Source organism: Actinomycetospora sp. 2LY8.5 (genome assembly GCF_057180585.1).
This window is the reverse complement of record NZ_JBXUHE010000044.1, coordinates 1-50,056: the sequence shown is the minus strand read 5'-3', so window position 1 is coordinate 50,056 and position 50,056 is coordinate 1. Positions and strand designations below refer to the sequence as shown.

At 73.7% G+C, this 50,056-nt stretch carries 50 protein-coding genes; 23 read left to right on the top strand and 27 right to left on the bottom strand.

Translation table 11 applies throughout. The annotated features are described in order from the left end of the window. Window positions 1-291 precede the first annotated feature (291 nt). Window positions 292-1,200 carry a serine hydrolase gene (locus AC2A1K_RS30360; protein ID WP_483900079.1) on the top strand — a complete coding sequence of 303 codons (909 nt, stop codon included), beginning with the start codon at window positions 292-294 and terminating at the stop codon, window positions 1,198-1,200. Window positions 1,201-1,230: 30 nt separating this feature from the next. Next, on the top strand, window positions 1,231-1,512 hold the full coding sequence (locus tag AC2A1K_RS30355; protein WP_133829807.1) for a metal-sensitive transcriptional regulator: 282 nt from the start codon (window positions 1,231-1,233) through the stop codon (window positions 1,510-1,512). A gap of 17 nt (window positions 1,513-1,529) precedes the next feature. Here AC2A1K_RS30355 and AC2A1K_RS30350 read toward each other — a convergent pair whose 3' ends face one another. From AC2A1K_RS30350 to AC2A1K_RS30340, 3 genes are read right to left on the bottom strand one after another with little or no spacing between them, the layout of a single operon-like run. Continuing rightward, window positions 1,530-1,898 (bottom strand): hypothetical protein, encoded by a 369-nt coding sequence (locus AC2A1K_RS30350; RefSeq protein WP_483900078.1) that lies wholly within the window; start codon window positions 1,896-1,898, stop codon window positions 1,530-1,532. Between the two features lie 57 nt (window positions 1,899-1,955). Beyond that, window positions 1,956-3,137 (bottom strand): acetyl-CoA hydrolase/transferase C-terminal domain-containing protein, encoded by a 1,182-nt coding sequence (locus tag AC2A1K_RS30345; RefSeq protein ID WP_483900077.1) that lies wholly within the window; start codon window positions 3,135-3,137, stop codon window positions 1,956-1,958. A gap of 28 nt (window positions 3,138-3,165) precedes the next feature. After that, window positions 3,166-4,338 (bottom strand): acyl-CoA dehydrogenase family protein, encoded by a 1,173-nt coding sequence (locus tag AC2A1K_RS30340; RefSeq protein ID WP_483900076.1) that lies wholly within the window; start codon window positions 4,336-4,338, stop codon window positions 3,166-3,168. A 71-nt stretch (window positions 4,339-4,409) separates the two neighbouring features. Between AC2A1K_RS30340 and AC2A1K_RS30335 the strand changes: the two genes are divergently transcribed. Next, window positions 4,410-4,979, top strand: a complete 570-nt coding sequence (locus tag AC2A1K_RS30335) for a carboxymuconolactone decarboxylase family protein (RefSeq protein WP_483900075.1) — start codon at window positions 4,410-4,412, stop codon at window positions 4,977-4,979. Here the strand turns inward: AC2A1K_RS30335 and sigJ are convergent. After that, window positions 4,969-6,021, bottom strand: coding sequence for an RNA polymerase sigma factor SigJ (sigJ, locus tag AC2A1K_RS30330; protein ID WP_483900074.1), 1,053 nt, complete (start codon window positions 6,019-6,021; stop codon window positions 4,969-4,971). The two genes, AC2A1K_RS30335 and sigJ, sit on opposite strands and share 11 nt — an antisense overlap. A gap of 417 nt (window positions 6,022-6,438) precedes the next feature. Between sigJ and AC2A1K_RS30325 the strand changes: the two genes are divergently transcribed. From AC2A1K_RS30325 to AC2A1K_RS30315, 3 genes are all read left to right on the top strand, one after another. Then, a complete protein-coding gene (locus AC2A1K_RS30325; protein WP_483900073.1) occupies window positions 6,439-8,100 on the top strand; it encodes an L-lactate permease in 1,662 nt (553 codons plus the stop codon). Between the two features lie 133 nt (window positions 8,101-8,233). Continuing rightward, window positions 8,234-8,797, top strand: a complete 564-nt coding sequence (locus AC2A1K_RS30320; protein WP_483900072.1) for a hypothetical protein — start codon at window positions 8,234-8,236, stop codon at window positions 8,795-8,797. After that, window positions 8,794-9,831, top strand: a complete 1,038-nt coding sequence (locus AC2A1K_RS30315) for a protein kinase domain-containing protein (RefSeq protein ID WP_483900071.1) — start codon at window positions 8,794-8,796, stop codon at window positions 9,829-9,831. The genes AC2A1K_RS30320 and AC2A1K_RS30315 overlap by 4 nt, the downstream gene beginning before the upstream one ends. An 82-nt stretch (window positions 9,832-9,913) precedes the next feature. Here AC2A1K_RS30315 and AC2A1K_RS30310 read toward each other — a convergent pair whose 3' ends face one another. The 3 genes from AC2A1K_RS30310 to AC2A1K_RS30300 all read right to left on the bottom strand — a co-directional run bounded on the left by AC2A1K_RS30310 (window position 9,914) and on the right by AC2A1K_RS30300 (window position 11,489). Continuing rightward, on the bottom strand, window positions 9,914-10,756 hold the full coding sequence (locus tag AC2A1K_RS30310) for a hypothetical protein (RefSeq protein WP_483900070.1): 843 nt from the start codon (window positions 10,754-10,756) through the stop codon (window positions 9,914-9,916). Between the two features lie 16 nt (window positions 10,757-10,772). Continuing rightward, entirely contained in the window at window positions 10,773-11,237 is a 465-nt protein-coding gene (locus AC2A1K_RS30305) for a MarR family transcriptional regulator (RefSeq protein ID WP_483900069.1), read from the bottom strand. A gap of 81 nt (window positions 11,238-11,318) precedes the next feature. Then, window positions 11,319-11,489: a hypothetical protein gene (locus AC2A1K_RS30300; RefSeq protein ID WP_483900068.1), complete on the bottom strand. Its 171-nt coding sequence runs from the start codon at window positions 11,487-11,489 to the stop codon at window positions 11,319-11,321. Between the two features lie 142 nt (window positions 11,490-11,631). Between AC2A1K_RS30300 and AC2A1K_RS30295 the strand changes: the two genes are divergently transcribed. After that, window positions 11,632-12,930: an Nramp family divalent metal transporter gene (locus tag AC2A1K_RS30295; protein WP_483900067.1), complete on the top strand. Its 1,299-nt coding sequence runs from the start codon at window positions 11,632-11,634 to the stop codon at window positions 12,928-12,930. Window positions 12,931-12,980: 50 nt separating this feature from the next. Here the strand turns inward: AC2A1K_RS30295 and AC2A1K_RS30290 are convergent, their stop codons facing one another. Continuing rightward, a complete protein-coding gene (locus AC2A1K_RS30290) occupies window positions 12,981-13,940 on the bottom strand; it encodes an NADP-dependent oxidoreductase (RefSeq protein WP_483900066.1) in 960 nt (319 codons plus the stop codon). Between the two features lie 35 nt (window positions 13,941-13,975). Between AC2A1K_RS30290 and AC2A1K_RS30285 the strand changes: the two genes are divergently transcribed. Continuing rightward, the gene (locus tag AC2A1K_RS30285; protein ID WP_483900065.1) at window positions 13,976-14,467 is read left to right on the top strand and encodes a methylated-DNA--[protein]-cysteine S-methyltransferase; all 492 of its coding nucleotides are present in this window, start codon (window positions 13,976-13,978) and stop codon (window positions 14,465-14,467) included. A gap of 424 nt (window positions 14,468-14,891) precedes the next feature. Here the strand turns inward: AC2A1K_RS30285 and AC2A1K_RS30280 are convergent, their stop codons facing one another. The 3 genes from AC2A1K_RS30280 to AC2A1K_RS30270 are packed head-to-tail and all read right to left on the bottom strand — an operon-like array spanning window position 14,892 to window position 17,528. Continuing rightward, window positions 14,892-15,695 (bottom strand): SDR family NAD(P)-dependent oxidoreductase, encoded by an 804-nt coding sequence (locus AC2A1K_RS30280; RefSeq protein WP_483900064.1) that lies wholly within the window; start codon window positions 15,693-15,695, stop codon window positions 14,892-14,894. Between the two features lie 2 nt (window positions 15,696-15,697). Beyond that, a complete protein-coding gene (locus AC2A1K_RS30275; RefSeq protein ID WP_483900063.1) occupies window positions 15,698-16,549 on the bottom strand; it encodes a 3-hydroxyacyl-CoA dehydrogenase family protein in 852 nt (283 codons plus the stop codon). A 46-nt stretch (window positions 16,550-16,595) separates the two neighbouring features. Continuing rightward, window positions 16,596-17,528, bottom strand: coding sequence for a LysR family transcriptional regulator (locus tag AC2A1K_RS30270; RefSeq protein WP_483900062.1), 933 nt, complete (start codon window positions 17,526-17,528; stop codon window positions 16,596-16,598). A gap of 106 nt (window positions 17,529-17,634) precedes the next feature. Between AC2A1K_RS30270 and AC2A1K_RS30265 the strand changes: the two genes are divergently transcribed. Further along, window positions 17,635-18,852 (top strand): MFS transporter, encoded by a 1,218-nt coding sequence (locus AC2A1K_RS30265; RefSeq protein ID WP_483900061.1) that lies wholly within the window; start codon window positions 17,635-17,637, stop codon window positions 18,850-18,852. Window positions 18,853-18,900: 48 nt separating this feature from the next. On the opposite strand, the gene AC2A1K_RS30260 is transcribed toward AC2A1K_RS30265, so the two are convergent. After that, on the bottom strand, window positions 18,901-19,821 hold the full coding sequence (locus AC2A1K_RS30260) for an AEC family transporter (protein ID WP_483900060.1): 921 nt from the start codon (window positions 19,819-19,821) through the stop codon (window positions 18,901-18,903). Window positions 19,822-19,889: 68 nt separating this feature from the next. Between AC2A1K_RS30260 and AC2A1K_RS30255 the strand changes: the two genes are divergently transcribed. Both AC2A1K_RS30255 and AC2A1K_RS30250 read left to right on the top strand, forming a co-directional pair. Next, on the top strand, window positions 19,890-20,651 hold the full coding sequence (locus AC2A1K_RS30255) for an SDR family NAD(P)-dependent oxidoreductase (RefSeq protein WP_483900059.1): 762 nt from the start codon (window positions 19,890-19,892) through the stop codon (window positions 20,649-20,651). Between the two features lie 20 nt (window positions 20,652-20,671). Further along, window positions 20,672-21,364: a hypothetical protein gene (locus AC2A1K_RS30250; protein WP_483900058.1), complete on the top strand. Its 693-nt coding sequence runs from the start codon at window positions 20,672-20,674 to the stop codon at window positions 21,362-21,364. Between the two features lie 3 nt (window positions 21,365-21,367). Here AC2A1K_RS30250 and AC2A1K_RS30245 read toward each other — a convergent pair whose 3' ends face one another. Then, window positions 21,368-22,186 (bottom strand): helical backbone metal receptor, encoded by an 819-nt coding sequence (locus tag AC2A1K_RS30245; RefSeq protein ID WP_483900057.1) that lies wholly within the window; start codon window positions 22,184-22,186, stop codon window positions 21,368-21,370. A 49-nt stretch (window positions 22,187-22,235) separates the two neighbouring features. On the opposite strand from AC2A1K_RS30245, the gene AC2A1K_RS30240 reads away from it, so the two are divergent. Beyond that, window positions 22,236-22,562 carry a hypothetical protein gene (locus AC2A1K_RS30240; protein WP_483900056.1) on the top strand — a complete coding sequence of 109 codons (327 nt, stop codon included), beginning with the start codon at window positions 22,236-22,238 and terminating at the stop codon, window positions 22,560-22,562. 44 nt (window positions 22,563-22,606) lie between these two features. On the opposite strand, the gene icmF is transcribed toward AC2A1K_RS30240, so the two are convergent. Further along, window positions 22,607-25,855: a fused isobutyryl-CoA mutase/GTPase IcmF gene (gene icmF, locus AC2A1K_RS30235; RefSeq protein ID WP_483900055.1), complete on the bottom strand. Its 3,249-nt coding sequence runs from the start codon at window positions 25,853-25,855 to the stop codon at window positions 22,607-22,609. Window positions 25,856-26,171: 316 nt separating this feature from the next. On the opposite strand from icmF, the gene AC2A1K_RS30230 reads away from it, so the two are divergent. Next, window positions 26,172-26,327, top strand: coding sequence for a hypothetical protein (locus AC2A1K_RS30230; RefSeq protein ID WP_274192176.1), 156 nt, complete (start codon window positions 26,172-26,174; stop codon window positions 26,325-26,327). 144 nt (window positions 26,328-26,471) lie between these two features. On the opposite strand, the gene AC2A1K_RS30225 is transcribed toward AC2A1K_RS30230, so the two are convergent. The 8 genes from AC2A1K_RS30225 to AC2A1K_RS30190 form a co-directional block, all read right to left on the bottom strand. Next, window positions 26,472-27,341, bottom strand: coding sequence for an RluA family pseudouridine synthase (locus AC2A1K_RS30225; protein WP_483900081.1), 870 nt, complete (start codon window positions 27,339-27,341; stop codon window positions 26,472-26,474). Window positions 27,342-27,420: 79 nt separating this feature from the next. Further along, the gene (locus tag AC2A1K_RS30220; protein ID WP_483900054.1) at window positions 27,421-28,179 is read right to left on the bottom strand and encodes a DUF5995 family protein; all 759 of its coding nucleotides are present in this window, start codon (window positions 28,177-28,179) and stop codon (window positions 27,421-27,423) included. Then, window positions 28,172-31,330: a helix-turn-helix transcriptional regulator gene (locus AC2A1K_RS30215; RefSeq protein ID WP_483900053.1), complete on the bottom strand. Its 3,159-nt coding sequence runs from the start codon at window positions 31,328-31,330 to the stop codon at window positions 28,172-28,174. Before AC2A1K_RS30215 ends, AC2A1K_RS30220 begins: the two co-directional genes overlap by 8 nt. A gap of 270 nt (window positions 31,331-31,600) precedes the next feature. Next, window positions 31,601-32,767, bottom strand: a complete 1,167-nt coding sequence (locus AC2A1K_RS30210) for a cobalamin-independent methionine synthase II family protein (protein WP_483900052.1) — start codon at window positions 32,765-32,767, stop codon at window positions 31,601-31,603. Window positions 32,768-32,902: 135 nt separating this feature from the next. Continuing rightward, entirely contained in the window at window positions 32,903-33,721 is an 819-nt protein-coding gene (locus tag AC2A1K_RS30205) for an IclR family transcriptional regulator (RefSeq protein WP_483900051.1), read from the bottom strand. Between the two features lie 4 nt (window positions 33,722-33,725). Continuing rightward, a complete protein-coding gene (locus AC2A1K_RS30200) occupies window positions 33,726-34,802 on the bottom strand; it encodes a histidine phosphatase family protein (RefSeq protein ID WP_483900050.1) in 1,077 nt (358 codons plus the stop codon). A gap of 13 nt (window positions 34,803-34,815) precedes the next feature. Continuing rightward, window positions 34,816-35,754 carry a catechol 2,3-dioxygenase gene (locus tag AC2A1K_RS30195; RefSeq protein WP_483900049.1) on the bottom strand — a complete coding sequence of 313 codons (939 nt, stop codon included), beginning with the start codon at window positions 35,752-35,754 and terminating at the stop codon, window positions 34,816-34,818. Window positions 35,755-35,768: 14 nt separating this feature from the next. Beyond that, entirely contained in the window at window positions 35,769-36,683 is a 915-nt protein-coding gene (locus AC2A1K_RS30190; protein ID WP_483900048.1) for a catechol 2,3-dioxygenase, read from the bottom strand. Between the two features lie 126 nt (window positions 36,684-36,809). Between AC2A1K_RS30190 and AC2A1K_RS30185 the strand changes: the two genes are divergently transcribed. The 7 genes from AC2A1K_RS30185 (at window position 36,810) to AC2A1K_RS30155 (ending at window position 41,427) form a co-directional block, all read left to right on the top strand. Continuing rightward, window positions 36,810-37,499: a hypothetical protein gene (locus tag AC2A1K_RS30185; RefSeq protein ID WP_483900047.1), complete on the top strand. Its 690-nt coding sequence runs from the start codon at window positions 36,810-36,812 to the stop codon at window positions 37,497-37,499. After that, a complete protein-coding gene (locus AC2A1K_RS30180) occupies window positions 37,496-38,287 on the top strand; it encodes an IclR family transcriptional regulator (RefSeq protein WP_483900046.1) in 792 nt (263 codons plus the stop codon). Before AC2A1K_RS30185 ends, AC2A1K_RS30180 begins: the two co-directional genes overlap by 4 nt. Then, window positions 38,288-39,091, top strand: coding sequence for a 2-keto-4-pentenoate hydratase (locus AC2A1K_RS30175; protein ID WP_483900045.1), 804 nt, complete (start codon window positions 38,288-38,290; stop codon window positions 39,089-39,091). A 49-nt stretch (window positions 39,092-39,140) separates the two neighbouring features. Next, window positions 39,141-39,908, top strand: coding sequence for a 2-keto-4-pentenoate hydratase (locus tag AC2A1K_RS30170; RefSeq protein WP_483900044.1), 768 nt, complete (start codon window positions 39,141-39,143; stop codon window positions 39,906-39,908). A 55-nt stretch (window positions 39,909-39,963) separates the two neighbouring features. Further along, window positions 39,964-40,167, top strand: a complete 204-nt coding sequence (locus tag AC2A1K_RS30165; RefSeq protein ID WP_483900043.1) for a 2-hydroxymuconate tautomerase — start codon at window positions 39,964-39,966, stop codon at window positions 40,165-40,167. Then, window positions 40,164-40,505 (top strand): Rieske (2Fe-2S) protein, encoded by a 342-nt coding sequence (locus AC2A1K_RS30160; protein WP_483900042.1) that lies wholly within the window; start codon window positions 40,164-40,166, stop codon window positions 40,503-40,505. The genes AC2A1K_RS30165 and AC2A1K_RS30160 overlap by 4 nt, the downstream gene beginning before the upstream one ends. Window positions 40,506-40,596: 91 nt before the next feature. After that, on the top strand, window positions 40,597-41,427 hold the full coding sequence (locus tag AC2A1K_RS30155) for a proprotein convertase P-domain-containing protein (protein ID WP_483900041.1): 831 nt from the start codon (window positions 40,597-40,599) through the stop codon (window positions 41,425-41,427). Between the two features lie 19 nt (window positions 41,428-41,446). Here the strand turns inward: AC2A1K_RS30155 and AC2A1K_RS30150 are convergent, their stop codons facing one another. From AC2A1K_RS30150 to AC2A1K_RS30140, 3 genes are all read right to left on the bottom strand, one after another. Then, window positions 41,447-41,686 (bottom strand): hypothetical protein, encoded by a 240-nt coding sequence (locus AC2A1K_RS30150; RefSeq protein ID WP_483900040.1) that lies wholly within the window; start codon window positions 41,684-41,686, stop codon window positions 41,447-41,449. 11 nt (window positions 41,687-41,697) lie between these two features. Next, the gene (locus AC2A1K_RS30145; RefSeq protein WP_483900039.1) at window positions 41,698-43,047 is read right to left on the bottom strand and encodes a Rieske 2Fe-2S domain-containing protein; all 1,350 of its coding nucleotides are present in this window, start codon (window positions 43,045-43,047) and stop codon (window positions 41,698-41,700) included. Window positions 43,048-43,175: 128 nt separating this feature from the next. Beyond that, on the bottom strand, window positions 43,176-44,153 hold the full coding sequence (locus AC2A1K_RS30140; RefSeq protein ID WP_483900038.1) for a GlxA family transcriptional regulator: 978 nt from the start codon (window positions 44,151-44,153) through the stop codon (window positions 43,176-43,178). Window positions 44,154-44,294: 141 nt separating this feature from the next. Between AC2A1K_RS30140 and AC2A1K_RS30135 the strand changes: the two genes are divergently transcribed. From AC2A1K_RS30135 to AC2A1K_RS30125, 3 genes are read left to right on the top strand one after another with little or no spacing between them, the layout of a single operon-like run. After that, the gene (locus AC2A1K_RS30135; RefSeq protein WP_483900080.1) at window positions 44,295-45,533 is read left to right on the top strand and encodes an MFS transporter; all 1,239 of its coding nucleotides are present in this window, start codon (window positions 44,295-44,297) and stop codon (window positions 45,531-45,533) included. Then, window positions 45,530-46,147: a carboxymuconolactone decarboxylase family protein gene (locus AC2A1K_RS30130; protein WP_483900037.1), complete on the top strand. Its 618-nt coding sequence runs from the start codon at window positions 45,530-45,532 to the stop codon at window positions 46,145-46,147. Before AC2A1K_RS30135 ends, AC2A1K_RS30130 begins: the two co-directional genes overlap by 4 nt. Window positions 46,148-46,158: 11 nt before the next feature. Continuing rightward, window positions 46,159-46,929 (top strand): IclR family transcriptional regulator, encoded by a 771-nt coding sequence (locus AC2A1K_RS30125; protein WP_483900036.1) that lies wholly within the window; start codon window positions 46,159-46,161, stop codon window positions 46,927-46,929. A gap of 258 nt (window positions 46,930-47,187) precedes the next feature. On the opposite strand, the gene AC2A1K_RS30120 is transcribed toward AC2A1K_RS30125, so the two are convergent. After that, window positions 47,188-48,300, bottom strand: a complete 1,113-nt coding sequence (locus AC2A1K_RS30120) for a PEP/pyruvate-binding domain-containing protein (protein WP_483900035.1) — start codon at window positions 48,298-48,300, stop codon at window positions 47,188-47,190. 26 nt (window positions 48,301-48,326) lie between these two features. After that, on the bottom strand, window positions 48,327-49,943 hold the full coding sequence (locus AC2A1K_RS30115; RefSeq protein ID WP_483900034.1) for a PEP-utilizing enzyme: 1,617 nt from the start codon (window positions 49,941-49,943) through the stop codon (window positions 48,327-48,329). Window positions 49,944-50,056 lie beyond the last annotated feature (113 nt).

Below are 50,056 nucleotides of genomic sequence, written 5' to 3'. Positions count from 1 at the left end.
CCCCCATCCCCGCCCCCACCCGGTGTCGACCCCCGCCCGTCCGGGCGCCACGTCCGCCCGGACGTCGTGCCCGAGGAGCCCCGGACTTCGACCCGGCGCCCCACCGGGACCTCGCCGGGGTTTCCGGTGGCGCTGCCCGCCGAACCGCCCGCTCGCCGGTCGACAACTGGGGGCCACGAGACCCACGGGGCCGACGGGGCCCCTCGTGGTGCCGGAAGGGTCGGCCCAGGCCTCGGGGCGGTCCGCGCCGTCCCCGCCGTCCCCTCCGCGCCCCGGCGGCGCGGACGCGGGGTGCCGCTGGGCCTGGGCGCCGCGCTGGTCGGGGCGCTCGTCGCCGGGACGATGGTCACGGTCGACACGATCTCCACCGGCACCGCCGACCCCCTCGCGTCCGCCGACCACCTGCTCCGGGAGATCCCGGGCGGCGCCGAGCCGGTCGAGTCGGTCGGCCCGGCCGCGGCGCCGGACGCGCCGCGGATCGACCTGGCCGGGGCCGTCGCCGCGGGCGAGGAGGCGGGCGGCCGGAACGGCGCGACCGTCGGGGTCGCCGCCATCGACCTGGCCACCGGCGAGCTCGCCCCGGGATCGGGCGGCGAGCAGACCTTCGACACGGCGTCGCTGGCGAAGCTCTTCCTCGTCGTGGACATGCTGCAGCGCCAGCGCGACGGCGAGCTCACCCTGGGCGCCCGCGACGTCCGTCTCGTGAACGCCGCCCTGGTCTCGAGCAGCGACCCCGCGATGAACGCCCTGTGGACCCAGTACGACGGTCCCGGTGCGATCACGCGGGTGGCGCAGTCGCTCGACCTGGAGGACACGAGCCCCCCCGAGGACTCGTCGCAGTGGGGCGAGGTGCAGACCTCGGCACGCGACATGGTCACGCTGCTGCGCCATGTCCAGGCCGACCTCCCGCAGCAGGACCGCGACCTCGTGCTCGGGGCGATGGGCCGGGCCGCGCGCGTCGCCGGTGACGGCTTCGACCAGGCCTTCGGTTTCCTCGACGGCGCCACCCCGGTCAAGCAGGGATGGATGTGCTGCCTGCAGGGGCGCGCGGAGGTGCACTCGGCGGGCATCGTCGACGGCCGCTACATGGTTGCGGTGCTCAGCAGCCAGCCCCCCGGCTACGACCAGGCGCGCCAGAACGTCTCGGCGGCCGCGGCCGCCGTCCGCGATCACCTCCGGCCGGTGTCGTCCGCCGGGTAGCCTGGGTCCGCACCCGGCGCGAGGAGGGTCATGCACGGCTACGCGGACAGCAAGGACGACCACCTGCGGCGGCTGCGCCGGATCGAGGGCCAGGTCCGCGGCATCGCGCGGATGATCGAGGACGACAAGTACTGCATCGACGTCCTCACCCAGGTGTCCGCGGCGACGCGGGCGCTGCAGAACGTCGCGCTCGGCCTGCTCGAGGAGCACATGGGCGGCTGCGTGGTCGACGCCGCCAAGGCCGGCGACGAGGAGGCGGCCGAGAAGGTCCAGGAGGCCTCCGCGGCCATCGCCCGCCTCGTGCGGTCGTGACCGGCTCCTGACGCCGCTCAGGCCCGCGCGGCCTCGACCCGCGCCCGCAGCTCGGCGGCGAGCGCCTCCACCCCGCCGAAACGGCGGTCGACGATGATCTGCCCGAGCATCGCCAGCAGGACCGAGGGCCACTCGACGAGACCGAGGACCCCGGCGCCGACGTAGAGCCCGTAGAGCAGGAGGCTCCCCGGCTCGGGCGTGTGCGCCCGCACCCAGGCCTTCACGGCCTCCTCGTCCCCGGCGTCGAGCGCGGCGAGCAGGTTCGGGGCGTCCCACCGCTCGGGCGTGGTCTCCGAGGGCAGCGGCGGCGTGCGCGTCACCGTCCCGTCGGGCACCGCGGCGAGGTGCGCGCGGGCGGCGGGCGGGGAGGCGGTGCCGTCGGCCATGGGTGTCCTCCGGGGATCGGCGGGGTGAACGCGAGGCGTACCCACCCTAGGCGGATCTCAGTGTCCGAACAGCGGGTCGAGCGCGCGGCGACGCTCGTCACGGTCGAGCCCCCGCAGGTCGGCGTGGCCGTGCTCGGTGACGACGACGTCGACGTCGTGGGACGCCGTGCTCACCGGGCGCGAGAGCCGCTCGACGCGCGTGGAGCGTCCGCGGTGGTGCGACGCCAGCGCGACGACCGACAGGCTGCGCGCGGCGCGGGCGGCGGCGGCCGCGTAGTCGGGGTGCCCGCCGATGCCGCCGACCAGGGCGGTCGCGGTGCCCTCGACGTTGACCTGACCGTCGTGGTCGATCTCCACCGCGGTGTTGACGGCGACCAGGGGCGGGTCGCCGGCGAGGCGCCCGGGGTCGTGGGTGTGCTCGATCCGGTGGACGACCGGGCGTCCGGCGCGCCCGCGGGCGTCGGCCCAGGCGTAGAGCTCGGGGGTCCCGACGAGGTAGGTCGCCACCGGGTCGCCGAGCAGCAGCCCCGCCTTCTCCAGCGCCACGACTCCGTCGCCGAGCAGCCCGGAGTCGGCCCGTACGCGCACGCCGGCCGCGCGGACCCCGTCGACCACCGCCGCCCCGAGCTGGCCGGGCGCCCACTGCAGGCGCACCCCGTCGGTGAGCAGGCCCGCGACGTGGCGCCCGACCGCCTCGTGCTCGGCGCTCGGGTCGGTCGCGGCCACGACGTGCGGGCCCTCGTCGGCCTCGCCGAGCACGAAGACCTGCTCGTCGGGCAGCGGCGGACCGGACACGGCGCGGGGGAGCCCGGCGTCGAGGACGACGGCGATCGGCACGCCGAGGTCGATCACCGCGCGGACCCAGGAGGCCTCGCTGCCGAGCACCGGGCCCACCGGCCCGGGCGCGGCGGCCACCACCAGCAGGTCGGGGCGCAGGGGTCCCGCGACGAGGGCGGGCACGGTCGACAGGCGTGCCGGCACCGCGCGGATCTGCCCGGCGTCCGCGGCGCTCCGCAGACCCCAGCCGGGCATCACCGTGCGGGCGTCGGCGAAGGCGTCGAGCTCGAGCCCGTCGGCGGGTCCGGGCAGCCAGCCGGTGACCAGGCGCAGGTCGCCGCGCTCCCGGGCGAGCGCCGAGAGCAGGGGGTACGCGGCGCGGGGGCTGCCGGTGCCGTCGGCCAGCGCGATCCGCGCGCCGGGCCGGACCAGTGCCGCGAGGACGCGGCCGTCGAGCGCCATGATCGGGAGTCTTCCAGGCGGCGCCCGGTCAGCCGCGGGCAGCGCCTCCCAGGACGCCGCGGGCGATGATCACCTGCTGGATCTGGCTCGTGCCCTCGTAGATGCGGAACAGGCGCGCGTCGCGGTAGAGGCGCTCCACCGGCACCCCGCGCATGTATCCCGAGCCGCCGTGGACCTGGACCGCACGGTCGGCGATGCGTCCGACCGCCTCGGAGCAGAAGTACTTCGCCGTCGACGGGCCCAGCGTGGTGTCCGAGCCGTCGTCGTAGGCGCGCGCGGCCTCCCGGACCAGCGCGCGCCCGGCGTGCCAGTCGGTGACCGAGTCGGCCACGAGGCCCTGGACGAGCTGGTAGGCGGCGATCTTGTGGCCGCCCTGCTCTCGCTCCCGCGCGAACTCGGTCATCTCGTGCACGAGCCGCGCCGCCATGCCCATGCACAGCGCCGCGATGTGCAGGCGCCCGTGCGCGAGGCAGCGCATGGCCGTGACGAACCCGCGGTTCAGGCCCTTGCCGGAGTCCTCCGAGCCCGCGCCGATCAGGTTCGCCGCCGGCACGCGGACGTCGTCGAGGTAGACCTCGCAGGTCCACGAGCCGCGCTGGCCCATCTTGGCGTCGTGCTCGGAGAACGAGACCCCCGCGGCGTCGGTGGGCACGAGGAACGTCGAGATGCCCTTGGCCGGCGAGGCGTCCGGATCGGTGCGGGCGAAGACCATGAGCACGTCGGCGAGCGGGGCGTTGGTGATCCAGCGCTTGGCGCCGGTGATCACGAAGTCCTCGCCGTCCCGCACGGCCTTCGTCGTCAGCGAGGACGGGTCGGAGCCGGCGTCGGGCTCGGTCAGGGCGAAGGACGCCACGACCTGGCCCGTCGCCAGGCGCGGCAGCCACTCCTGCCGCTGGGAGGCCGTGCCGCCGGTGAGCAGGACCTGGCCCGCGATGCCGTTGTTGGTGCCGAACAGCGACCGCAGCGACGGCGTGGTCCAACCGAGCTCCATGGCGAGCTCGACCTCCTCGGCCATCGACAGCCCGATGCCGCCGAACTCCTCGGGGATCGCGAACCCGTAGAGGCCCATCGCCTTGCACTGCGCGCGCAGCTTCTCGGGGACCTCGTCGGCCGCCTCGATCTCGTCCTCGCGCGGCACCACCTCCTCACGCACGAACTCGCGGACCGAGGACAGGACGTCGGCGAAGTCGGGGGCCTCCATGGGCGACACGTTGTCACGTTCCGCGGGGCTGCGTCGTCCACCGGTCACCACAGCGATCAGGAGGACACCCGATGGCCCGCATCCCCCTCGTCGGCGATCACGACGCCGGCGTCCTCGGCCGCCTCGCCTACGCCTTCGCGCGCCGGCGGTTCGGCGAGGTCCCCGAGCCGTTCGCGGCGCTGCGCCACCACTCGCGGCTGTTCTGGACCGCGGCGGTGAGCGAGTCGCTGCTGGAACGGTCGGCGACGGTCCTGCCCGCGCGGCTGCGCGAACTGGCGGTGTACCGCACGGCGACCCGCGTCGGCTGCTCGTGGTGCGTCGACTTCGGCGAGATGCTCTGGATCCACGAGGGTCTCGACGTCGACCACCTGCGCCGCGCCACCGCCGACACCGCCCCCGACGACCCCGCGTTCGACGGCGACGAGCGGGCGGTCCTCGCCTACGCCGACGCCATGACCGAGCAGCCGATCGCGGTCACCGACGCCCAGGTGGCCGACCTCGACGCCCGCCTCGGCCACGCAGGGCTCGTGGAGCTGACCCACCTCGTGGCCGTCGAGAACCAGCGCGCCCGCGCCAACGCGGCCCTCGGCCTGCACAGCCAGGGGTTCGCCGACTCCTGTGAGGTGCCGCTCAGGTCCTGAGCTTCTCCGGTGTCATGACCACGTGCACCCCGATCGCCCGGCCGTCGACGACGGTCAGCACGCCGACCATCGGGGGTGACGACGGCAGGAGCATCCCCACCTCGCCGTTCACCGTCACGGGGCGCACCACCTCGAGGAGCTCGGGACCGGCCTCCTCGAGGAGCGCGACGAGCAGGCGCGCGATCTTGTCGGCACCGCGCACGACCCGCCGGGCGGCCTTGACGACCCCGCCGCCGTCGGTGCGCAGGGCGGCGTCGGGGTGCAGGACGGCGACCAGCGTCGGCACGTCGCCGGCGGCGAGCGCGGCGAGGAAGGCGTCGAGCACGCGCCGCTGCTCGGGCTCCGTGGTCGGTGCGGGCAGCTCGCCGCCCTGCGCCGCCTCGCGGACGCGGCGCCGGCCCCGGTGCGCGATCTGGCGGGCGGCGGGCGCGGTGGTGCCGAGCACCGCGCCCACCTCGTCGAACCCGAGCCCGACGGTGTCGTGCAGCACGAGCGCGACCCGCTGGTCGGGGGTCAGGTGCTCGAGCACGAGCATCGTGGCCATCCGGACGTCCGCGGCGGCGACGACCGCGTCGAGCACGTCGTCGGGGCCCGTCGTGAGCAGCGGCTCGGGCAGCCACGGTCCGACGTAGCTCTCGCGGCGCGCCGGCGCCGAGCGCACGCGGTCCAGGCACAGGCGCGCGACGGTGGTGGCCAGCCAGGCCCGGGCGTCGCGCACGGCGTCGCGCCCCTCGGGCCCGAGCCGGTCCCAGCGCAGCCACGCGTCCTGCAGGGCGTCCTCGGCGTCGGCCCACGATCCCGTCAACCGGTAGCCGACCGCGAGCAGGTGCGCGCGGTGCTCCTCGACGGCGAGCGGGTCCGTGGGCACCCGACCAGCATCGTGCCCCGCGGGCCCGGGCGCCCGATGACCTCCGGGCTCCCGGGCCGCCGCCCCTCCGACGGCCCGTCGCACGCCGCGCATCGGCCCGCGGATCCACGGGCCCAGGGCGAACAGCGCGAGCCCGAGGACGATCGCCGCGGCGCCGATGACGCCGATGTGCACGGCCTCGGTCTCGGGGGAGTAGAACCCCGGCGAGCGTGCCCGACCGCGCCGAGCCCAGCGAGACCGACAGGTAGAACAGCGCCACGGTGAGGTTGCGGAACGCGGCCGGTCCGACGCGGGTCGAGAGCGAGAGCCCGACCGGCGAGAGGTTGAGCTCGGCGAGGGTGAACACCGGCAGGATGAACACGATCGCGAGCACCGGCGTGGTGTTCACGCCGCCGCCGGCCGAGGGCAGGAAGAGAGGTTCCGGTTCAGGCGTGTGCTCCTCGCGGAGCGCGACCGCCAGAGAACTCACGAAGACTTGACGTTTCCGTTTCCCGAAAGCCCGTCACCGGTTCGTGTCGACAGACCGCGACGGAACGGGCACTCTGCGCCACCAGCGCGGCGCGGCTGCCGGGCGGTCGGGAGGTGGCGCACGTGTACGTCCAGGACGACACCCCGCTCGGCGGGTCGCTGGCCTGGAGCTCGCTGGTCGCCGTGCTCCCGCTGCTGACCCTGTTCGTGCTGCTCGGCGGCCTGCGCGTGCGGGCCTGGCTGGCGTCGCTGATCGGGCTGGCCGTCGCGCTGCTCGTCGCCGTGCTCGCCTACCGCATGCCCGTCGACCAGGCCGTGCTCTCCGCGACCGAGGGCGCGGTGTTCGGGTTCTTCCCGATCCTGTGGATCGTCATCAACGCGCTCTGGATCTACGGGATGACGGTCGCGTCCGGGCACTTCGACGTGCTGCGGCGCTCGTTCGGGTCGGTCTCGCGCGACCCCCGCGTGCAGGCCGTGATCATCGCGTTCGCCTTCGGCGCGCTGCTCGAGGCCCTCGCAGGCTTCGGAGCACCGGTCGCGATCTGCACGGTCATGCTCATCGCCCTGCGGTTCAGCCCGATGAAGGCCGCGGTCGTGGCCCTGGTCGCCAACACCGCGCCGGTGGCGTTCGGCGCGATCGCGGTGCCGATCACGACGCTGGCGTCGGTGACCGGGCTGCCCGAGGAGGCGCTCGGCGCGATGGTCGGGCGCCAGACGCCGATCCTCGCGGTCTTCGTGCCGCTCGTGCTCGTCGCCCTCGTCGACGGGCGCCGCGGGCTGCGCGAGACCGGCGGCCTCGCCCTCACCGCCGGCGTCGCCTTCGGGATCGCGCAGTTCGCGACCTCGAACTACCTCTCGCTGCCGCTGACCGACATCGTCGCGGCGCTGGTCAGCGCCGGTGCGGTGGTGCTCTACGTGCGGGTGCGCCCGCCGCGGTGGTCGGACGACGACGTGCCCTCGGGTGACGAGCCCGCCGAGCACGAGCCCGTCGGGTCGGGCGGTGTGGCCACGCAGGAGCAGACCGGGACCGTCACCGACACCCGCCGGGACACCGTCCTCGCCTACCTGCCCTACGTGATCATCATCGCGCTGTTCTCGATCCAGCAGATCCCGGCGGTCGACGACGCCCTCGGCGCGACGACGACCAGGTTCGACTGGCCGGGCCTGAACGTCATGACCGAGGCCGGGCGCCCTGTCTCGACGCAGACGTTCACGCTGAACTGGCTGGAGTCCGCGGGCACGATCCTGCTGATCGCGGGTGTCCTCACCGCCCTGGTGCTGCGGGTCCGGCCCGGTGCGGCGGTGGCGGCCTACGGGCGCACGCTCAAGCAGCTGCGCACGGCGATCGTCACGGTGATGGCGGTGCTCGCTCTCGCCTACGTCATGAACACCTCGGGCCAGACGCTCACGCTGGGCGGGCTGCTCGCCGGCACCGGAGGCTTCTTCGCGGTGCTCTCGCCGGTGCTGGGCTGGCTCGGCACGGCGGTGACCGGCTCGGACACCTCCGCGAACTCCCTGTTCGGGTCGTTGCAGGTCACCGCCGCCCGCGGCGCCGGACTCGACCCGCTCCTGCTCGCGGCGTCGAACAGTTCCGGCGGCGTCCTCGGCAAGATGATCTCGCCGCAGAACCTCGCGATCGCGGCGTCGGCGGTCGGGATGAGCGGGCGCGAGGGCGAGATCCTGCGCCGGGTCCTGCTGTGGAGCCTCGTCTTCCTGGCCGGGATGTGCGTGCTCGTGCTGCTCCAGTCGACCCCCGTGCTGGGCTGGATGGTGGTCGCCGGGTGAGCGTGCGGGTGTTCGGGTAGCTCCGTTGGACGGCTCTTGGCGCTGCCTCTCTCGCCGGGCGCGATCATGCGGGTACCAGGTGGTGTGATCGCCCCGAGCGGTCGCGGCAGCCGGCTCGCGCACGGAGGGGTGCATGGATCCGATCCTGATCGTGGTGGTGATCGCCGCGGCGGTGCTCGTCGTCGGGATCGTGCTCGTCGTCGTGGCCCGCAGCCGGTCGCGCTCGCGGCGTGCGGCGCTGCGCAGCCAGTTCGGCGACGAGTACGAGCGGGTGGTCGGCGAGTACGGCACGCGCGACGGCGAGCGCGAGCTGCGCGCGCGGCTCAAGCGGCGCCGCGAGCTGGAGGTGCGCGAGCTCGACGGCGGTGAGCGCGACCGCTTCGGGCAGGCGTGGGAGACCGCGCAGTCGAGCTTCGTCGAGAACCCGTCGACCGGTCTGCGCGACGCCGACCTGCTGGTCCAGCAGGTCATGCGCGAGCGCGGCTATCCCGTCGAGCGGTTCTCCGACCGCGCGAAGATGATCTCCGTCGACCACCCCGACCTCGTCGAGCGCTACCGCGCCGCGCACCGGGTGTCCACCGAGGTCGAGGACGGCAGCGCCGGCACCGAGGACATGCGCCAGGCGATGGTCGACCAGCGGTACGTGTTCGACGCCCTGCTCGCCGGCGGCGACGCGGCCCGGACACGGCGGATGTGAGCGCTCCCGAGGGCCCGCCGCGCGTGCTCGCCGACCGCTACGAGCTCCAGGGGCTCATCGGGCGCGGCGGCATGGCCGAGGTGCACCGGGCGGTCGACCGCGAGCTCGGACGCACGGTCGCGGTGAAGCTGCTGCCGTCGGAGTTCCGCGGCGACGCCGAGTACGGCGGGCGGCTGCGCGACGAGGCGCGCGCGGCGGCGGTGATCGACCACCCGCACGTGGTCGCCGTCCACGACGTGGGCGCCTCCGGCGGCGAGGTCTTCGTGGTCATGGAGCTCGTCGAGGGACGTACGGTGCGCGACGAGCTGCGCGACCGGGGTCGGCTGCCCGCCGAGGAGGCCGCGGCGCTGTTGGTGCCGGTGTGCGAGGCCCTCGCGGCGGCGCACGAGCGCGGCGTCGTCCACCGCGACGTCAACCCCGGCAACGTCATGCGCTGTACCGACGGCACCGTCAAGCTGATGGACTTCGGCATCGCCCGCGTCGCCGACGTCGAGGGCTTCACGAGCAGCGGCGTCGTCGTCGGGACCGCGGCGTACCTCTCGCCCGAGCAGGTCCGCTGCGACCCGCTGGACGGCCGCTCCGACGTCTACGCGGTCGGGTGCACGCTCTACGAGCTGCTCACCGGGCAGGTGCCGTTCCGCGGGCCCAGCTCGGTCGAGGTGGCCTCGCAGCGGCTGCGCGAGTCGCCGGTACCGCCGCGCGAGGTCGTCCGCGACCTCTCGCCCGACCTCGAGACCGTCGTGCTGCGTGCCCTGGCCCTCGAGCCCGCGATGCGCCACCACGACGCCCGTGAGCTCGCCGACGACCTGCGCCGCTTCGCCGCGACCGACCCGACGCTGCGTACCGACGTGATCAACCGGCCGGCCCCCTCGGACGCCGGACCCACGGGCACACGACCGCACGACGTCCCCGACGAGGGCCCCGACCCCGGCGAGCACGAACCCTGGTCGGCGGTCCGCCGCCTCGGCGTCGCCCTGATCGTGCTCGCTGTCCTCGTCCTCCTCGGCGCGGGCGCATTCCTCCTGCTGGCGTAGTGCTCGTGTCAGCGACGTGGCGTCGCAGACACTCAACGTCCGAAACGCCATGCGCTCGATGGCGCCGTTCGGTCGCGCGGGCTCAGGGCTGACCGAGGCGCCGCAGCGCGAGCCGGCCGTCGGCGGGACCCGTCTGCTCCCAGGCGCCGGAACCGACCGTCCAGGTGCGCCCGTCGAAGGTGACGCTCTCGAGCGCCAGCCGCTCGGCGTGCGCGACCAGCCAGGTTGCGATCGCCCAGCCGGCCTCGGGCTCCTGCGCGCCCGACAGGCGCCGGGTGCCGAGCTCCGACGCGGCGAGCTCGGCGACCGCGCCACTGCCGGGGTCGGCGGCCGGGGTCGCCGGGAGGTCGACGCAGGTCCAGGACCCCGGCGCCTGCCCGAGCAGCGACACGGCCATGAGGCGCGCCTCGGGCTCGTGGTCGGCGTAGGCCTCGGGGAAGCCGCTGCGCTGGACCGTCTGCGCAGCGACCGTGATGTCCATCGTCGCCCAGTTGGGCACCTGCAGCAGTGCCTCGTAGAACGCCGTGGAGGCGTAGACCGGGTCGAGGATCTCCGCCTCGCTGCCCCAGCCCTGGCTCGGGCGCTGCTGGAACAGACCGAGGGAGTCGCGGTCGCCGCCGCGGAGGTTGGCGAGGGTCGACTCCTGGATGGCGGTGGCGAGGGCGATCGTCACCGCGCGGTCGGGCACGCCGAGGCGCCGCCCGACGCCGACGATCGTCGCGGCGCTGTCGGCCTGCTCCGGCGAGAGCGTCCACGTCGCGGGCAGGCCGGGGGAGTCGGGTGGCGCGGTGATGGTGCAGCGGGGGCGTGCGGCGATCTCGCTCTGCGAGAGCACCACGATCACCGTGATCACGAGCGCGAGGACCGCCACGACGGCGACGACGACCGCCGCCGCCCCGGCCCGCGCGCCCCTCGGGGAGCTCATGCGGGCGGGGCCTCCGTCATGGCATCTCCGTCAGCTCGGCGCGGTGCTCGGCGACCGACGTGACGACGTCGGCGAGGAAACGGTGGACGATCGTCAGTTCGGCGGGCGTGTAGCCGGCGAGCACGGTGTCGAGACGCGCGGCGAGCGGGCCGAAGAAGGCGCGCCCGACCTCGGCGCCCGCCGGGTCGTGGTGGAGGGTCACCCGTCGGCGGTCGGCGTCGTCGCGCACGCGGTGGAGGTGGCCGAGGCGCTCGAGGCGGTCGACGGCGGCCGTCGTGGCCCCCGAGGAGAGGCCGACCTCCTCGCCGAGCCGGCCCGGGGTGAGCGCGTCACCGTCGCGCTCGGCACGCAGGACGGCGAGCAGCGCGGCCGCATCGGTCCGGTGGAGGCCCTGCCCGGCCGCGAAGGTGTGGCCGAGCCGCCCCGCCTCGTCGGCGTAGTCCTGGAGGAGCTGCACGAGGTGCTCGCGCTCGCCGGTCACGATCCGCATCGTATCCGGGGAGCAGCTGCTCTCCATCATCGAGAGATATCACGATGGAGGTATTAGCGGTGACTTCCGTGATCACCGGCGCGACGGCGCCTCCTGGGCCCGCACCCCGGACCTGCCGCCGACGCTGCTCGTCCTCGGATCCGCCGAGCACGTCGTCGTCCCGAGCGCGTCCACGCCGCCGACCGCGACCTGCGCACCGCCGGCGTGCCGGGTCGGCTGGTCGAGGTGTCGCACGCCGACCACGTCTTCGATTCCCCCTTCGGCAGCCCGGGCGCGCGCCCGCAGGTCGCAGCGTTCCTCGCCGAGCACGTCGGCGCTCGCGCACCGTGACCGACCGGTCGCCAGGGGTGCCGAAAGCGTGACGACTCGTGCTGAACTACCCCGCATGACCGATCGGGGCACGGAGGACGTCGGGGCCGTCGAGGGGCAACAGACCCGTCGGCGCTGGAGCATCGTCGGCCCGGGCATCGTCGTCGCGGCGACCGGTGTGGGCGCCGGTGACCTGGTCGCGACGCTCGTCGCCGGTGCCGAGTACGGCTACACGCTGCTCTGGGCGGTCGTGCTGGGTGTGGTCGTCAAGATCGCGCTCGCGGAGGCCACGGGACGCTGGCACCTCGCGACCGGCTCGACGATCTTCGCAGGCTGGCGCTCGCTGGGGCCGTGGACGACGGTGTACTTCGTCGTCTACGTCGCGATCTGGGGCTTCGTCTACGGCGCGACGGCGATGACGTCGTCGGCGCTGCCGCTCGCGGCGATGTTCGGCGGATCGATCCCGGCGTGGGGCATCCCGTGCGGTCTGCTCGGGCTCGTGCTCGTGTGGTTCGGCTCGTACCCCGTCTTCGAGAAGATCATGACGGTGCTCGTCGGCGTCATGTTCGTCGTCGTGGTGGGGCTCGCGCTCCTCGTGCTGCCTGATGTCCCGGCGATGCTCGCGGGCCTGATCCCGACGCTGCCGGAGGGCTCGGGGATCTATACGCTCGGGCTGGTCGGCGGCGTCGGCGGCACGGTGACGATGGCGGCGTACGGCTACTGGATCAACGCCAAGGGCTGGCGCGACAGCTCGTGGATGAAGATCATGCGCCTCGACAACCGCGTCGCCTACATCACCACCGGGATCTTCGTCGCCGCCATGCTCGTCGTCGGCGCCGAGCTGCTCTACACGGCGAACATCGCGCTGGTCGAGAGCGACCGCGGCCTGCTCGACCTCGACGCGATCCTCGAGCAGCGCTTCGGCCCGGTGATCGCGACGCTCTTCCTCATCGGGTTCTTCGCGACGTCCTTCTCGTCGCTGCTCGGGGTGTGGCAGGGCGTGAGCCTCATGGTCACCGACTTCGTCCGCACCCGCCGCGAGGCCGTCGCGAAGACCCCCGAGCAGCTCGCCGCCGCCGGACAGCTCCACGACGACGCCGAGCGCAGCATCCCGTTCCGCGCCTACCTGCTGTGGCTGACCTTCCCGCCGATGCTGCTGCTGTTCCTCGGCCGCCCGTTCGCACTGGTCGTGGCGTACGGCGCGCTCGGGGCGTTCTTCATGCCGTTCCTGGCGATCACGCTGCTCTGGCTGCTCAACAGCAGCCGGACGCCGCGGCAGTGGCGCAACGGGTGGCTCTCGACGACGCTGCTGGTGGGCGCGGCCGCCCTGTTCCTCGTCCTCTGCGTCACCGAGCTGATGGACACGTTCGGCTAGGTACGTGAGCGACGTTCCCCGCATGACCGGGCATTCCGCTCACGGAGGCGTCAGAACGTCAGCACGAGACGGCCGCGGACGCCACCGGCCTCGAGGCGGCGGTGGGCCTCGGGGGCCTTCTCGGCGGGGATGGTGTCGGCGACGCGCGGGGTGAGAGCGCCCTCCTCGGCCTGCTGCCGCAGCCGGTCGAGGGCCGCGTGGTCCTGCGCGACGTCGCGCACGAGCACCGGGTGCCACGTGATGCCGCGGTCCTCCGCGCCCCGGTGGCCCCGGACGGTCGCGATCCTTCCGCCGTCGCGCACGGCGTCGAGCAGGACGTCGCCCTGCAGCGACCCGTCGACCACCGCGTCGACCCCGCCGGGCTGGCTCTCGCGGATGCGGGCGGCCACGTCGTCCCCGCGGCGCACGACGACATCGGCGCCGAGCGAGCGCACCAGCGACTCGTCGGCCTCCGACGCGTCGGCGACGACGGTGAGCCGGTCGGCCTTCGCGAGCTGCACGACGTAGCCCCCGAGGGCGCCCGCCGCGCCCGTCACCGCCAGCGTCCGGCCAGGCTGGAGCGCGAGGGTGTCGAGCGCGAGCCGCGCGGTGAGCGCGTTCATCGGCAGCGTCGCGGCCTCGACGGTCGACGCGCCCGCCGGCGTTCGGACGACCGACCGGGCGGGGACGACGACGTACTCGCTGTAGGCCCCGTGGCTGCCGTCGGGCACCACGATCGCCATCGCCGCGTCGCCGACGTGGAGCTCGGTGTCGGTACCCTCGCCGATCTCGTCGACCTCGCCGGCGGCGTCCATCCCCGGCACGCACGGCGGCGGGTCCGTGCCCCATCGGCGTGCTGTAGCGAACGCGTTCGAGGCGCGGGAGCCGTCGCGGGCGAGGGTGTCGGTCGGGTTCACCGCCGCCGCTCGCACCCGCAGGCGGATCTCGCCGGGCCCGGCGTGGGGCTCGGGCAGCTCGACGACCTCGAGGGCGTCCGGTCCTCCGTAGGAGTTCACTCCGATGGCACGCACGTGTCCTGCCTACCCCGTCGGGTAGACCGGGATGCGTGCGCTCCTTCCGTGTGATCGGCAGCCCGATCGGCCCGCTCACGCTGACGTGGGACGACGCCGTGGACGCCGTGTGCGGGCTGCACGTCCACGACCAGCGGGTCCGCGAGCCGGACCCGGCCTTCGGCGAGCCCGACGGCGGCGCGTGTGTCGGGCTCGACGATCTCGCGGGCGAGCTCGGCGAGTACTTCGCGGGTGAGCGTCGGCGCTTCACGGTGCCCGCCGACCCGCCCGGGACGGCGTTCTCGCGGGCGGTCTGGGCGGCGCTGACGGAGGTGCCGTACGGGACGGTGACGACGTACGGCGCACTCGCGGCAGCGGTCGGGCGTCCCCGCGCGACTCAGGCCGTCGGCACGGCGAACGCGCGCAATCCGATCAGCCTGCTCGTTCCCTGTCACCGGGTCGTCAACTCGCTCGGCCATCCCTCCGGTGGGGGACCCGGCATCGAACGCAAGCGATTGCTCCTGGCCCTGGAGGGCCGAACCCCTTGACCCGTGGCGCGCGGTGAGTACCGTCAGAGGTGTCGCTGTGGTGCCGATCACACGAGCTGAGGGCTGATCCGCACCGCGCACACGGCCGATAGTCGGATGACCGGGAAGAGGTGATGGATTGGACGCAGGGAACACCCCGCACCGCATCACGAGGACCCGGTCGTCCCGGCGCCGCACCGCGCACGGGAGCTGATCCACACCAGACTCCACGCCGCTGAGCGCAGACAGGCGGTCGGTGGGACGACCGGGACCGTGCGGGTCCCGAGCTGACACTTCCTCCCAGATCACGAGCCGGCGTTCCGATCACGGGGCGCCGGTTCGTGCATGTTCAGGGGGGATCACCGCGGTGATCAACGGAGACTTCGCGCGCATAGAAGCAGCGAACAGCACGTTCGCTGCGCCAACCCCGGACCTCGGTAGTGCCTCAGTAGTGCACGACACCACGCTCGCCGCCCGCGGCCGCGACGGCGCCGCCGGTGACCGCGACCGCCCGGGGCGAGGCGAGGAACACGACGACGTCGGCCACCTCGTCCGCGGTCATGATCCGCCGCAGGCTGGTGCCCGCCGCGAGCTCGGCACGCACCTCGTCCTCGGACCTCCCGGTCGACGCCACCCGGTCCGCGATCATCCCCGCCGTCCGCTCGGTCTCGGTGTAGCCCGGGTGCACGACGACCACGCCGACGCCGTGCGGACCGAGCTCGTCGGCGAGGTTCGCGGTCAGCGCGGCGACGCCGACGTTGCGGATCGTCCCCGCGATCGACCCCGTGCGGCGCGCGTTGAGTCCCGAGACGTTGACGATCCGGCCCCAGCCCTGCGCGGTCATGTGGGGTGCCACCGCCCGGGCGGTGCGCAGGTAACCGAGGACCTTCGTGTCGACCTCCTCGAGCACCGCGGCATCGGTCAGCTCGGCCAACGGCGGGATCGGGGACCCGCCTGCCGGGCGCGCCGCGGCGTTGACGAGCACGTCGACCCCGCCGAGCTCGTCGACGGCCCGCGCGACCATGGCCCGCACCGACGCGTCGTCGGTGGTGTCGGCGACGATCGGCAGCACCGTCGACGCCGGCCCCGCCGAGCGCACGCGCCCCGCCGCGGCCCCCAGCGCCTCGGCGTCGCGGGCCACGAGCACGACGTGCGCGCCCTCGGTGGCGAGCTCCCGCGCGCACGACAGACCGATGCCGCGCGAGGCGCCGGTGACGATGGCGACCCGCCCGTCGAGCCCCAGCTCCATGCTCAGCTCCAGTCGTAGAAGCCGCGCCCGGACTTCTGCCCGAGCTCGCCGCGCTCCACCTTGTCGCGCAGCAGCTGCGGCGGGGTGAAGCGCGGCCCCAGCTCGCGGGTCAGGTGCTCGGCGATCGCGAGGCGCACGTCGAGCCCGACGACGTCGGTGAGCCGCAGCGGGCCCATCGGCCAGCGGTAGCCCAGCTGCATCCCGGTGTCGATGTCCTCGGGGCTCGCCACGCCCTCGGCGACCATGCGGATCGCCTCGAGCCCGACGGTCAGGCCGAGCCGCGAGGTCGCGAAGCCGGGGGCGTCGTTGACGACGATCGCGGTCTTGCCCAGCGCCTCGACCCACGCGCGGGTCGCCGTCGTCGTGGCCTCCGACGTCCCGGGGTGAACCACCAGCTCGACGAGCTTCTGCGCCGGCACCGGGTTGAAGAAGTGCATGCCGATGACGCGCTCGCCGGGCAGGTCGGCGGCGATCGCCCCGATCGACAGCGACGAGGTGTTCGACGCGAGCACGGCGTCCGGGCAGGCGCGCGCGGCCCCGCCGAGCACGGTCTGCTTGATGTCGACGCGTTCGGGCACGGCCTCCACGACCAGCGTGGTGTCGCCGGGCAGCTCGTCGACGCCGGTCGACATCGTCAGCCGGCCCAGCAGGTCGTCGCGCCCCACGCCCTCGGGGAGCTTGCCGCGCTGCGCGGCGCCGTCGAGGCTCGTCTCCACGGCGCGGCGCGAGGCCTCGACCCGGTCCGCGTCCGCCTCCACGAGGGTCACCGGGCTCCCGGCGGCGAGCAGGACGTGGGCGATCCCGGCGCCCATCGTCCCGCCGCCGATGACAGCGCTCGTCGGGCGTGCATGCATGCGGGGTGACCTCCACGGTCTCTCGAGGCGAGCTGGTCGCCCCGTGTCATAGCACGGCGGGACCGTGCAGCGCCGCCGAAACGTGGTCGGGCATGAGCACGGCGTGCCGCGCGACGTCGGCGACGAACCGGTTGGTCAGCGTGTCCGGCTCGGCCCCGGTGTAGGCCGCGAGCTCGCGGTCGACGCGGGGGAGCGGGCGGGCGATGGTGCCCGCGAAGACCGGCGGGACGATCGCCGCGGGCACCAGCGACGGCCCGATCCCCGCCGCGGTGAGCAGCGGGGCGACGGCGGTCTGCTCGGTGCGCACGGCCACCTGCGGCCGGAAGCCGGCCTGCTCGCACGCGTCGAGCAGGACGTCGGCCAGCGCGTGGTCCGGCGCGTACTGGACCCACGGGACGTGCTCGAGGCGGCTGAGCGCGATCTCCCCGCCGGCCGGCGCCATGACGTCGTCGGGACCGAGGTTGGGCGGCAGCAGCACGACCATCTCCTCGTGCCCGAGCGCGCGCAGGCGTCCGCGCCACTGCGCCGGGACCGGTCCGACGCCGATGTCGGCCTGCCCCTCGCGGACCGCGGCGGCGAGGGCGTCGCCGTGTCGGTGCTCGAAGAGCCGCACGGTGACATCGGGGTTCTCCGCGCGCCAGCGCCGCAGTACGCCGGGCAGCAGGCCCAGGCTCACCGAGTAGACGCACGCGATCCGCAGCTCGCCGCCCTCGGAGCCGGTGACCTGGCGCGCGGCAGCGTTGCCGCGTTCGGCGGCCGTGACGGCGGCGCGGGCGTGGGGGAGCAGGGCCCGGCCGGTCGGGGTGAGGGTCACCGCACGAGGCAGGCGGCTGAACAGTGATCCGCCCAACTCCTTCTCGAGGGCCGCGATCTGCTGGGAGAGGCCGGGCTGGCTGACGAACAGGCGGTCGGCGGCCCGCGTGAACGATCCCTCGTCGACGACGGCGACGAAGGACTCCAGCTGACGCAGGGTCGGCATCAGCTCAGCTTATGCGAAACCACGCTGGGCTTCTTCGACTTATGAGTGCGGGAAGCCGACGGTGGATCGCGACGGATGAAGACAACGTCCTCCCGAGGAGCTCCCCGTGCCTCTGGCCCTGATCGCCCTTGCCCTGGGCACCTTCGGCATCGGTACCACCGAGTTCGTGATCATGGGCTTGCTGCCCGAGGTCGCGAACGGTCTCGGCGTCCCCGTCGCCGAGGCCGGCCACCTCGTGTCCGCGTACGCCGCCGGCGTCGTCGTCGGCGCCCCGCTGCTCGCGGGCGCCACCGTGAGGTTGCCCCGCCGCACCGTGCTGATGGCGCTGATGGGCGTCTTCGCGGTCGGCAACCTGCTCTCCGCCGTCGCGCCCGAGATCGGATCGTTGATGGCGGTCCGCTTCCTCACCGGCCTGCCCCACGGCGCCTTCTTCGGCGCCGCCTCCGTGGCCGCGGCCGGCATGGTCGGCCGGGACCGCCGCGCCACCGCGGTGTCGCGCGTCTTTCTGGGCCTGACCATCGCCAACGTGGTCGGCGTCCCGCTCGGCACCCTGCTCGGCCAGGCCGCCGGCTGGCGCGCCACGTTCGGCGTCGTCGGCGTGATCGGTCTCGTCGCCGTGGCCGGCATCGCCGCGTTCGTACCCGCCGCCGCCCCCGCGGCGACCGGCAAGGGCGCCCTGCGCGCCGAGATGTCCACGCTGCGCCACCCGCAGGTCGTGCTCTCGCTGGCCGCCGTGATCTTCGGCTTCGGCGCGATGTTCGCCTGCTACAGCTACGTGTCCCCGATGCTCACCGAGGTCGGCGGCTTCTCCACCGCGACCGTGACGCTGCTGCTCGCCGTCGTGGGGCTCGGCATGACCGCGGGATCGGTGCTCGGCGGGCGCGCCGCCGACCGGGCGCCGATGACCACCCTCTACGTCTGCCTGCTCGCGCTGGCCGGCGTGCTGGTGAGCTTCGTCGTCACCGTGCACCACCCGGTGCTGGCGGTCCTGTCGCTGTTCGGGGCGGGCATGTTCTCGCTGGCCCTGGGGCCGGCGATCCAGACACGCATCCTCGACCTCGTCGGCTCGATGGGTGGGCCGCCCACCATGGCGTCGGCGGCGATCCAGTCGGCGTCGAACATCGCCAACTCCCTGGGCGCCTGGCTCGGCGGCATGGTGATCGCCGCGGGCCTGGGCTACCTGGCCCCGACGATCGTCGGCGCGTCCCTCGCTGTCGTCGGCCTCGCGGTGCTCATCTTCTCCGGCGGCCTCGAGGTCCGGGGCCGCCGCCGCGAGGCCGCTGCGGAATCCGAGGCCTCGAACCCGGAGCTGGTCCCGGCCTGACCCCGTTGTGAGCACTTTCCGGGCCTAGAGGCCCGGAAAGTGCTCACATCACGACAGCGCCACGAGCAGCAGGACGGGCACGCTGACGACGGTCGTGAGCAGTGCCGCGTCGCGGGCGAGCGCCACCCCGGTCGCGAAGCGGACGGCGTAGCCGAAGACGTTCTGCGCGGTCGGCAGGGCGGCGCTCACCACCACCGCGAGCAGGGCCGGGCCGGTGAGCCCGAACGCCGAGCCGATCGTCCACGCGAGGAACGGGTGCACCACGTTCTTGAGCACGATCACCGCCCCCAGGCACACCGGGTCGTCGTCGCGGCCGGGCCGCTGGGCGTGCGCGAGCGAGAGCCCGAACGCCAGCAGCATCGCCGGCACCGCGAGGTCGGCGAGCACTTCGACGGGCTCGAGCAGGCCCTCGGGCACGTGCACCCCGGCGACGTTGAACAGCAGGCCCGCCACCGTCGCCAGCAGCAGCGGGTTGCGCAGCGGCGCCAGCAGCGCCCCGCCGAGCCCCGGGTCCTCGCCGCGGCGCCGGGCCGCGACGACGTCGAGCAGCGTCGTGTACGCGGGCGTCAGCACCGCCAGCTGGAAGATCAGCGACGGCGCGATCTCGGCGGCGCTGCCCAGCGCGTAGGTGGCGATCGGGATGCCGAGGTTGCCGGCGTTGAGGTAGCCGCTGGCCATCGAGCCGACGACGGTCTCGCCGCGCGGGCGGCGCCGCAGCACGCCGACCGGCACGTAGAGCACGCACACCGCCACCGCGGCGAGGGCGGTGACGACCAGCCCGGTGGAGAGCACGCGGGCCACGTCGGCGCGCAGCAGCGTGACGAACAGCAGCGCCGGGCTGGCCACGAAGAACGCGGTGCGCGAGAGCACCTCGGTCGCCCCGTCCGGAAGCACGCCGAGGCGCCCCACCAGCACCCCGACGGCGACGACGACGCCGATGACCAGGAAGCCCGTCAGCACCCCGCTCACCGTTCGATCACCGGGCGAGCCTAGGAGCGCTGCGGACTCCGGAGAACGTGCCTTACGGTCCTGTGACCATGGGCATCCTCGATCGCTTCCGACTGGACGACCGCGTCGCCGTGGTCACCGGCGCCTCCTCCGGGCTGGGCGCCGTGTTCGCCACCGCCCTGGCCGAGGCCGGCGCCGACGTCGTGCTCGGCGCGCGACGCACCGAGAAGCTGGAGGACACGCGCAAGGCCGTCGAGGAACGCGGCCGCCGGGCGGTCACCGTGCGCACCGACGTCGCGTCCCCGGACGACTGCCGGGCGCTCGCCGACGCCGCCGTGAACGAGCTCGGGCGCCTCGACGTCCTGGTCAACAACGCGGGCATCGGCACCGCCTACCCCGCGACCAAGGAGACCCCCGAGCAGTTCCGCGAGGTGATCGACGTCAACCTCAACGGCTGCTACTGGATGGCCCAGGCCGCGGCCCGACACATGCCGCCCGGAAGCTCGATCGTCAACGTCTCGAGCATCCTCGCGCTGACCACGGCCGGGCTGCCGCAGGCCGCCTACTCGGCGTCGAAGGCCGGGCTGATCGGCCTGACACGCGACCTCGCCCAGCAGTGGACCGGTCGCAAGGGCATCCGTGTCAACGCGCTCGCGCCGGGCTTCTTCACCTCCGAGATGACCGACAGCTACCACGAGGGCTACCTCGACACGGTGATGCCGCGGGTCCTCGCGAACCGGATCGGCGATCCCGAGGAGCTGGCCGCCGCCCTGGTCTTCCTGGCCTCGGACGCCGGGTCCTACGTCACCGGCACCACCCTGACCGTCGATGGAGGCGTCACGACGACCTGACGCCGGGTAGTCCCGCGCCCATGGACGACACGCTGCGTGAAGACCAGAAGCTGACCGCCCGCGCGGTTCTCGCGCGCGAGGGCCGGGGGTTCGCCGAGGAGATCGGGCTCGGGCGCACCAACAACCCGGCGAGCCTGTTCGGGCTGCTCGTGACGGCCGTCCTGGTCGCCCCGCGGGGCGAGAGCAGCCCGGCGGCGCGGGCGGCGCACGAGGTGACCAACCGCTGGCACACGTCCGCGGACCTCGCGGCCGCGAGCGAGCAGGACGTCGCCAAGGAGCTCGGCGCCGCGGTCGAGGGCAGCGACCGTGGGGGCCGCGGCGACGACGACGACAGCGCCTCCGACGCCGCGGCGACGCTGCGGACGCTCGCGTCGGCGGTCTCCGAGACCTGGGGCGGCGACCTGCGCGAGCTGCGCGAGAACGCGGGGCACGACCCCGCGCGCGAGCGTGAGCTGCTCGCGGTGCTGCCCGGGGTGGACGACGGCGTCGTCGACGTGTTCCTGCGCGAGGTGCAGGCGCTCTGGGACGAGGTCGCCCCGTTCGCCGACACCCGCGCGCTGCGTGCGGCCGCGGCCCTCGGCCTGGGGGACAGCGCCGACGACCTCGCCCGCTACGGCAACCGGCCGGAGAAGATCGGGCGCCTCGCCGGGGCCCTCGCGCGCATCGACGTCGAGGGCTCCCACGACGAGGTCCGCCGGTCCGGCCCCGAGTAGGGCTCAGCGACCCGCCGGCGCGGTCCGGTCGACGGCCAGCGCCCCGGGCAGCACGCGCGCCGCCTCGAGCAGGCTCGGCCCGTACCAGGTGAGCAACCGTCCGCTGACCAGCACCGACGGGGCGTCGAACGCCTCCGGTCCGTCGTCGGCGGTGAACCGGTAGGGCTCGTCGGGCAGGACGACGAGGTCGTGCGCCGGCAGGTCGGCCGGGTCGAAGCGCGGGTAGCGCTCGGGTGAGTCGCGCTCGGTGCTCGAGCTCCGCTCCGTGGCGTCTCCTCCCAGCACGTTCTCGACGCCCAGCCGCGCCAGCACCGCCCCGGTGAACGTGTCGGGCCCGACGGCCATCCACGGCTTGCGCCAGATCGGCACGACGGCGCGGCGCGGGCTGTCGGGCAGCGGGAGGGCGTCCCACGCGGCCCGCGCCCCGTCGATCCAGGCGGGCCGCTCGAGGCCGCACGCGGCGAGCATCCGCTCCAGCGACCGCAGGGCGTCGTCCACGGTGCGGATGTCCGTGACGTACACCGCGAGCCCTGCCTCGCGGAGCTTCTCGAGCTCTTCGGGCTTGTTCTCCTCGGCGTTGGCCAGGACCAGGTCCGGGCGCAGCGCCACGATCGTGTCGATGTCGGGGTTCTTGGTGCCCCGCACCCGCGTGATCCCGTGCTCGTCGAGGTCGTCCGGGTGCGTGCACCAGTCGGTGGCGCCCACCAGCAGGCCCGGCTCGGTGACCCCGACGGCCTCGGTGAGCGACGGGACGAGGCTGACCACCCGGCCGACGGTCGCGGGGAGTGGGACGCGGCGGCCCTCGTCGTCGACGACGTTCATGTCTCCAGGGTGCCGCACGACGGCGGGTGCGGTGGTCGGGGATGTCCGGATGAGGGCGTTCTCCTCCGGTCCGGGCCGCCGGCACCCAGACTCCGGCTGGAGATCGCCCCGCGCCGCCCGCCCGCCCGCGGTCGGCGTGATCGTCGCCATCCTGGTGCTCCAGGCGGGGCCGGCGTCGGCCGACCGGGCGCACGACTGGCGGCTGCTGCACCGGGAGGTGCGCGGGCGGGTCGCGGATCTGCGGGCCAAGGTTCGCGCGGTGGGCACCGAGGAGGGCGCTGCGGAGCTGCGCGCGATCCTCGGCGGCGAGGACGGCGTCGACCGCCTCGTCGCCGCGCTGATCGCCCAGCTCGCCGCCCAGCTCGCCGCCATGTGAGCACTTTCCGGGGTGATAACCCCGGAAAGTGCTCACATGGGCCGCTACATGGAGCGGCGGTACTGCCCCCCGACCTCGAAGAACGCGTCGGTGAGCTGGCCGAGCGTGCACACGCGCGCCGCCGACATGAGCTCGTCGAAGACGTTCTCGCCCGAGGTCGCCGCGTCCTGAAGCCGGCGCAGGGCCTCCGGCGCGGAGTCGGCGTGGCGGGCCTGGAAGTCGGTGACCCGCTCGAGCTGGCCCTTCTTCTCCTCCTCGGTGCCCCGGGAGAGCTCGAGCTCGTGGCTCTCCTGCTCGGCGTCCTCCGGGGGCAGGAAGGTGTTGACGCCGACGATCGGCAGCGAGCCGTCGTGCTTGCGCGACTCGTAGAGCATCGACTCGTCCTGGATCTTGCCGCGCTGGTAGCCGGTCTCCATCGCGCCCAGGACACCACCGCGCTCGGCGATCGAGTCGAACTCCTGGAGCACCGCCTCCTCGACGAGGTCGGTGAGCTCGTCGATCACGAAGGACCCCTGCAGCGGGTTCTCGTTCATCGAGAGGCCCCACTCGCGGTTGATGATCAGCTGGATCGCCAGCGCGCGCCGCACCGACTCCTGCGACGGCGTCGTGACGGCCTCGTCGTAGGCGTTGGTGTGCAAGGAGTTCGCGTTGTCGTAGAGCGCGCAGAGCGCCTGCAGCGTCGTGCGGATGTCGTTGAAGTTCATCTCCTGCGCGTGCAGCGACCGGCCCGAGGTCTGCACGTGGTACTTGAGCTTCTGGCTGCGCTCGTTCGCGCCGTAGCGGTCGCGCATCGCCACCGCCCAGATCCGGCGGGCGACGCGGCCGATCACGGAGTACTCGGCGTCCATGCCGTTGGAGAAGAAGAACGACAGGTTCGGTGCGAAGTCGTCGATGTCCATCCCGCGCGCGAGGTAGGACTCGACGTAGGTGAATCCGTTCGCGAGCGTGAACGCGAGCTGGGAGATGGGGTTCGCCCCGGCCTCGGCGATGTGGTAGCCGGAGATCGACACCGAGTAGAAGTTGCGCACCTTGTGGCGGATGAACCATTCCTGGATGTCGGCCATCATCCGCAGCGAGAACTCGGTAGAGAAGATGCAGGTGTTCTGGCCCTGGTCCTCCTTGAGGATGTCGGCCTGCACCGTGCCGCGCACGTTCTGGTAGGCGTGCTCGGCGAGCTCGGCGCGCTCCTCCTCGCTGGGCGCCCGCCCGTGCTCCTCGGCGAAGGCGTCGACCTGCTGGTCGACCGCGGTGTTGAGGAAGTAGGCGAGGATCGCGGGCGCCGGGCCGTTGATCGTCATCGACACCGAGGTCGTGGGCGAGGTCAGGTCGAAGCCCGAGTAGAGGACCTTCATGTCGTCGAGGGAGGCGATCGAGACACCCGAGGTGCCGACCTTGCCGTAGACGTCGGGCGGGGTCGCCGGGTCGTGGCCGTAGAGGGTCACCGAGTCGAACGCGGTCGAGAGGCGCTTGGCCGGCGAGTCCTGCGAGAGGTAGTGGAACCGGCGGTTGGTGCGGAACGCGTCGCCCTCGCCGGCGAACATGCGGGCCGGGTCCTCGCCCTCGCGCTTGAACGCGAACACCCCGGCGGTGAACGGGAAGTGCCCGGGCAGGTTCTCCTTGCGCAGGAAGCGCAGGACCTCCTCGTCGGCGGTGAACGCCGGCAGCGAGACCCGGTTGACCTTGTTGCCCGAGAGCGTCTCGCGCGTCAGCCGGGTGCGCAGCTCCTTGTCCCGCACGTGCACGACCATCTCGTCGCCCGCGTAGGCCTCGACGGTCTCCGGCCAGCCCTCGAGCAGCGCCGCGGCCTCGCCGGGCAGGTCGCGCTCGGCCTCGGCGAGGACCGCGGGCAGCTCGCCTGCGTCGCGGTCGCCGAGCGCCTCGGTGGCGGTGCGCAACGCCGCACGCCGGCGGGCCGCGGTGACCATCGCGTCGGTCTGCTCGTGGTAGTCGCGCACCGTGCCGGCGATGTCGGCGAGGTAGCGGGCGCGCTCCGGCGGGATCGAGGCCGCGAAGTCGGTGGAGACCTTCGAGTCCGGGATGGCCAGCCGGCCCTCGCCGACCGTCATCCCGTGCTCGCCGAGCCTCGTGCGCAGGTAGCCGTAGAGGGCGGTGACGCCGTCGTCGTGGAACGTCGCGGCACTGGTGCCGAACACCGGCATGTCCTCCCACGACGAGGAGAACGCGTCGCGGTTGCGCACGAGCTGCCGGGACACGTCGCGCCGGGCGTCCTCGGCCCCGCGGCGCTCGAACTTGTTGATGGCGACGGCGTCCGCGAAGTCCAGCATGTCGATCTTCTCGAGCTGGGACGCGGCGCCGAACTCGGGCGTCATGACGTAGAGCGACGAGTCGACGAAGTCGACGATGCCGGCGTCGCCCTGGCCGATGCCCGGGGTCTCGACGATGACGAGGTCGGCGCCGGAGGCGCGCAGCAGCAGGATCGCGTCCGCGAGGTTCTCCGGGAGCGTGCCGCCCGAGTTGGACCCCTTCCGGCTGCGCGAGGCCATCGAGCGGAAGTAGATCTGCGCCCCGCCGAGCGAGTTCATGCGGATCCGGTCGCCCAGCAGCGCGCCGCCGCCCTTGCGGCGCGTCGGGTCGACGGCGAGCACCGCGATCCGGAGCTTGTCCTCCTGGTCGAGGCGGAAGCGGCGCACGAGCTCGTCGGTCAGCGAGGACTTGCCCGACCCGCCGGTGCCCGTGATGCCGAGGACCGGCACGGCCTTGCTCTCGACGGCCGTCCGTGCGCGCTCGCGGACCTCGTCGGGCAGGGCGCCGGCCTCGGCGACCGAGAGGGCGCGCGCGAGCGTGGCGGGCTCGCCGGTGAAGACGCCGTCCCAGCTCGAGGGCGGCTCGGCGCCGAGGTCGACGTCGCACGCCTTGATCATCGTGTTGATCATTCCCGGCAGGCCCAGGCGCTGGCCGTCGGTCGGGGAGAAGATGCGCGCGACCCCGTGGTCGTGCAGCCGGTCGATCTCGTCGGAGACGATGACGCCGCCACCGCCGCCGTAGACCTTCACGTGCCCGGCGCCGCGCTCGCGCAGCAGGTCGACGAGGTACGAGAAGTATTCGACGTGCCCGCCCTGGTAGGAGCTGACGGCGACGCCCTGGGCGTCCTCCTGGATCGCGGCCGTGACGACCTCGTCCACGGAGCGGTTGTGTCCCAGGTGCACGACCTCCGCGCCCTGGCGCTGGAGGATCCGCCGCATGATGTTGATGGCCGCGTCGTGACCGTCGAACAGGCTCGCCGCGGTGACGAAGCGGATGGGGTGGGTCGGGACGTACAGCTCGTCCGTCATGCTTCCTCGCAGTTCAGGTCGGCGCTCCGACAAATAGTAGGACGTCAAAGCGTTTGGCGACCAGCGACACACGTCACTCACGGAGCGAAGTCTCAGAACGACCGAACGAGTGAACAGTCGGTGCGCTCGGGGGCAGAGCGCTCACCGATCGATACCTGCCCTCGGCGACGCCGCGACGAGGGAACGGATTCGCACGCCGGAGAACGGGGCTGTACGGGTGAGTGAGGAATGGTCCGTACGCCGGGGTTCCTGCCGCATCGCGCCGGGTATCACGCTGGCCCCGCCCCGAAGGGCCCCTCGGTACTAGGAGTACGAAGTGATCATTCTCGGTGTCATCCTGATCATCATCGGAGCCGTCACCGGCATCTCGATCCTCTACACGATCGGCGCGATCCTGGCCGTCGTCGGGCTCGTCCTGACGATCCTGGGCGCTGTCGGCCGTGGTGTCGGTGGCCGCAAGACCTACTTCTGACCGCTCCGCACGACCGAGACGCACGACCGCGGCCCGTCCCCGGCGAGGGGGACGGGCCGTTCCGTTCCCGGGCGCCACCCGCGGCACGGGAACTCGGGGCGGGCCCGGACCCGGCCGGGGACCGGTGCCCGCCCTCGGTGTCTCTCACGGGCCCGCCGCCCACCCGTGGGGGTCGTCCCACGCCTGCAGGCTCCGGCGGCTCGTGAATCGCCGCTCCTCGCCCGTGCGCGGGTCCGGGAACGCCAGCTCGCGGGCCAGGAGCTGCAGCGGGGCGCGGAAGTCGTCGAGCGGGACGTCGCGAACCTCGGGATAGAACGGGTCGCCGAGCACCGGCAGGCCGAGCGAGGCCATGTGCACGCGCAGCTGGTGGGTGCGCCCGGTGTGGGGCGTGAGGCGGTACCTCGCCCGGCCGGCGTCCGCCTCGAGCAGCTCCACCCGCGTCTCCGCGTTCGGCTCGCCCGGCACCTCCCGCGCCGTGACCACGCCGCGCTCCTTGACGATCCGGCTGCGCACCACCCGCGGCAGGTCCACCCCCGGGTCGTGCGGGGCGACCGCCTCGTAGATCTTCGCGACGCGCCGGTCGCGGAACAGGTTCTGGTACGTCCCGCGCCGCTCCGGTTCGATCACGAACAGCACGAGGCCCGCGGTCACCCGGTCCAGCCGGTGCGCCGGGCTCAGCGCCGGCAGCCCGAGCCGGTGGCGCAGCCGCACCAGCGCGGTCTCGCGGACGTGGCGCCCGCGGGGGATCGTCGCGAGGAAGTGCGGCTTGTCGACCACGACGATCTCGTCGTCGCGGTGGACGACGTCGACCTCGAACGGCACCGGCGCCTCGTCGGGCAGGTCGCGGTGGAACCAGATCACCGACCGGGGCACGAACGGCGTGTCCGGCCCGAGCGGCCCGTCGTGGTCGACGATCCGGCCCTCGGCGAGCATCGCGTCCACCCGCCCGGGCGGGACCGGCAGCCGGTCGACGAGGTGATCGCGCAGCGTCGCCCACGGGCCGTCGTCGGGCATCCGCACCCGCGCCGGATCGAGCCCGTCGCGCGGCGGGAGCGGCGGGCTGCGGCGGGGCACGGCCCGAGACTACGGATCCCTACAGGAACACCTCGGCGGCCTTCGTGGCCCACGCGTCGAGGAAGGCCTCGGGCCCGACCCGGTAGTCCCGCGTCTCGCGGTGCCGCCACCAGCGTTCGGCCTGGATCCAGGCGAAGTCCCGGGTGCCGACGACGAGGACGTCGCCGACGAGGTTCCCGAGACGGTCGAGGATGCCGCCGTCGGGGCCCCACCGCGTCCAGGGCACCTCGTTGTCCTCGCAGAGCTGGTCCATGCGGTTGTGAAAGATCGTGTTGATCGCCTGGTAGTCGGCGTACTGCTCGTCGGTGGTGGCGAGCGGGTCGTCGGGGTGCTGCTCCCACACGTCGAGCAGGGCGAACGCGAGGTCGAAGTTCACGTGGGCGTTCACCCCCGCGACCGCGAACTGCCACGGCGCGATGTCCTTCTCCTGGCGGCGCGAGAAGGTCAGCTCCCAGCACCCGGGTGTGCGTTGCCGGGCGAGGTGTGCGTGCAGGGCGTCGAGGTAGCGCTGCGCGAACGCGAGGTCCAGCTCGATGATGAACCGGCCGGTCCGGAACAGGTGCCCGGCCTGCCACGCGGCGAGGACGTCCGACGTGATCGTGTGGTAGAGGTCGGCGAAGCAGGCGATGCCGTCGCGCTCCGCGTCGCCCTCGACCCGATCGGCGACGTCGCGGATGCGCCCGAGGACGTCGACGACCTCCGTCACCTCGGTCGGGTGCCGGGCCGCGAGCGGCTTCAGCAGGGCCTGGTTGTCCACCAGGCTCTGGCGTTCAGACACGGGTTCCTCGCTCGGGGCCGGTGGGACGCGCGCGGACACGCTGGAGCAGGGCCGCGGCCTGGGTGCGGGAGCGGGTGCCGGTCTTGGCGAGCACCCGGGACACGTGGACGGCGACGGTGCGCTCGCTGATGTAGAGGCGGTGGGCGATCTCGCGGTTGGACAGCCCGTCGGCGAGGACGGCGAGGACCTCGTGCTCGCGGGACGTCAGCGCGGCGAGCTCGGGGGCCCGCCGCGCGGCGGCGGTGGTCTCCTCGGCCGCCGGGGTCGCGACCGCCGCCTCGCCGGCGTGCGCGACGTCGAGCCGGGCCCGGCGGGCGAGCCCGGCGATCTCGTCGAGGAACGGCCCGGCGCCCAGGGCGGTCGCGGTCTCCGCCGCCGAGCGCAGCGCGCGGGCGGCCTCGCCGCGACGCGTGCCGGAGGCGAGCAGGGCCTCGGCGCGGCGCAGCATCGCGTACGCCGCGGGGTAGGGGTTGAGCTGCTTGCCCCACATCTCGGCGACCTGCGCCCAGGCGTCGGGGTCCGAGACGCCGGCGGCGCGCCCGGCCTCGGCGCGGCACATCGTCACGTAGGCGAGCACGGTGCGGCGCAGCGCGGGCACGGTGCTCGGCACCCGTCGCTCCAGGTTGACCGTGTGCCGGGCGAGCCGTTCCCGGGCGGCACGGTCGGTGGCCATCCCGCGCGCGGCGGCCTCCGCCTCGGCGCGCAGCCCGTGCCAGACCAGCGGGGCGACGAGGAAGACGTCGTCGGGCGTGTGCTCGGCGATCTCCAGGCCGCGCGCGACGAGCGTGCGCGCGAGGTCCGGACGCCCACGCCACATCTCCACGCCCGAGCGCAGGGTCAGCAGCGGGACGCGGTAGCGCGAGGCCACCGTGCCGCGCCGGGGCGGGGCGGGCGCGCCGTCCTCCGGCGCGGGCGCCCCGGGGTCCTCGCCGGTGCCGTCGAGGGCGAGGAGGTCGACCGCGCGGAGATCCTCGTCGGCCTCGACGAACTCGCCGCGCCCGACCTGGAGGCGGCAGCGCGCGAGCCGCACCTCGAGCGCGTCGGCCCCGGTGGGCGAGAGCGCCCACGCCTCGTCGACGGCGTCCGACGCCTCCGCCCAGCGCCCGAGGCGGAACAGGCCGTTCGCGGTGGTCGCGAGCAGCCGGACCCCGGCCGAGCGCGCCAGCCCGAGGTCCCGCATGCGCGCCACGCCCTGCCGTGCGATCTCGACGCCCTCGTGCAGCTCGCCCAGCGGTCCGGACAGGAGATCCGCCCACGCCTGGTAGGCGCGCCCGACCGCTGCGGCGTCGCCCGTGCGCTCGGCGATCATGAGGCCGTCCGCGACGGCGGCGAGCCCGGCGTCCGAGTTCTCGAGGTAGGCCAGCGCGGAGCCCAGCGTGGCGAGCATCGGTGCCTGCTCGGCGTGCTCGCCCTGCCGGCGCGACACCGCGAGCGCCCGCTCGGCCTCGCGCTTGGCCCCGCGCACGTCGCCGGTGATCAGCAGCGCCTCCGCGTGGGCGGCGTGCACGGCGGCCAGGGCGGGGTCGTCGCCGACGCGCTCGGCGCGCCCGGCGTCGTGCAGCACCGCCACGGCGTCGCCCGTGCGCCCCGCGTCGAGCAGCGAGCGCCCGAGCCGCACGACCGCGGGCAGCTCGGCGATCCCCGCCGCGGCCGGGTCGGGCACGAGGCGGCGCAGGAGGTCGACGGCCGCGTCGTACTCGCCCGCGAGCTGGGCGGTGTCGGCGGCGCGGGCGAGCATCACGTCCGCCTCGGGGTCGTCGCCGGCGGCCGGGGGCAGGGCCGGCGGGCGGTGACCGGGCAGGACCCGCGCCGACGGGGGCGTCGCGCGCGCGGCCGTCAGGGCGAGCGCCGCCATCCACTGGCGGTGCGCCGTGCCGAACTCGTGGATCTGCTCGGCGACGGTCGCCGCGTGCACCACCGCGGGCAGGGCGCTCTCGGGGTCGTCGGCGCGGGCCCAGTGGTGCGCCCGGCGCAGCGACGCCGCCGGGTCGAGCGCCAGCTCGGGCCCGGCGCCGAGCACGGCGTCGTAGGCGACGGCGTAGCGGCGGTGCAGCCCGCGGCGCTCTCCCGGCATCAGCTCCGCGGCGACGACGTCGCGCATGAGCCCGTGGCGCAGCGCGTAGCCCTCGACCTCCGGGTCGACGACGACCATCGCCGCCGCGGCCGCCTCGCGCAGCGCGGCGAGCAGGTCGTGCTCCTGCTCGGTGCGCACCACCTCCGCGAGCAGCCGGTGCGGCACCGGCTCCTCACCCAGCGCCAGCGCGGCGACCACCGTCTGGGCGAGCGGCCGCAGGCCCGAGAGCCGGCCGAGGACGAGGCCGCGCAGCCCGGGGGAGAGGCCGTCGGCGGCGCCGTCGGCGACCGCGGCAAGGGTCTCGGCGACGATGAACGGGTTGCCCGCGGACCGCCGCCACACCAGGTCGGTCAGGCCGGCGTCGCCGCCCGCGTCGCGCACGATGTCCTCGATCCGCCCGCGGGGCAGCGGCGCGAGCTCGATGGCCCGCACGGCCCGGTCGCGGGTCAGCTCGGGGAGCATGCGGCGCAGGGGATGGGTGACGTCGAGCGCCTCGGAGCGGGCGGTGGCCACGAGCAGGATGTGCTCGTCGGTCAGGTGCGCGACGAGCGACACCACGAGCTCGCGGGTGGTGCGGTCGGCCCAGTGCAGGTCGTCGACGACGACGAGCACGGGCGCCTCGCCGGCCAGCGTGACCAGCACCCGGCGGACCAGTTCGAGCAGGTGTCCGCCCGACGGGGGCGTCGCGCCGGGACCCGGGTCGAGCAGCGGGGCGAGCTCGTCGCGCCAGGGCGCGAGGGCGGTGCGCGCCGCGAGGACGGCCGGCGTGGGCTCGTCGGCCGCACGCAGCAGACGGCGCAGCCCGGTGGCGACCGGCCAGAGAGGCAGCTGCTCGCCGACGTCGACCGCGGTGCCGCTGACGACCACGCCGCCGTCGGCCTCGACGCGCTCGGCCAGCCCGCGCACCAGCCGCGTCTTCCCCGCCCCGGCGTCGCCGGTGAGGACGACGGTCAGCGCGCCCGAGGTCCGGGCGCGCTCCCAGCACCGCGTGAGGACGGCGGCGTCGGCGGCGCGCCAGGACGGCGGGCCGGCGGCCGTGCCCGCACCACCCCCCTGGTCCGCCCCCTGACCTGCCACGGCGACGACGCTAGGCGCGCGCGATCGGCGGCGTCCAGCGGCGTCAGCACGCCACTGTCGTCCTAGTCATTTCTTCTGATGTGCCGGCTGGACCGATGTCGAGACGCTTCGTCATGAGGGCGGGACGACGGTCGTCGGGGGACCGGAGGGGGTCGCTCGGACGTCCTCGCGCTCGCCCGGGTCATGTGGCCGGGCGCGCGACGGGAGGGGGAGGCGGGGTCTGCTGGCGCCCGGGGGGACGCCCGGGACACCCGTCTCCCCTTTTCCGAGCTACCAGAGCCGTTGCGTGGCGATCCGCGCGCCCGCCGACAGCGCCCGGAACTTCTCCCACACCACGCTCGGATGCACCTCGGGGGAGTAGCTCGCCCGCGACGAGAACCCGCAGTCGGCGCCCGCGATGACGTTCTCGCGGCCGACGCACGACGCGTACCAGCCGATCATGTCGGCGATCAGCTCCGGGTGCTCCACGTAGTTCTGCGCGTGCCCGAGCAGGCCGGGGATCAGGACCGAACCCTCGGGCAGCGCCTTCCTCAACCGGGAGTCCTCCCAGATCCTCCACTCGTGCATGTGGCGCGGGTTGGCGACCTCGAACGAGTAGCCGCCGGCGCGCATCGCGATCATGTACGGCGCGACCTCGCCCATGCCGATGTCGTGGATGCGCGGCCCGTGGTTGAGCCCGTAGCAGGTGTGCAGGCGGATCCTCTCGGTCGGGATGCCGCGCAGGCTGTGGTTGACGATCTCGGCGTGCTCGCGGGCGGTGCGGTCGCGTTCGGCGGGCTCGAGGGTCGGGTCGGAGAGGATCTCGATCAGCCAGGGGTCGTCGATCTGGAGCAGGAAGCCGGCGTCGACGATCGCCAGGTACTCCTCGCGCAGCGCCTCCCCGACGGCCTCGTAGTACTCGCGGTCGGTCGCGTAGTACTCGTTGCGCCCGAACCCGCGAGGCGAGGTGGAGGGCATGAACGCCTCGACCACCCCGGAGACGCCGGCGATCGCCTTCTGCAGGTTGGCGAGGTCGGTCTGCAGCTCGTCCTGGCCGGTGTAGCTCACCGGTCCGACGCAGGCGACGGTCTGCATCGGCGCGACCGTCTTGGTGTACTTGCCCAGGTAGCCCTCGTAGTACGCCGGGAACGCGTCGATCTCGACCTGCCAGGACGGCGGCAGGAGGCGCTCGCCCGAGTCGGGGGAGAAGCCGTCGAGCCGGCGCTGGACGTAGGTCGCGAAGCTGACCTTGCCCATCTCGCCGTCGGTGACGACGTCGATGCCGGTCTCGCGCTGGCGCGCGACGACGTCGGCGACGGCCTCGGTCACCTGCCGGGCGAAGAGGTCGGCGTCGTAGGGACCGCCGTGCTCCTTCTCCCGCATCGTGTCGAGCAGGGCCTCGGGACGGGCGAGGCTGCCGACGTGGGTCGTCAGGACGCGGTCGGTGCTGCGCTGCATGGACCTGACGGTAGGAGCGGGGTCGCGGGGCCGTACCTGACCTGTTCCGGTGGGGCGAACGGGGCGCGTCGGTGGTGCGGATGCCCGACGGCGGCGTGCGGCACACCGAGGTCGCGGCGTTCGCCTCGTGACGGGTCAGCCCCGGGCACGCTCCAGGTCCGCGGAGATCCGGGCCGCCACCCGGCGCACACCCTGGACGACCGCCGGCTTCCGGGGTCCGAGAACGCGCGAGGTCGGCCCGACCACCGACAGCGCGGCGACCGGGTGCGGGCGCCCGCCGCGGGTGAGCGTGATCGGCGCGGCGACCGACGACCAGCCGGGCTCGAACTCCTCGCGGGAGGTCGCGTAGCCCTGCTCGCGGGTGATCGCGAGGATCTGGCGGTAGCGCAGCGGGTCGACGACCGTGAACGGGGTGTAGCGCCGCAGCCCGCGCTCGAGGATCGCCGTGATCAGGGCCGGATCCGCGGCGGCGAGCACGCGGCCCGCGCTCGACGAGTGCGCCGGGTTGCGGCGGTGCTCGCTGCGGAAGCGGACGTTCATGGCCGCCGACTCGGCCCGCTCGACGTAGAGCACGTCGGTACCGACGCTGACGCCGAGCTGGATCGTCTCGCGCAGCAGCTCGCGCAGCTCGCCCATCGCGGGCAGGGCGACGTCGCGCAGCATGAGGCGGTCGACGGCGAGCTGCCCGTACTCGAACAGGCGCAGGCCCAGGCGGTAGCGGCCCGAGCCGGTGCGCTCGAGCAGCCCGCCGGTGGCCAGGGCCGCCAGCATCCGGCACGCGGTGCTCTTGGCGATGCCGAGGCGGGCGGCGACGCGCGTGGCACCCAGCTCGGCCTCGTCGGCGAAGCAGTCGAGCACCGAGACCGCGGTCGAGACCGAGCGCAGCGGGGAGTCGTCCTCGGCCGGGCCGACGGCGTCGTCGAGGTCCAGCGGGGGGAGGGACAGGACCGTCATGGACTCAGGCCTCCCATTGTGGGAACTCGTCGGGCGGCGGCACGTTCACCTCGGTCACCCGGTTGCGGTAGGAGACGAACGCGCTCTGCGCGCCCTCGCGCACCTTGACCCGGATCTCCTCGGTGTTCAGCGGCTCGCCGGGGTCGTAGCCGTGCGCCCAGGTGGCGAACGCGCGCATCGGCCCGGAGTGGGTCGCGGCGAGGATGCGGCGGTGGGTCAGCGTGCCGTCGGGTCGGGTCGACTCGGTGATCAGCCGGTGGAACCCGCGCCAGAACCGGCGCACGCACATCGCCGGCGGCTCGAAGTACATCATCGGGATCGTGAGCCACTCCTGGATCGGGTCCGCCCCGCCCAGCTGCGTGCGGTAGAAGCGGTCGATCTCGACGAGCCAGCGGGGGCGGTCGCCGACGGCGAGGCGCTCGAGGGTCTCGTTGGTGGCCTGGTACTGCCGGAACGCCGAGGTGACGTCGCGCAGCCCGTCGGGGGTCCAGACCCCGAAGTTGCGCAGCTCCGGGATCGGCTCCTTCTCGGTGATCTCGGCGTCGATGCCCCACATCTGCAGGCCGTCGGTGACGCCGTTGTAGAGCTGGTCGGCGGTCTGGCGGGCGCGGTTGGTGTCGGCACACACCAGCCGCACCCTGTCGCCGTGGTCGAAGCGGCGCGCGAGCTCGTGCCCGCGGCGGTGGGCCTGCCAGCCGCCCATCGGCGTCAGGCCGGCGTCGGTGGAGTAGCCCTGGGTGATGCCGTGCCGGATGATCGAGATCTCGCAGACGATCCTCTCGGAGGCGCGGCGCTCCACCGGCGCGGCGACCTCCTTGCCGCGGCTCGCCTCGGCCAGCGCGGGCGTGAAGGTCCTGCCCTCGTACTCGACGGTCCCGGTGTCGGCGGGAGCCGACCCGCGCTCGCGGAAGCGTCGCAGGTAGAGGGGCGTGCTTGCCTGGTCGGTGTTCTGGCTGGTCTCCGGCGGAGCCGTGTCCTCGGCGGGCCTCTCGGTCCCGCGGCGCGAGCGGTAGCGGGACAGGTAGTCCGGGGCCTCGTAGCGGTGGACCGAGCGCGGGTCGGTGCGGTTGTCGGTGGTCACCAGCCGCCCCCGATCACGAGTGCACCGTGAAGAAGCGCTCGTTGACCTGGCGGTGGTAGTAGAAGATGGCGCGCCCCATCTCCTCCTCGGTCCAGGTGATCGGCTCGAAGTCCGGGTCGACCCAGTAGCCGCCGGTGAAGAGCTCGTTGCGGTTGCCGGCCGGGTCGAAGAAGTACGTCGTGTACCCGCGGGTGACGCCGTGGCGCGTGGGAGCCACGTCGATCGTCACGCCGTGGTACGCGAGCGCGTCGGCCGCCTCGCGGATGCCGTTCCAGTCGTCCATCCAGAACGCGAAGTGGTGCAGCGCCCCGTTCGGCCCGGTGATCACGGCGATGTCGTGCGGGGTGTGCGAGTGCTCGAGGAACGTCGCGAGCTGGTGGCCGTCGTTGGCGAGGATCTGCTCGGTGAGCCGGAACTCGAGCAGCTCGGTGAAGAACGCCGTGAAGGCCTCGACGTCCTCGGCCATGACGAACAGGTGGTCCAGGCGCGGCGGCGCGATCCCGATGAGGTCCTGCGGACGCGGCGGCGGGTTGGTCTTCGGCAGCATGTTGCCGATCCGCTCGGTGCCGTGGGTGAGCTCGACGAGGTGGCCCGACGGGGCGTCGAAGCGGATCGCCTCGCCCCAGCCCGGGCCCAGCTCGCGGGCCGCGAAGCGCTTGACCCCCACGCCGGCGGCCTCGAGCTTCGTCGTGAAGTGGTCGAGGTCTTCGGGCTCGTTGAGCTTGAACGACATGTGGTCGAGGCCGTAGGTGGGGGCCTCGCGCAGGATCACCGAGTGGTGCTCGCGCTCGTCCCAGCACTTGAGGAACACGCGCGCAGCACCGTCGCGCTCGTCGCGCGCGGTCTCCACGAGGCCGAGGACCTCGGTGTAGTAGGCGGTGGCGAGCTCCAGGTCGGGGACCCGGACCTCGACGTGCTGCAGCCGGATGATCCGGTCTGAGGTGGTGGCCACGGTCGGCAATCCCCTTACGTGTGCATCCGCAGGAACCGCTGGCTGACGACGTTCTCGTAGTAGAAGAGGCCCTTGCCGAAGTTGTCCTCGGTCCAGGTGAGGATCTCGGTGTCGGGGTCGACCCAGTAGCCGCCGGTGAAGACTTCGTTGCGGATCCCGAGCGGGTCGAAGAAGTAGATGGTGTTGCCGCGGGTGACACCGTGGCGCGTCGGGCCCTGGTCGATCTGCACCCCGTTGAAGGCCAGCGTGTCCGCGGCCTTGCGGATGTGGTCCCAGTCGTCGAGCCAGTAGGCCCAGTGGTGCAGGGCGCCGTTGGGGCCGTTGACGATGGCGATGTCGTGCGGGGAACGGGTGTTGCCGGCGAGCCATACGCCGAGCTGGTGGCCGTTGCCGTCGAGGACCTGCTCGGTCATGCGCATCCCGAGCACGTCGATGAAGAACGCCGCGGACTCCGCGACCTCCTCTGCGTTGACCAGCATGTGGTCCATGCGCGGTGGCGCAATGCCGGGCAGGTCGGGCGGCGGGACCGGCGACGGGTTGGTCTTGCCGAGCAGGTTGCCGGTCTTCTCGATGTCCCAGACCAGCTCCATGATCTGGCCCGACGGGACCTCGAAGCGCAGCGACTCGCCCTGGCCGACCGCCTCGCCGCGGCTGACGCGCGAGGTGGGACAGCCGTAGGCCTCGACCTTCTTCTCCAGCTCGTGGAGGTCGTCCTCCTCCTCGACGCGGAAGGTGAACGAGTCCATCCCGGTGCGCGGGTTGTAGCGCATCCGCAGCGAGTGGTGGTCCTCCTCGTCCCAGCACTTGAGGTAGACGCAGTCGTCGGTGCGCTGGACCTGTTGGAGCCCCATCACCTCGGTGTAGTACGCCGCCGACAGATCGAGGTCGGGCGTGCGGACGTCGACGTGGGCCAGGCGGAGGATTCCCATGCGAGGTGCCCTTTCCCGGGCGTGCCGGCTTACCTTGACGCCGCGACGCTAACCGTCCTAGCGTTCCGGAAGGAAGACAGTATGTTCCGATTTCCGGAACGCGGGGACTTGACGAGAGGGGTCGACGTGGCGGACCCGATGGCCATGCGCCGCGCGGTCGCCGGTTACGTCGAGGGCATCCACCGCGCCTATCTCCAGCAGGCCGAGACGTTCCCGCCGGCGGTGCAGGGGCGGTTGCCGCTGGTCGCGGCGGGGCGCGTCACCGTCGCCGCGGTCGGCGCGCGCAACCTGCACATCCTCGCCACCACCGAGGGCCTCGGTCCGACGCGCGGCCAGGAGGTCGAGCTGCCCGGCTCGGCCGGCGGCCTCGAGTGGGTCGTGCGCTTCTACGACCCGGTGGTCGTGCCCGCGCTGGGGCTCATCGACGAGTCGGAGGGGCCGGCGTCGGACAAGGTGCGCGGCGCGCTCGGTATCTCGACGGTCGTCTACCACGTGGTCACCCAGCCCGGCTCCGGTCTCTCGCCGCACCACGCCGGGCACGTCGGCTCGGGGCTGGCGAGCGCCCACTCGGCCGCGGCGCGCGACTTCGAGCGCCTGCGCGACCGGGCCCGGGGCCGCGAGGCGCTGGTCGACGAGATGGAAGGCGCCGCGGTCGCGGGGCTCGCCCGTGCCCAGATCCTGCTCGCCCGCGCGATCCGCCCGTACGACACCGCGGTCGGCGAGGCCGTCGACGCGGCGTTGAAGCCCGGTGCGACCCCGGACCCGAATGCGGTGCGGAAGGTGCTGCTCGAGGCGTTCACGCAGGAGCCGGCGTGACCGACGCGCCGCTGCAGACGGTCACCAACGCCGCCCGGCTGCTCAAGGCGTTCCTCACTCGCGAGGAGTCGCTCGGCGTCTCCGAGCTGGCCCGCCGTCTCGACCTGGGCAAGAGCGCCGTGCACCGGCTGCTCACCACCCTCGCCGCCGAGGGGCTCGTCGAGCAGGACCCGCGCACCGGCGGCTACCGCCTCGGGCTGGTCGTCTTCGAGCTGGGCGAGGCTGTGCGCGTGCACATGGACCTGCACGCCGCCGCCGGTTCCGTGCTCGCCCACCTGCGCGAGGAGACCGGCGAGTCCGCGCAGGTCGGGATGCTCGACGGCCACGACGTCGTCTACGTCGACCGGCTCGAGTCGAGCCATGCGCTGCGGCTGTTCACCGAGACCGGGCGCCGGGTGCCGGTGCACTGCACGAGCTCGGGCAAGGTGCTGCTGGCGTTCGCGCCCGAGCACGTCCGCGAGCGTTACCTGGCCACCGCGACGCTGACCCGCCACACGCCGCACACGCTGTCCGATCCCGACGAGCTGCGTCGCGCCCTGGTCACCGTGCGCGCCCGGGGCTGGGCCGACGCGGTCGACGAGCGCGAGGTCGGCGTCGCGTCGCTCGCCGCCCCGATCCGCGACGCGCGCGGCGTCGTCGTCGCCGCGATCGGCATCGGCGCGCCGGTCAGCCGTTTCCGCGCGATGCCCCGCAAGCGGCTGGCCCGCGCTGTCGTCGAGGCGGGCGAGGCCGTGTCCCGCCGGCTCGGCTGGTCCGAAGAGGCGCCGCTACTCGAGAAGGAGAGCTGAGTGGCCGTCACCGACCCCCCGGTAGATCCAGTGAAGGCCAAGGCGCGGGCGCTGTACGAGGCGCGGCGCACGCGCGTGCCGATCGCGCCGTTCACCGACACCGAGCCCGACCTCGACATGGCCGACGGCTACGCGATCCAGCAGGAGCTCGTGCCGTTGCTGCTCGCCGACGGCGACCGGGTCGTCGGGCACAAGGTCGGCGTCACCTCGGCGGCGATGCAGAAGATGATCGGGATCGACACCCCGGACTACGGCCCGGTGCTCGCGTCGACGGTCTACCGCGACGGCGACGCGATCGCGCTGGACCGCTTCATCCAGCCCAAGGTCGAGGCCGAGATCGTGTTCGTGCTCGGCTCGCGGCTGCAGGGACCGGGGATCGGGCCCACCGACGTGGCGCCGGCGGTGGCCGGGGTGGCGGCGGCGATGGAGATCGTCGACTCCCGCATCGCCGACTGGCGGATCAAGCTCGCCGACACCGTCGCCGACCTCGCGTCCAACGGCGCGGTCGCGGTGTCCTCGCGGCTCGTGCCCCTCGCGGGCCTCGACACCCGTCTGATCGGTATGACGTTCACGCGGGGCGGCGAGCTCGTCGACACCGGAGCGGGCGCGGCGGCGCTCGGCGACCCGCTGGCGGTCGTGGCCTGGCTGGCGAACGTCCTCGGCGAGGCCGGGGTGGCGCTCGAGCCCGGCCACATGATCATGACCGGGGCGCTGCACGCGGCGGTCCCGCTGGCGGCGGGCGACGTGTTCCGCGCCGAGTTCGACCGGCTCGGGCCGGTGACGATCCGGGTGAAGGAGTCCTGATGTGGGCACGACGCGTCACGGGGCGCACGCCGGGAGGGGGAGCTGGACCATGACCACTGCCGACGTTCAGGAGCTGGCCGACCGGCTGACCAAGGCCGTCACCGAGCGCACCGCGATCGAGCCGCTGACCGACGACGTCTCGGACCTCGATCTGGAGACCGGCTACGCGGTGCAGCGCGTGCTGCGCGAGCGGGCCGGCCCGCGGGTGGGCTGGAAGCTCGGGGTGACCTCGCGGGCCAAGCAGGCGCAGGTCGGGGTGTCCGACCCGGTCTGCGGGTTCCTGCCCGGCACCGGCGCGCTCGACCTCGGGGAGCCGCTGCGCACCGGCGAGCTGATCCAGCCGCGCGCCGAACCGGAGATCGTGTTCGTCCTCGGGCGGGATCTCGCCGGCGCGCACGTCACGGCGGCCGACGTCCTGTCCGCGACGTCGGGGCTCGCCGTCGGCATCGAGATCCTCGATTCCCGGTTCCGCGACTACCGCTTCACCATGGCCGACGTCGTCGCCGACAACACCTCGGCCGCCCGCTTCGTCGTCGGTTCCCCGGTGCCCGCGGCGGGCGTCGACGTCCGGCTGGTCGGCGTGCTGCTGGAGAAGAACGGCGAGCTGGTCGCGACGGCGTCGGGCGCCGCGTCGCTCGGGCACCCCGCCGCGGCCGTGGCCTGGCTCGTGCGGCGCCTCGCCGCCACGGGCGAGGGCCTCGCGGCCGGCGAGGTCGTCCTCTCCGGCGGCCTCACCGCCGCCACCCCCGTCGCCCCCGGCGACGTCGTCACCGTGACCATCGACCGCCTCGGGACGGTCGAGCTCGCCTGCACGTGAGCACTTTCCGGGCCTATAGGCCCGGAAAGTGCTCACAACGATCGGAGGCCCTGACATGCCGCTGGTGCAGATCACCCTCGCCCGGGGTCGCAGCCCCGAGCAGCTCGCCGCGCTCGGCGAGGAGGTCACCGCCGCCGTGACCAAGGCGGTCGGCGCGCCCGCCGAGAACGTGCGCGTCGTCGTCACCGAGTGCGAACCGGAGCACTGGTTCGTGGGCGGGGAGTCGCTGGCCGCGCTGCGGGCGGCCGGGAAGCGATGACGCTCGTGCGCGTCGACGCGCCGGGCATCGTCACGAGCGACGACGGTCGGCGCTTCGTCGTGCTCGCGGTGCCCGACGGCCTGCGCGTCGTCGACGCCGCCTGCCCCCACAACCGGGGCCCGCTCGAGCAGGGCTGGGTGCGGGAGGGGAACACGATCGTCTGCCCCTGGCACTGGTACCGGTTCGACCTCGACACGGGGGAGTGCACGACCTCGCCGCAGCACGTGCTCGGCGTGCACCAGGTGCGCGAGATCGACGGGGTCACCTACGCCGACGTCGGCGATCCGCCCCGGGAGCTGTCGTGGTCCGAGCGCCTGCGCGCGCACGCGCGCGAGTAGTGCGCCCGGTTCGTCCGGGTCCTGCGCACGGGTCGCGACGATCTCGCGAGGCGGGACCTGACGACGCCGCGTGGGAGGTAAGTTGCCGCGCGTGTCCTCCCCCTTCGGCGGTGGCTCCGGCTCCGGTGACCCCGACCGCCCGGAGTCGTTCGGCTCCCAGCCCACGCAGTACGGGCCGACCGCGGACCCGTACGGGCAGGCGTCCTCCGGGCCCCAGCCGTACTACGGGGGTCAGACCGGCGACCCCTCCCTGCCGGGATACGGGCAGCCGCCCTACGCGCAGCAGCCCTACGGCCAGCAGCCGTACGGCCAGCCCTACGGTCAGCCCGGCTACCCGCCGCAGGGCTACGGACAGCAGCCGTACGGCCAGCAGCCGTACGGACAGCAGCCCTACGGCCAGCAGCCCTACGGCCCGTACGGCGGGTACGGCTGGCAGCAGCCGCCGCCGAAGAAGAACAAGGCCCTGCCGTGGCTCCTCGGCGGCGGGGCGGCCCTGATCGTCGCGGTGATCGCGGTGGTCGTGCTGCTCGTGACCTTCGGTGCCGGCGCGGTGGAGGGCGAATCCGTGCGGTCGGTGCCGATCCCCGACGCCAACCCGGCCGGCATCACCGACACGATCACTCTCGACAGCTCGGGCACGGTGTCGGCGCTCCAGGTCAACGTCACGATCAGCCACCCGTACGTGTGCGACCTCGTCGTCACCCTGCGCTCGCCGCAGGGCGCGACGGCCGTGCTCTCCGACCTCGACCAGTGCGACCGCAACCGCCCGGGCCTGGCCCTGACGCTCGACAGCAACCAGGGCGGCCCGCTCGCCCCGCTCGTCGGGCAGCAGGTCTCCGGCCCGTGGACGCTGACGGTCGCCGACGGCGTCGCGATCGACCGCGGCACGCTCGACAGCTGGAGGATCACGGTCGAGCGGTGACGCCGGCCTGTGCTCCCGGCTAGTGCTCCGGCTCGTGACCGATCGCCGTGTCGCCGGTGGTCGTGACCTCGCCGGTCCATCCACAGGTGGCGCACCAGCAGTAGAACCGGCGCGCGTCGCCCTCCCAGAACTCGTTCGCGAGCCCCAGGTCGCGGGCGCATGCCGGGCAGAAGCGAGGTGCGTCGCGGCGGTGGGCCTCGACGTCCGCGGCGAAGCGCCGGTCGATCTTCGCGCCGGGCGAGCCGTCGGGAACCGTCACGGCGGAGAGTCTCACCGCGGGATCAGCCCCGAGTCCACCTGCGCCGAGGTGTCGGGGGCGAGGGTCGCGGTGCCGATGCCGCCGACCGGGGTGAACGACGGGCGTCCGGCCTCCTTGTCCGCCTCGACCCGCGCCGCCGCCGAGAGGTGGACCTGCTTGATCGTCTCGAGTGCGGGCGAGTAGCGCGTCGAGCCCATGGTGCAGAAGTCGATCGCGAACTCGGCGCCGCCCGCGTGGAACTTGTCCTTCTCGCAGGGCAGGTCGATGCGCTCGTGCGGCTCGCGGACGGTGCCCAGCGGGTCCTCGCCCTTCGCGACGGCCTGCATCGACTGGCGGAACATCTTGCGCAGCAGCGAGACGCCGATGTCCGAGCGCCCGAGGTGCTCGGTGGTGCGGTCGGTGATCGGGCCCTGCGTCACCCAGGCCATGATGTCCTGGCCCTCGACGTAGTTGACGACGTGGTTCCCACGGTCGTCGAACACCGGGATCTCGTAGTCCGGCACGGACGACTGCTCGACCGGCTCGTAGCCCTCCGGCGCATGCACCGTGTAGAGCATGAACCGCGTGGTCGTGCGGTTGATCGGCACGCGGATCTGCATCTGGTGGATGCCGCCGCCCCCGACGCGCATGTTGTACGGGAAGACGAGCGGGTGCCCGACCTTCCAGTCGTCGTTGTCCTCGCTCGCCCCGGAGAGCACGCGGCGCTTGATGATGCCCCACTCGAAGGCGTCGAAGCCGATGCGCTGGTGCTTCTTGCCGAACGACGCCGGGGCCTCGAAGCCCTCGTGGCGGCCGACGAACTCGAAGTAGCGGCCGTGCAGGTGCTCGACGTGGTGCGGGTCGACGGCGTTCTCCATGACCTGCACGTAGTTGCAGGGGAGGTCCGCCCAGCCGATGTCGCGGTAGCCGTCCATCACGTAGACGTCGAAGCGCGGCAGCAGCGGCGCCGGGTCCGGCCCGATGTAGGCCCAGACGAGCCCGCCGAGCTCCTCGACCGTCCCGGCGGTGGCGCGCACCCGTTCCTGGAAGTTGGTGTTCGCCCTCTCCGCGGGCTGGTCGGTGCACGCGCCGTCGGTGTCGAACTTCCAGCCGTGGTACGGGCACCGCAGCCCGTCGCCCTCGACGACGCCGTAGGCCATCGACGCCTTCCGGTGCGGGCACGGCTCGGGAATGATCCCGTACTTCCCGGACGGCGTGCGCCACAGCGCGAAGAACTCGCCGAGCAGTTCGACGCGCTTGACCGGGAACTCCGTGAGCTCGCGGGCGAACGCGACGGGGTACCAGTAGCGACGCAGCACCTCGCCCATCGGCGTGCCGGCCTCGACGGCGGTGAGTTCCTCGTTCTGCTCGGCGGTCAGCACGTGCGTCCTCCCCGGGGGTGTGGCGGTGACCACGACGCTAAGCAGTCGCGGGGCGACGGAGAAGACCAGCGTCCCTCTCCGCGGGATGTGCGCTGCGCGCACGGGAACAGGAACGCGTGCTGGAGCACTCAGTTCTGCTCCCATGCCGAAGGCACCCGGAAGCGGCGCCGGTAGGCGAGCGGCGACAGGCCCACCTCGTCGGCGAGATGGGCCCGCAGCGAGGCCGCCGTTCCCAGCCCTGCGGCGGTGGCGACGCGGTCGACCGGCAGGTCGCTGCCCTCGAGCAGGCGTCGCGCGCGGGCGACCCGCTGGGCCACCAGCCACGCGTGCGGTGAGGTTCCGGTCTCGGCGCGGAAGCGACGGGTGAAGGTGCGGACGCTCATCGATGCGCGCGCCGCGAGGGCCGCGACGTCGATGTCCTCGTCCAGGTGCTCGACCGCCCACGCCCGCACCGCGCCCGTCGCGCCGGCGCCGGCCGCGGGCAGTGGGTGGTCGATGAACTGCGCCTGCCCGCCGTCGCGCCAGGGGGCGACGACGAGGTGGCGAGCGACGGCGTTGGCGATCTCGGCGCCGTGGTCGCCACGCAGCACGTGCAGGCAGAGGTCGAGGCCGGCGGCGAGACCCGCCGAGGTCGCGACGTCGCCGTCGTCGACGAACAGGACCGACTCGTCGACCTCGAGGTGGGGGTGCAGGCGGCGCAGGTCGGCGGCCCGGGCCCAGTGGGTGGCGACGCGCCGCCCGTCCAGGCGACCCGCCGCGGCCAGGACGAACGCGCCCGTGCAGATCGACAGCCAGCGGGCGTGGGCGGGCACGGTGTCGAGCGCCGCGAGCAGGTCGTCGGGCAGGACGCCGTCGCGGCGGGCGGGCACGTAGTGGGTCCCGGGCACGATCACCGTGTCGGCCGCCGCGAGCGCCTCGAGCCCGTGCTCGAGCAGGAGGGAGAAGCCGGCGGTGGACGGGACGCGGTCGGCCACGCCGCAGACGCGCACGTCGTAGAGCGGGCCGTCCGGGCCCTCGGCGCTCCCGAAGACCTGGGACGGGATCGGCAGGTCGAAGCCGACGACCTCGGGGAGGGCGAGGACGGCGATGACGTGACGACCCCTCATGGCCGGATTCTTGCATGATGTGGCGTTCCGGCCACTGGTCTCGCGCCGAGCGGTTGGTCAGGCTGTGCCCCCGTGACCGAGACGCGGCCTGACGCCACGCCCACGACATCCGGGGCCCGCCCCTCCGTCTGGCCCTGGGCCGTGGCCGCGACCGCATTCGTGACGCTGCTCGGTGCGTCGGGCTTCCGGTCCGCGCCCGGGGTGTTCGTCGAGCCGCTGCACGGCGAGTTCGGCTGGTCGACGGCGACGATCTCCTCGGCGGTGTCGCTGAACCTCCTGCTCTACGGTGTGATGTCGCCGTTCGCGGCGGCGCTGATGGAGCGCTTCGGGATGCGGCGCGTCGTCTCGAGCGCGCTGCTGCTCGTGGCGGCCGGCAGCGGACTCACGGTGTTCATGACCGCGGCCTGGCAGCTGGTCCTGCTCTGGGGCGTGCTCGTCGGGGTCGGGACCGGGTCGATGGCCCTGGCGTTCGTCGCGACGGTGGTCGGGCGCTGGTTCGTCGCGCGCCGCGGGCTCGTCTCGGGCGTCCTCACCGCGGCCCAGGCGGCCGGCGGGCTGGTGTTCCTGCCGCTGATGGCCTCGCTCGCGGGGTCGGTGGGCTGGCGGTTCGCCTCGCTGATGGTCGCGGCGGGGGCGCTCGTCGTCGTCCCGCTGGTCCTGGTCCTGCTGCGCGACCGGCCCTCGGACGTCGGCACGGTCGCCCACGGGGCCCCACCAGGCGAGGCCGAGCCCGAGGAGGTCGTGACGTCCGGCGCGGCGAGGCGCACCGTCACGGTGCTGCTCGGCGCCGCGCGCACGAGCACGTTCTGGCTGCTCGCGGGCGGGTTCGCGATCTGCGGCGCGACCACGGTCGGCCTGCTCAACACCCACTTCGTCCCCGCCGCGCACGACCACGGCATGCCCGCGACCACCGCGGCGGGGCTGCTCGCGGTGGTCGGCGTGTTCGACGTCGCGGGCACGATCGCGTCGGGCTACCTGACCGACCGCGTCGACCCGCGCAAGCTGCTCGCCGTCTACTACCTGCTGCGCGGCGCGTCCCTCATGGTCCTGCCGTTCCTGCTCGCGCCGACCGCTGCGCCGCCGCTGTGGGCGTTCGTCGTGTTCTACGGGCTCGACTGGGTCGCGACGGTGCCGCCGACCGTGGCGCTGTGCCGAGAGCACTTCGGCTCGCGGGCGCCGATCGTCTTCGGCTGGGTCTTCGCGGCGCACCAGGTGGGGTCGGCGATCGCGGCCGTCGGCGCCGGCCTGATCCGGGACCTCACGGGTGCGTACGACGGCGCCTGGTGGGCGGCGGGCGCACTGTGCGTGGTCGCCGCGTGGCTCTCGGTGGCGATCCGTCGCGCGGCACGCATCCCGGTGGGGTTAACGTCGGCCGGGTGACGATCACCGAGCACCCCGGCGCCGACGACCGCGACTGGGGCGGGCGCCTCCCGCGCAACGAGTCGCTCGACCTCGACGAGGACCAGCGCGCCGCCCGCCAGAAGCTCCTCGAGAACGCCGGGGCCTGGGCGGAGCGCTCCGGCTTCGCGTCGACCGACGACCGGGGCGGGATGATCGGCCCTTTCAACCCCTTCGTCCTGCGCCCCGAGCCGGCGCGGGCGTTCAACCGCTGGGTGGTCGCCGACCAGCGCGGGTCCTCGCTCTCGGCGCCGATCCGGGAGGTCGTCATCCTCACCGTCGGCGTCGCGTGGCAGGCCGACTACGAGATCTACGCCCACGTCGCCGTGGCCCGCTCGGTCGGGCTGTCCGAGACGGTGATCGCGGGCCTGCGCGAGGGGTCGACCGAGGGCTTCGCGCCCGACGAGCTCGCCGCCCACCGGTTCACCGACGAGCTCGTGCGCACCCACCGCGTCGCGCCGGAGACCTACACGACCGCCGAGGAGACCTTCGGCCGCGACGGCGTGCTCGACCTGGTCCACCTCGTCGGCATGTACCTCGCGACCTCGGCGCTGCTCAACGCGTTCGAGATCCCGGCGCCGCCGATTCCGGACTAGGTTCCGCTCTCGTGGTGGTGGAGCGCCCGAGCTGGCAGCTGAGCTCGGTGCGCAACGCGGCGCGGCTGCTCAAGGAGTTCTCGGTCACCGATCGCGAGCTCGGGGTCGCCGAGCTCGCCCGCCGCCTCGCGCTGGGGACGAGCACGGTGCACCGGCTGCTCGCGACGCTCGCCGACGAACGTCTCCTCGAGCGCGGGCCCGGCGGCACCTACCGACTGGGTCTGGCGGTGCACGAGCTCGGGGCGAGCGTCGCCCCGCACGTCGGCCTGCACGAGGCGGCGATGCCCGCGATGGCCGGCCTGCGCCACGCCACGGGGGAGACCGTGCAGCTCGCCGTGCTCGACGGGATGGACTCGGTGTACGTCGAGCGCCTCGAGAGCCCGCACACCGTCCGGATCTTCGCGCGGGTCGGGACACGCCTGCCGGCGACCACGACGAGCACGGGCAAGGTCCTGCTGGCGGCCCTGCCGCCCGCGGAGCTCGACGCCCGTCTCGCGACGTGGCGCCCGGAGCGGCCCACCCCGCACTCGATCACCGACCCGGCGACGCTGCGCCGGCGGCTGCGGGAGATCGCCGAGCGCGGCTGGGCCGACAACCGCGAGGAGAGCCGGCTGGGCGTCGTCTCGGTCGGGGCGCTCGTCCGCGACGGCGCGGGCGAGGCGGTCGCGGCGGTGAGCGTCGCCGTCCCGGTCACGCGTGCGGGCGCGCCCACCATGCGGCGCTACACGACGCTCGTCACCGACACCGCCGACGTGATCAGCCGGCGGCTGGCGCTGACGTAGCGGCTGCCGGCGCAGCAGGCTCACGCAGGCGACGAGCCCGAGCACCGCGACCGCGACGACCGTGTCCGCGACGACCATGTCGGCGAGGACCATGTCGGCGAGGACCATGTCGGCGAGGACCATGCCCGCGGTCACCAGGCCGCCGTCCGCCCGCGCAGGGCCGTGGGAGCGCTGATGGTGGGGCCTCCGTCCGATCGCCGGACGGCGGCTTCCCCGACCGCATCGCCCTCGTGCCGACGAGGCCGGGGATGGGACCGGCTAGCGCCCCGGGATCGGCTTGCCCGAGAACAGGTACCTCTGGGCCAGCGCCACCGGGTCGTACGCCGCCGGGGCGGCCTCCTGCGGCGCCGCCGTCACCGTCACGGGGCGGGTCTGGACGATGCAGACGGGGTCGCCCGCGCGGCGGTGGCGGCTGATCACCCACTCCACGTCCACTGGGTGGCCGTAGTGCTCCTCGATGGCGCGCACGGCCGACGCGATCGCGCCGATCTGTTCGTCGTCGAGGACCTGCCGGTCCGCGAGCTTCGCGGGCATGTCGATCTCGGTGACCGCGCCGACCGCGAAGTCGAACGCCGACACGATCCGCTTGTGCGCGACGTCGTACTTCAGCACCCGACCGTCGGCCTTGCCGATCTCGACGTGGTCGGGGTCGACGAGGCCCTGGACGATCGCCTCGCCCCAGCCCCAGCTGGTCTCGACGACGATCCGGTCGGTCTTGCCGGTGACCGGGTGGACCGAGAACGCCACGCCCGACGCGCGGGCGTGGATCAGCTCGATGACGCCGACGGCGATCGGCATCGCGTGGTGGCTGATGCCCTTGCGCAGCCGGTAGGCGAGCGCGCGGGCGGTGAACAGCGAGCCCCAGCAGTTGCGGACGGCGTCGAGGACCCTCTCGATCCCCGACACCCCGAGATAGGTGTCGAAGATGCCCGCGAACGACGCGTCGGCGGCGTCCTCCCCGGTGGCCGACGAGCGCACCGCGACCGGCACGTTGACCTCGACGCAGCGCAGGCAGAGTTCCTCGTAGGCCTCGGTGAGCCGGGCCGTGAGACCCGCGCCGACGGGCGTCTCGGTGAACATCGCCCGGATCTCGGTGGACGCCGCCTCGATCTCGGCCTCGCCGGGGGACGGGCCGAGCCGCCTGATCACCGCGTCGATGCGCTCGTCGAGACCCGACTCGCGGCAGTGCCGGGCGTAGGCGTCGACGGTGACCGCGAAGCCCCGCGGGACCTCCACGCCCGAGGCCAGCAGCTCGGCGAGCCGTCCCATCTTCGAGCCGCCGGCGGCAACGGCCCGCTGCGGGTCGACCTCGTCGATCCAGACGACGGCGTCACAGCTGTGCGTGGTGGTGGGCTCGACGGGGTCGGTCACGCTCATCCTCAGCTCCGGAGCGGCGGTCACCCGGCGACCCCCGCGGGCGTCTCGGCGGCGGTGTCCGGGCTGGTGGTGGCCTTCGTGACGATCGTGACGGTGCCGTTGGTGCCGTCGACCTCGATCTCGTCGCCGTCGGTGATCGACAGCGTCGCGACGCCGACCGCGGTGACCGTCGGAACGCCGTACTCACGACCGACGATCGCCGCGTGGGACAGCATGCCGCCCCCGTCGCAGACGGCGCCAGCGATCTTGCCGAACGCGGGAGTCCAGTTCGGCGACGTCGACTCGCAGACGAGGATCGAGCCGGGCTCGAGTCGGTGCAGCTCGTCGGACGACTGCAGCACGCGGGCGATGCCCCGCGCCGTGCCCTTGGCGGCCGCGACACCGGACATCACGGTCTGCTTCGCGGCGTCCGGGTTCTGCACGGCCTTGATCGACTGCGGGTTGAGACCGAAGATCTCGATGAGAATCGGGTCCTCGACGGCCTCGGGGATGGTTCCGAGCACCTTCGGCATCTCGTTGCGCTTCGCGAACCAGTGGTCGAAGTACTGGCGGCGCTCGCCCACGAGGCTCTTCAGCTCGCCCGCGTAGGGACGGCGCCCGCTCGCGACGTCGAGGAGCTCCGGCCAGAACAGGTAGAGCATGTCGTCCTTGTGGTCGGCGTCCTCCCGCCGCGCCAGCTCCTGGCACCCCCACCGCAGCGGGAGCATGACCTTGAGGTCGATGTAGTAGTTGTGGTCGTCCTGCCACCAGGGGAAGTTCGCGGCCTGGTTGGACTGGAGGCCGGCGTCGAAGACCGCCTGCTCCTCGCGGGTCAGGCCCGACCGGGCGTTGTCGATCGCCTCGTCGCGCTCGGCGACCGCGTTGCGGGCCGCGGCCTCGAAGTCGTGGTCCTCGGGGCGCTTGAGGAAGGTCTTGACCAGGCCCAGGGCGATCGAGTTGTCCTCGATCCAGCTCGGGACGCCGACGTCGCAGGTCGCCTCGGCGCGCCAGCCGTACACCTGCAGGAAGTCGTCGAACTCGGTGAGCCACTGCGACGCGGTCCCGCCGTGGCGCCCGAGGGCCTCGCGCAGCTCGTGGGGCTCGTGGGTGTCGAAGACGTCGGCGAGACCCATCTGCCGTGCCCGGCCGGCGAGCTTGTCGAGCTCCCGGTCGGTCTCCATGATCTTGGTGTCCTCGCCCTGGAGGAACTTGCCGATCTCGTTGGGGTTGATCCCCATGTCGGCGCAGGCGCCGTAGAACCCGAGGAAGTTCGCCAGCATCGGGTACATGACGCCGAAGTGGATCTCCATGGCGCGCTTGTGGTAGCGGCGGCCCTGACCCAACAGGTCGCTCAGATCCGGCGTGCCGGCGAAGTCGACCCCACGGAAGTACTGCCAGGTCGCCTCCAGCTCGTCGCGGCCGCTCTCCCAGATCGAGCGGTAGTTCGCCAGGAAGTGCGGCAGGTTCGTCGCGATGCGGTTGGCGCGGGCGCCGATCTCGCGGGGGTCGGTCTCGGGCAGGGCGCAGCCGTAGAGGTGGGTGCCGGCGAAGCGCGCGGTGACGCCGCGGCCGGGAGGCAGCGGCAGCGCCTCGGCGGCGTGCTGGGTGCCCCAGCAGTAGCCGTCCCCGCTCCAGAGCGTCGCCGCGGAGCCTGTCAATCTGTCTGTGTAAGTTGATCTGTCGGTGGTCAGGTGAGGTAGGGGCCGATGCGGTCGGGGTAGGCCAGCGCGAGGGCGCCGAGGGCTGGTTTCCAGCCTTGGACGACGCCGCC

Bases quoted from the DNA above. Each gene is read 5' to 3' on its own strand.
- AC2A1K_RS30190 (WP_483900048.1), bottom strand. From the start codon at position 36,683: ATGGGAATCCTCCGCCTGGCCCACGTCGACGTCCGCACGCCCGACCTC.
- AC2A1K_RS30245 (WP_483900057.1), bottom strand. From the start codon at position 22,186: ATGAACGTCGTCGACGACGAGGGCCGCCGCGTCCCACTCCCCGCGACC.
- AC2A1K_RS30240 (WP_483900056.1), top strand. From the start codon at position 22,236: ATGAGGGCGTTCTCCTCCGGTCCGGGCCGCCGGCACCCAGACTCCGGC.
- AC2A1K_RS30275 (WP_483900063.1), bottom strand. From the start codon at position 16,549: ATGCATGCACGCCCGACGAGCGCTGTCATCGGCGGCGGGACGATGGGC.
- AC2A1K_RS30160 (WP_483900042.1), top strand. From the start codon at position 40,164: ATGACGCTCGTGCGCGTCGACGCGCCGGGCATCGTCACGAGCGACGAC.
- AC2A1K_RS30335 (WP_483900075.1), top strand. From the start codon at position 4,410: ATGGCCCGCATCCCCCTCGTCGGCGATCACGACGCCGGCGTCCTCGGC.
- AC2A1K_RS30210 (WP_483900052.1), bottom strand. From the start codon at position 32,767: ATGCAGCGCAGCACCGACCGCGTCCTGACGACCCACGTCGGCAGCCTC.
- AC2A1K_RS30345 (WP_483900077.1), bottom strand. From the start codon at position 3,137: ATGGCGCTCGACGGCCGCGTCCTCGCGGCACTGGTCCGGCCCGGCGCG.
- AC2A1K_RS30340 (WP_483900076.1), bottom strand. From the start codon at position 4,338: ATGGAGGCCCCCGACTTCGCCGACGTCCTGTCCTCGGTCCGCGAGTTC.
- AC2A1K_RS30250 (WP_483900058.1), top strand. From the start codon at position 20,672: ATGGACGACACGCTGCGTGAAGACCAGAAGCTGACCGCCCGCGCGGTT.
- AC2A1K_RS30320 (WP_483900072.1), top strand. From the start codon at position 8,234: ATGGATCCGATCCTGATCGTGGTGGTGATCGCCGCGGCGGTGCTCGTC.
- AC2A1K_RS30310 (WP_483900070.1), bottom strand. From the start codon at position 10,756: ATGAGCTCCCCGAGGGGCGCGCGGGCCGGGGCGGCGGCGGTCGTCGTC.
- AC2A1K_RS30280 (WP_483900064.1), bottom strand. From the start codon at position 15,695: ATGGAGCTGGGGCTCGACGGGCGGGTCGCCATCGTCACCGGCGCCTCG.
- icmF (WP_483900055.1), bottom strand. From the start codon at position 25,855: ATGACGGACGAGCTGTACGTCCCGACCCACCCCATCCGCTTCGTCACC.
- AC2A1K_RS30295 (WP_483900067.1), top strand. From the start codon at position 11,632: ATGACCGATCGGGGCACGGAGGACGTCGGGGCCGTCGAGGGGCAACAG.
- AC2A1K_RS30225 (WP_483900081.1), bottom strand. From the start codon at position 27,341: ATGCCCGACGACGGCCCGTGGGCGACGCTGCGCGATCACCTCGTCGAC.
- AC2A1K_RS30205 (WP_483900051.1), bottom strand. From the start codon at position 33,721: ATGACGGTCCTGTCCCTCCCCCCGCTGGACCTCGACGACGCCGTCGGC.
- AC2A1K_RS30350 (WP_483900078.1), bottom strand. From the start codon at position 1,898: ATGGCCGACGGCACCGCCTCCCCGCCCGCCGCCCGCGCGCACCTCGCC.
- AC2A1K_RS30270 (WP_483900062.1), bottom strand. From the start codon at position 17,528: ATGCCGACCCTGCGTCAGCTGGAGTCCTTCGTCGCCGTCGTCGACGAG.
- AC2A1K_RS30170 (WP_483900044.1), top strand. From the start codon at position 39,141: ATGACCACTGCCGACGTTCAGGAGCTGGCCGACCGGCTGACCAAGGCC.
- AC2A1K_RS30165 (WP_483900043.1), top strand. From the start codon at position 39,964: ATGCCGCTGGTGCAGATCACCCTCGCCCGGGGTCGCAGCCCCGAGCAG.
- AC2A1K_RS30355 (WP_133829807.1), top strand. From the start codon at position 1,231: ATGCACGGCTACGCGGACAGCAAGGACGACCACCTGCGGCGGCTGCGC.
- AC2A1K_RS30255 (WP_483900059.1), top strand. From the start codon at position 19,890: ATGGGCATCCTCGATCGCTTCCGACTGGACGACCGCGTCGCCGTGGTC.
- AC2A1K_RS30140 (WP_483900038.1), bottom strand. From the start codon at position 44,153: ATGAGGGGTCGTCACGTCATCGCCGTCCTCGCCCTCCCCGAGGTCGTC.